The sequence below is a fragment of the Amycolatopsis sp. NPDC049253 genome, from assembly GCF_040678995.1.
In the GTDB taxonomy this organism is placed as follows: Bacteria; Actinomycetota; Actinomycetes; order Mycobacteriales; family Pseudonocardiaceae; genus Amycolatopsis.
The window spans coordinates 1-53,784 of sequence record NZ_JBFAQX010000036.1; the positions used below are offsets into that span (position 1 = coordinate 1).

55 protein-coding genes and 1 tRNA gene (1 of these 56 only partly in view) are annotated in these 53,784 nt (G+C 70.3%); 28 read left to right on the plus strand and 28 right to left on the minus strand.

All coding sequences use genetic code 11. The features are described 5' to 3' along the window. Window positions 1-198: 198 nt before the first annotated feature. From AB0K15_RS42040 to AB0K15_RS42050, 3 genes are all read left to right on the plus strand, one after another. Entirely contained in the window at window positions 199-567 is a 369-nt protein-coding gene (locus AB0K15_RS42040; RefSeq protein WP_364064703.1) for a CPCC family cysteine-rich protein, read from the plus strand. 67 nt (window positions 568-634) lie between these two features. Beyond that, window positions 635-1,201, plus strand: coding sequence for a carboxymuconolactone decarboxylase family protein (locus AB0K15_RS42045; protein WP_364064706.1), 567 nt, complete (start codon window positions 635-637; stop codon window positions 1,199-1,201). A 71-nt stretch (window positions 1,202-1,272) separates the two neighbouring features. Further along, entirely contained in the window at window positions 1,273-2,139 is an 867-nt protein-coding gene (locus AB0K15_RS42050; RefSeq protein WP_364064709.1) for a GNAT family N-acetyltransferase, read from the plus strand. A gap of 21 nt (window positions 2,140-2,160) precedes the next feature. On the opposite strand, the gene AB0K15_RS42055 is transcribed toward AB0K15_RS42050, so the two are convergent. Then, a complete protein-coding gene (locus tag AB0K15_RS42055) occupies window positions 2,161-3,117 on the minus strand; it encodes a sigma-70 family RNA polymerase sigma factor (protein ID WP_364064712.1) in 957 nt (318 codons plus the stop codon). Between the two features lie 51 nt (window positions 3,118-3,168). On the opposite strand from AB0K15_RS42055, the gene dnaG reads away from it, so the two are divergent. From dnaG to AB0K15_RS42070, 3 genes are read left to right on the plus strand one after another with little or no spacing between them, the layout of a single operon-like run. Further along, on the plus strand, window positions 3,169-5,079 hold the full coding sequence (gene dnaG / locus AB0K15_RS42060; RefSeq protein ID WP_364064715.1) for a DNA primase: 1,911 nt from the start codon (window positions 3,169-3,171) through the stop codon (window positions 5,077-5,079). 1 nt (window position 5,080) lies between these two features. Further along, window positions 5,081-5,605: a hypothetical protein gene (locus AB0K15_RS42065; RefSeq protein WP_364064718.1), complete on the plus strand. Its 525-nt coding sequence runs from the start codon at window positions 5,081-5,083 to the stop codon at window positions 5,603-5,605. 54 nt (window positions 5,606-5,659) lie between these two features. Then, window positions 5,660-6,424, plus strand: a complete 765-nt coding sequence (locus tag AB0K15_RS42070; RefSeq protein WP_364064721.1) for a trans-aconitate 2-methyltransferase — start codon at window positions 5,660-5,662, stop codon at window positions 6,422-6,424. Window positions 6,425-6,471: 47 nt separating this feature from the next. Here the strand turns inward: AB0K15_RS42070 and AB0K15_RS42075 are convergent, their stop codons facing one another. Then, window positions 6,472-6,690 (minus strand): hypothetical protein, encoded by a 219-nt coding sequence (locus AB0K15_RS42075; RefSeq protein ID WP_364064724.1) that lies wholly within the window; start codon window positions 6,688-6,690, stop codon window positions 6,472-6,474. Window positions 6,691-6,813: 123 nt separating this feature from the next. Between AB0K15_RS42075 and AB0K15_RS42080 the strand changes: the two genes are divergently transcribed. After that, window positions 6,814-6,886: transfer RNA gene (locus AB0K15_RS42080), tRNA-Asn, on the plus strand. 263 nt (window positions 6,887-7,149) lie between these two features. On the opposite strand, the gene AB0K15_RS42085 is transcribed toward AB0K15_RS42080, so the two are convergent. The 3 genes from AB0K15_RS42085 to AB0K15_RS42095 all read right to left on the minus strand — a co-directional run bounded on the left by AB0K15_RS42085 (window position 7,150) and on the right by AB0K15_RS42095 (window position 8,841). Then, entirely contained in the window at window positions 7,150-7,593 is a 444-nt protein-coding gene (locus AB0K15_RS42085; RefSeq protein WP_364064727.1) for an HPF/RaiA family ribosome-associated protein, read from the minus strand. A gap of 62 nt (window positions 7,594-7,655) precedes the next feature. Beyond that, window positions 7,656-8,153 (minus strand): DUF3291 domain-containing protein, encoded by a 498-nt coding sequence (locus tag AB0K15_RS42090; RefSeq protein ID WP_364064730.1) that lies wholly within the window; start codon window positions 8,151-8,153, stop codon window positions 7,656-7,658. A 31-nt stretch (window positions 8,154-8,184) separates the two neighbouring features. Next, on the minus strand, window positions 8,185-8,841 hold the full coding sequence (locus tag AB0K15_RS42095; protein WP_364064733.1) for a helix-turn-helix domain-containing protein: 657 nt from the start codon (window positions 8,839-8,841) through the stop codon (window positions 8,185-8,187). Between the two features lie 162 nt (window positions 8,842-9,003). Here AB0K15_RS42095 and AB0K15_RS42100 point away from each other — a divergent pair, with 162 nt between their 5' ends. Next, window positions 9,004-9,780: a Type 1 glutamine amidotransferase-like domain-containing protein gene (locus AB0K15_RS42100; protein WP_364064736.1), complete on the plus strand. Its 777-nt coding sequence runs from the start codon at window positions 9,004-9,006 to the stop codon at window positions 9,778-9,780. Window positions 9,781-9,861: 81 nt separating this feature from the next. Here AB0K15_RS42100 and AB0K15_RS42105 read toward each other — a convergent pair whose 3' ends face one another. Both AB0K15_RS42105 and AB0K15_RS42110 read right to left on the minus strand, forming a co-directional pair. After that, window positions 9,862-10,200, minus strand: a complete 339-nt coding sequence (locus AB0K15_RS42105; RefSeq protein ID WP_364064739.1) for a hypothetical protein — start codon at window positions 10,198-10,200, stop codon at window positions 9,862-9,864. Continuing rightward, window positions 10,197-10,673, minus strand: coding sequence for a VOC family protein (locus tag AB0K15_RS42110; RefSeq protein ID WP_364064742.1), 477 nt, complete (start codon window positions 10,671-10,673; stop codon window positions 10,197-10,199). Before AB0K15_RS42110 ends, AB0K15_RS42105 begins: the two co-directional genes overlap by 4 nt. A gap of 500 nt (window positions 10,674-11,173) precedes the next feature. On the opposite strand from AB0K15_RS42110, the gene AB0K15_RS42115 reads away from it, so the two are divergent. The 6 genes from AB0K15_RS42115 (at window position 11,174) to AB0K15_RS42140 (ending at window position 15,659) form a co-directional block, all read left to right on the plus strand. Then, entirely contained in the window at window positions 11,174-11,500 is a 327-nt protein-coding gene (locus tag AB0K15_RS42115) for a 2Fe-2S iron-sulfur cluster-binding protein (RefSeq protein ID WP_364064745.1), read from the plus strand. 95 nt (window positions 11,501-11,595) lie between these two features. After that, complete coding sequence (locus AB0K15_RS42120; protein WP_364064748.1) at window positions 11,596-12,879, plus strand: aromatic ring-hydroxylating dioxygenase subunit alpha; 1,284 nt, start codon at window positions 11,596-11,598, stop codon at window positions 12,877-12,879. Between the two features lie 16 nt (window positions 12,880-12,895). Next, the gene (locus AB0K15_RS42125; protein ID WP_364064751.1) at window positions 12,896-13,375 is read left to right on the plus strand and encodes a hypothetical protein; all 480 of its coding nucleotides are present in this window, start codon (window positions 12,896-12,898) and stop codon (window positions 13,373-13,375) included. Beyond that, window positions 13,372-14,214: a 3-methyl-2-oxobutanoate hydroxymethyltransferase gene (locus AB0K15_RS42130; RefSeq protein ID WP_364064756.1), complete on the plus strand. Its 843-nt coding sequence runs from the start codon at window positions 13,372-13,374 to the stop codon at window positions 14,212-14,214. Before AB0K15_RS42125 ends, AB0K15_RS42130 begins: the two co-directional genes overlap by 4 nt. 12 nt (window positions 14,215-14,226) lie before the next feature. Continuing rightward, window positions 14,227-15,081 carry an alpha/beta hydrolase gene (locus AB0K15_RS42135; protein ID WP_364064759.1) on the plus strand — a complete coding sequence of 285 codons (855 nt, stop codon included), beginning with the start codon at window positions 14,227-14,229 and terminating at the stop codon, window positions 15,079-15,081. After that, the gene (locus AB0K15_RS42140; protein WP_364064762.1) at window positions 15,078-15,659 is read left to right on the plus strand and encodes a 2,3-bisphosphoglycerate-dependent phosphoglycerate mutase; all 582 of its coding nucleotides are present in this window, start codon (window positions 15,078-15,080) and stop codon (window positions 15,657-15,659) included. The genes AB0K15_RS42135 and AB0K15_RS42140 overlap by 4 nt, the downstream gene beginning before the upstream one ends. Here the strand turns inward: AB0K15_RS42140 and AB0K15_RS42145 are convergent. Next, complete coding sequence (locus tag AB0K15_RS42145) at window positions 15,640-16,080, minus strand: RpiB/LacA/LacB family sugar-phosphate isomerase (protein ID WP_364064765.1); 441 nt, start codon at window positions 16,078-16,080, stop codon at window positions 15,640-15,642. The genes AB0K15_RS42140 and AB0K15_RS42145 overlap by 20 nt on opposite strands. A gap of 3 nt (window positions 16,081-16,083) precedes the next feature. Next, window positions 16,084-17,025, minus strand: a complete 942-nt coding sequence (locus AB0K15_RS42150) for a hypothetical protein (protein ID WP_364064768.1) — start codon at window positions 17,023-17,025, stop codon at window positions 16,084-16,086. A 76-nt stretch (window positions 17,026-17,101) separates the two neighbouring features. On the opposite strand from AB0K15_RS42150, the gene AB0K15_RS42155 reads away from it, so the two are divergent. From AB0K15_RS42155 to AB0K15_RS42170, 4 genes are read left to right on the plus strand one after another with little or no spacing between them, the layout of a single operon-like run. After that, window positions 17,102-18,247 carry an alcohol dehydrogenase catalytic domain-containing protein gene (locus AB0K15_RS42155; RefSeq protein WP_364064770.1) on the plus strand — a complete coding sequence of 382 codons (1,146 nt, stop codon included), beginning with the start codon at window positions 17,102-17,104 and terminating at the stop codon, window positions 18,245-18,247. Continuing rightward, window positions 18,244-18,954: a 4-carboxy-4-hydroxy-2-oxoadipate aldolase/oxaloacetate decarboxylase gene (locus AB0K15_RS42160; RefSeq protein ID WP_364064772.1), complete on the plus strand. Its 711-nt coding sequence runs from the start codon at window positions 18,244-18,246 to the stop codon at window positions 18,952-18,954. Before AB0K15_RS42155 ends, AB0K15_RS42160 begins: the two co-directional genes overlap by 4 nt. After that, window positions 18,951-19,949: an amidohydrolase family protein gene (locus AB0K15_RS42165; RefSeq protein WP_364064774.1), complete on the plus strand. Its 999-nt coding sequence runs from the start codon at window positions 18,951-18,953 to the stop codon at window positions 19,947-19,949. Before AB0K15_RS42160 ends, AB0K15_RS42165 begins: the two co-directional genes overlap by 4 nt. A 4-nt stretch (window positions 19,950-19,953) precedes the next feature. After that, window positions 19,954-20,940, plus strand: a complete 987-nt coding sequence (locus AB0K15_RS42170) for an ABC transporter substrate-binding protein (RefSeq protein ID WP_364064776.1) — start codon at window positions 19,954-19,956, stop codon at window positions 20,938-20,940. 2 nt (window positions 20,941-20,942) lie between these two features. Here AB0K15_RS42170 and AB0K15_RS42175 read toward each other — a convergent pair whose 3' ends face one another. Together AB0K15_RS42175 and AB0K15_RS42180 are read right to left on the minus strand one after the other, a co-directional pair. Continuing rightward, window positions 20,943-22,187, minus strand: a complete 1,245-nt coding sequence (locus AB0K15_RS42175; protein ID WP_364064780.1) for an FAD-dependent oxidoreductase — start codon at window positions 22,185-22,187, stop codon at window positions 20,943-20,945. A 103-nt stretch (window positions 22,188-22,290) separates the two neighbouring features. Continuing rightward, window positions 22,291-23,025, minus strand: coding sequence for a FadR/GntR family transcriptional regulator (locus AB0K15_RS42180; RefSeq protein WP_364064784.1), 735 nt, complete (start codon window positions 23,023-23,025; stop codon window positions 22,291-22,293). Window positions 23,026-23,203: 178 nt separating this feature from the next. Here AB0K15_RS42180 and AB0K15_RS42185 point away from each other — a divergent pair, with 178 nt between their 5' ends. From AB0K15_RS42185 to AB0K15_RS42195, 3 genes are read left to right on the plus strand one after another with little or no spacing between them, the layout of a single operon-like run. Beyond that, window positions 23,204-24,076 (plus strand): ABC transporter ATP-binding protein, encoded by an 873-nt coding sequence (locus AB0K15_RS42185; RefSeq protein ID WP_364064789.1) that lies wholly within the window; start codon window positions 23,204-23,206, stop codon window positions 24,074-24,076. Next, window positions 24,073-24,933 (plus strand): ABC transporter permease, encoded by an 861-nt coding sequence (locus AB0K15_RS42190; RefSeq protein ID WP_364064796.1) that lies wholly within the window; start codon window positions 24,073-24,075, stop codon window positions 24,931-24,933. The genes AB0K15_RS42185 and AB0K15_RS42190 overlap by 4 nt, the downstream gene beginning before the upstream one ends. Window positions 24,934-24,977: 44 nt before the next feature. Beyond that, entirely contained in the window at window positions 24,978-25,958 is a 981-nt protein-coding gene (locus AB0K15_RS42195; RefSeq protein ID WP_364064802.1) for an ABC transporter substrate-binding protein, read from the plus strand. A gap of 63 nt (window positions 25,959-26,021) precedes the next feature. On the opposite strand, the gene AB0K15_RS42200 is transcribed toward AB0K15_RS42195, so the two are convergent. Together AB0K15_RS42200 and AB0K15_RS42205 are read right to left on the minus strand one after the other, a co-directional pair. Next, complete coding sequence (locus AB0K15_RS42200; protein ID WP_364064809.1) at window positions 26,022-26,900, minus strand: AAA family ATPase; 879 nt, start codon at window positions 26,898-26,900, stop codon at window positions 26,022-26,024. Beyond that, window positions 26,897-27,967, minus strand: a complete 1,071-nt coding sequence (locus AB0K15_RS42205; RefSeq protein WP_364064816.1) for a cupin domain-containing protein — start codon at window positions 27,965-27,967, stop codon at window positions 26,897-26,899. Before AB0K15_RS42205 ends, AB0K15_RS42200 begins: the two co-directional genes overlap by 4 nt. 97 nt (window positions 27,968-28,064) lie before the next feature. On the opposite strand from AB0K15_RS42205, the gene AB0K15_RS42210 reads away from it, so the two are divergent. Beyond that, a complete protein-coding gene (locus AB0K15_RS42210) occupies window positions 28,065-29,309 on the plus strand; it encodes an MFS transporter (protein WP_364064822.1) in 1,245 nt (414 codons plus the stop codon). Between the two features lie 100 nt (window positions 29,310-29,409). Then, window positions 29,410-31,716, plus strand: a complete 2,307-nt coding sequence (locus AB0K15_RS42215) for a protein kinase (protein ID WP_364064828.1) — start codon at window positions 29,410-29,412, stop codon at window positions 31,714-31,716. Window positions 31,717-31,722: 6 nt separating this feature from the next. Here AB0K15_RS42215 and AB0K15_RS42220 read toward each other — a convergent pair whose 3' ends face one another. The 7 genes from AB0K15_RS42220 to AB0K15_RS42250 all read right to left on the minus strand — a co-directional run bounded on the left by AB0K15_RS42220 (window position 31,723) and on the right by AB0K15_RS42250 (window position 41,395). Next, window positions 31,723-33,711 (minus strand): hypothetical protein, encoded by a 1,989-nt coding sequence (locus tag AB0K15_RS42220; RefSeq protein ID WP_364064835.1) that lies wholly within the window; start codon window positions 33,709-33,711, stop codon window positions 31,723-31,725. Next, on the minus strand, window positions 33,708-34,514 hold the full coding sequence (locus AB0K15_RS42225; protein WP_364064841.1) for a CbbQ/NirQ/NorQ/GpvN family protein: 807 nt from the start codon (window positions 34,512-34,514) through the stop codon (window positions 33,708-33,710). The genes AB0K15_RS42220 and AB0K15_RS42225 overlap by 4 nt, the downstream gene beginning before the upstream one ends. After that, entirely contained in the window at window positions 34,511-35,980 is a 1,470-nt protein-coding gene (locus AB0K15_RS42230) for a hypothetical protein (protein WP_364064849.1), read from the minus strand. The genes AB0K15_RS42225 and AB0K15_RS42230 overlap by 4 nt, the downstream gene beginning before the upstream one ends. 22 nt (window positions 35,981-36,002) lie before the next feature. After that, complete coding sequence (locus AB0K15_RS42235; RefSeq protein ID WP_364064856.1) at window positions 36,003-37,094, minus strand: ABC transporter ATP-binding protein; 1,092 nt, start codon at window positions 37,092-37,094, stop codon at window positions 36,003-36,005. Window positions 37,095-37,135: 41 nt separating this feature from the next. Continuing rightward, entirely contained in the window at window positions 37,136-38,917 is a 1,782-nt protein-coding gene (locus AB0K15_RS42240; protein ID WP_364064862.1) for an iron ABC transporter permease, read from the minus strand. Between the two features lie 44 nt (window positions 38,918-38,961). Further along, window positions 38,962-40,053 carry an extracellular solute-binding protein gene (locus tag AB0K15_RS42245; RefSeq protein ID WP_364064866.1) on the minus strand — a complete coding sequence of 364 codons (1,092 nt, stop codon included), beginning with the start codon at window positions 40,051-40,053 and terminating at the stop codon, window positions 38,962-38,964. A 352-nt stretch (window positions 40,054-40,405) separates the two neighbouring features. Then, on the minus strand, window positions 40,406-41,395 hold the full coding sequence (locus AB0K15_RS42250; RefSeq protein ID WP_364064873.1) for an ABC transporter substrate-binding protein: 990 nt from the start codon (window positions 41,393-41,395) through the stop codon (window positions 40,406-40,408). Window positions 41,396-41,567: 172 nt separating this feature from the next. Here AB0K15_RS42250 and AB0K15_RS42255 point away from each other — a divergent pair, with 172 nt between their 5' ends. Then, the gene (locus AB0K15_RS42255) at window positions 41,568-42,560 is read left to right on the plus strand and encodes a cupin domain-containing protein (RefSeq protein ID WP_364064876.1); all 993 of its coding nucleotides are present in this window, start codon (window positions 41,568-41,570) and stop codon (window positions 42,558-42,560) included. 104 nt (window positions 42,561-42,664) lie between these two features. Further along, a complete protein-coding gene (locus AB0K15_RS42260; RefSeq protein ID WP_364064879.1) occupies window positions 42,665-43,486 on the plus strand; it encodes an NAD(P)-dependent oxidoreductase in 822 nt (273 codons plus the stop codon). On the opposite strand, the gene AB0K15_RS42265 is transcribed toward AB0K15_RS42260, so the two are convergent. The 4 genes from AB0K15_RS42265 to AB0K15_RS42280 form a co-directional block, all read right to left on the minus strand. Next, window positions 43,483-44,520: a HoxN/HupN/NixA family nickel/cobalt transporter gene (locus AB0K15_RS42265; RefSeq protein WP_364064998.1), complete on the minus strand. Its 1,038-nt coding sequence runs from the start codon at window positions 44,518-44,520 to the stop codon at window positions 43,483-43,485. The two genes, AB0K15_RS42260 and AB0K15_RS42265, sit on opposite strands and share 4 nt — an antisense overlap. Before the next feature lie 67 nt (window positions 44,521-44,587). After that, a complete protein-coding gene (locus AB0K15_RS42270) occupies window positions 44,588-45,259 on the minus strand; it encodes a class I SAM-dependent methyltransferase (protein ID WP_364064883.1) in 672 nt (223 codons plus the stop codon). Window positions 45,260-45,338: 79 nt separating this feature from the next. After that, window positions 45,339-45,914, minus strand: a complete 576-nt coding sequence (locus AB0K15_RS42275) for a cupin domain-containing protein (RefSeq protein ID WP_360605098.1) — start codon at window positions 45,912-45,914, stop codon at window positions 45,339-45,341. Window positions 45,915-45,946: 32 nt separating this feature from the next. Next, window positions 45,947-46,654 carry a class II aldolase/adducin family protein gene (locus AB0K15_RS42280; protein WP_364064886.1) on the minus strand — a complete coding sequence of 236 codons (708 nt, stop codon included), beginning with the start codon at window positions 46,652-46,654 and terminating at the stop codon, window positions 45,947-45,949. Between the two features lie 147 nt (window positions 46,655-46,801). Between AB0K15_RS42280 and AB0K15_RS42285 the strand changes: the two genes are divergently transcribed. Further along, entirely contained in the window at window positions 46,802-47,581 is a 780-nt protein-coding gene (locus tag AB0K15_RS42285; protein ID WP_364064889.1) for a FadR/GntR family transcriptional regulator, read from the plus strand. Between the two features lie 12 nt (window positions 47,582-47,593). On the opposite strand, the gene AB0K15_RS42290 is transcribed toward AB0K15_RS42285, so the two are convergent. Then, window positions 47,594-48,151 carry a dihydrofolate reductase family protein gene (locus AB0K15_RS42290; RefSeq protein ID WP_364064892.1) on the minus strand — a complete coding sequence of 186 codons (558 nt, stop codon included), beginning with the start codon at window positions 48,149-48,151 and terminating at the stop codon, window positions 47,594-47,596. A gap of 282 nt (window positions 48,152-48,433) precedes the next feature. Between AB0K15_RS42290 and AB0K15_RS42295 the strand changes: the two genes are divergently transcribed. Continuing rightward, complete coding sequence (locus AB0K15_RS42295; protein WP_364064897.1) at window positions 48,434-48,757, plus strand: hypothetical protein; 324 nt, start codon at window positions 48,434-48,436, stop codon at window positions 48,755-48,757. Here AB0K15_RS42295 and AB0K15_RS42300 read toward each other — a convergent pair. From AB0K15_RS42300 to AB0K15_RS42310, 3 genes are all read right to left on the minus strand, one after another. Beyond that, window positions 48,729-49,166 (minus strand): VOC family protein, encoded by a 438-nt coding sequence (locus AB0K15_RS42300; protein ID WP_364064900.1) that lies wholly within the window; start codon window positions 49,164-49,166, stop codon window positions 48,729-48,731. The genes AB0K15_RS42295 and AB0K15_RS42300 overlap by 29 nt on opposite strands. A 267-nt stretch (window positions 49,167-49,433) precedes the next feature. Then, entirely contained in the window at window positions 49,434-50,654 is a 1,221-nt protein-coding gene (locus AB0K15_RS42305) for a phosphodiester glycosidase family protein (protein ID WP_364064903.1), read from the minus strand. A 192-nt stretch (window positions 50,655-50,846) separates the two neighbouring features. Next, window positions 50,847-52,499, minus strand: coding sequence for a CotH kinase family protein (locus AB0K15_RS42310; RefSeq protein ID WP_364064906.1), 1,653 nt, complete (start codon window positions 52,497-52,499; stop codon window positions 50,847-50,849). An 82-nt stretch (window positions 52,500-52,581) separates the two neighbouring features. On the opposite strand from AB0K15_RS42310, the gene AB0K15_RS42315 reads away from it, so the two are divergent. Beyond that, window positions 52,582-53,784: the 5' portion of a hypothetical protein gene (locus AB0K15_RS42315; protein WP_364064909.1), read on the plus strand. It continues 75 nt past the right edge of the window; only the first 1,203 of its 1,278 coding nucleotides appear in the window; it begins with the start codon at window positions 52,582-52,584; the stop codon falls past the right edge of the window.

The following is a 53,784-nucleotide window of genomic DNA, read 5'->3' on the forward strand; positions in this document are numbered from 1 at the left end:
AGATGTTGCGGCTGATCCCGAAGTACCGGCACGTCGCCGCCACATTCCCGCTGACCTCCTCGGCGTGACGAAGAACGGCCAGACGCCGGTTCGCGCGCCTGACCAGGTCCTTCTCACTCCACACTCGCTCAGCCATAGGCCTCCCTAGATCAGGAGCCCAAGACTGTCAACAACCTCAGTCAGTTTTAGAACTAGCGGATGGTCCGGTACCCCTGCCCGTGCTGTGGGCACCTGGTGTTCGAGGAACCACCGGGCTCCCACGCGATCTGCGCCGTGTGTTTCTGGGAAGACGACGTGATCCAGCTGCGGTGGCCCGACTGGCGCGGCGGTGCGAACCGCTCGTCCCTGATCGAAGCCCAGCGCGTGTACGCCGAGCTGCGGGCGATGAAGCCTCGCTTCACCGGCCGCGTACGCCCGGCCACCGCGTCCGAACCGATCGACCGGAGCTGGCGCCAGGTTGATCTCGCCGTCGACGACTTCGAGCCTCGGGGCGTCAGCGAGGAGCCGTGGCCGGCCGCCGGCACCTCGCTCTACTGGTGGCGGCCGGACTACTGGCGTCGACGCTGACGGTCCGCTGTCACATCCGCGTTCGCCGTCTCGTTCCTCCGTCAGCACCGACGAAGAGGAGACGACCATGCCCCGCATCCCGGCGAAGCGCACCGACCAGGCCGGCCCGCTGCTGAAGCTGATCTACCGGTTCGCCGGAAAGCGCTACGGCGCCGTGCCGGAGCCGATGGCCGTGGTGGCCCACAATCCCGGGCTGCTGCGCGCGACCGTGGTCCACGAGCTGATGGCCGAGAAGGCGTCGAACCGGCTGCCCGCCAACGTGCGCGAGCTGGCGGTGTACCGCGTCGCCACGCGGATCGGGTGCTCGTGGTGCGTGGACTTCGGCACGATGCTGCAGCGCCACGAAGGCCTCGACATCGAGCGGCTGCGCCACATCGACGACTACGCGACCTCGCCCGCGTTCTCGCGCGCCGAGCGGCTGGCGGTGGCCTACGCCGACGCGATGTCGGGTGCGCAGGTGAGCGTGACCGACGAGCAGGTCGCCGAGCTCGAAGCCGAGTTCGGCCGCGCCGGCGTGCTGGAGCTGACCTACCAGATCGCGCTCGAGAACTCGCGTGCGCGCATGAACAGCGCGCTCGGCATCGTGGACCAGGGCTTCACCTCGGGCGACGCGTGCCGGGTGCCGCTGCCGTGAGCGGCAGGCGCGGGAGCGGGCACCCGGCAATTCGGGTGCCCGCTCCGGCCTGACGGTGTTTCATCACCACCGTGGCCCTCGAACTGAACACACCGGACGCCGGCCGCCTCGGCGACCTCATCCGCGCCCTCCGGGATTGGCAGAACGACGCCGCGCCGATCCAGCTGCACCCGGGTGACCTGGGCTGGCACTGGCGGTTCGGCGCGGACGCGACGGCGGCGGCGGTCCGGACCTGGAGCCGGGACGGACAGCTCGTGGCCATCGGATTCCTGGACGGTCCCGACGTGGTGCGGCTGACCGTCGCGCCCCGGGCCTGGCGTGAGGAGGAGCTGGCTCACCGGCTGGTCGCGGACGTATCCGAACCACGTCGTGGCGTGCTGCCGGCGGGAAAGGCTTCCGTCGAGGCGCCGGACGGCACCCGGGTGCAAGAGCTGCTGTCCGAGGTCGGCTGGGGCCTCGGCGAGCCGTGGACGCCGCTGCGCCGCGACCTGACCGGACCGGTGGCACAACCGGGTCTGCGGGTCGAGGTCGTCGGGAGCGGGCAGGAGTCCGAGTTCACCGCGGTCCACCGGTCGGCGTGGGGCCACCCGCGGTTCACCGACGAGCTGTGGCGTGCGATGACGGCCGGGCTGCCCGGCACCGACGCACGGTGCCTGCTCGCTCGCGACGAGAACGGCGTTCCCGTGGCGGGGGTGACGGTGTGGTCCGCCGGTCCGGGGAAGCCGGGGTTGCTCGAACCGATGGGCGTCCACGCCGACCACCGCGGGCGCGGCTACGGCCGGATGATCTGCGTCGCCGCGGCGGCCGAGCTCGAGAAGATGGGGGCGTCGAGCGCGCTGGTCTGCACCCCGAGCTCCCTCGACGCCGCGGTCGCCACCTACGAGTCGGCCGGTTTCCGGCGCCTTCCCGAGCGGCTGGACCGCACGCGAGACGCCTGAAGCCGGCCCGCGTTCCCGTGCTCAGTCGCTCGAGTTCGCCGACTCGGGCCGCGTGATGTGCGTGAGCTTGTCGGGGTTCACGATGTCGTAGATGGCCACGATGCGGCCGTCGCGCAGGCTCATGGACTGCACGTGCTCGTCGACGGAGAGGAACCCGTCGTGCCCGGGCATCGGGGGGAGCCACAGGCCGAGGTCGCCGTTCACGAGGATCGGCGCGCCGCGGCTGATCACCCCGGGCTCGTACTTCTGGATCAGGCCCAGGAAGAAGCGCATCAGCTTGTCGGCGCCCACCATGATCTGGCGCGTGGTGCGGCCCTTGCCGTCGGAGTCGCCGATGAGCACGACGTCCGGGTGCAGCACCTCGGCCATCGCCCGGATGTCACCGGCCAGCAGCGCGGTCACGAACTTCTCCAGCACCTGCTGCTGCTCCGTCAGCTCGGCTCGCGGCGGCGGGTCGGCGCTCTCGAGCGCGCGCCGCGCCCGGGAGCCGTGCTGGCGGGCGGCGTCGGGCGAGCAGCCGAGGATCCCGGCGATCTCCGCGAACGGCACCGAGAACGCGTCGTGCAGCACGAACGCCACGCGCTGCTCGGGCGTGAGCTTGTCGAGCACCACCAGCGCGGCCATGCGGATGCCGTCGTCGCGCACGGCGGCTTCGAGCGGATCCTCGCTCACCGGCGCGCCGAACGGCGTCACGATCGGCTCGGGCAGCCATTGGCCCACGTACTGCTCGCGCCGCGCGGGCGCCGAACGCAGCCGGTCGAGGCAGATGCGGCCGACGACGGTGGTCAGCCAGGCCCGCAGGTCACGGATGCCGGCGCGCCCGGCGTCGTCGAGCGCGGCCAGGCGCAGCCACGCTTCCTGCACGGCGTCCTCCGCGTCCGAGCGGGTGCTCGTGAGCCGGTAGGCCACCCCGATCAGGTGGCCGCGGTGGGCGGCGAACTCCCGGGCGAGGTCGTCGAGTGCCGTCGGCGTGCGCATGAGGCCGAGTGTGCCGCAAAGCCACCGGGGAGGGAGAACTATTGTGGAACCGTGGCAGGACGGATTCGGGAGAGCGACATCGCGGAGGTGCGTGAGCGCAACCGGATCGACGAGGTCGTGGGGGAGTACGTCGCGCTCCGGCGCGCCGGGGGCGGCAGCCTGAAGGGGCTGTGCCCGTTCCACAACGAGAAGACCCCGTCGTTCAACGTGCGCCCCACGCACGGCACGTTCCACTGCTTCGGCTGTGGCGAGGGCGGCGACGTCATCAAGTTCATCCAGAAGATCGACCTCGTCTCGTTCGTCGAGGCGGTCGAGCGGCTGGCGGACCGCGTCGGCATCCGGCTGAACTACGAGGGCGGCGGCGGGAGCGTGCAGCGCGACCGCGGCACGCGTTCGCGCCTCATCGAGGCGCACCGCGCGGCGAGCGAGTTCTACATCGAGCAGCTGGTGACCGACGAGGCCCGCGCGGCGCGCGACTTCCTCTCCGAGCGCGGGTTCGACGCCGCCGCGGCCAAGCAGTTCGGCTGCGGTTTCGCACCGGGCGGCTGGGACAAGCTCACGAAGCACCTGCTCAACCGCGGGTTCGAGGTCAAGGAGCTGCTCGCCTCGGGGCTGTCCAAGGAGGGCCAGCGCGGCCCGATGGACCGCTTCCACCGGCGGCTGGTGTGGCCGATCCGCGACGTCGGCAATGACGTGGTGGGCTTCGGCGCGCGGCGGCTGTTCGACGACGACCGCATCGAGGCGAAGTACCTCAACACCTCCGAAACGCAGATCTACAAGAAGTCGCAGGTCATGTTCGGCCTCGACCAGGCCAAGCGCGAGATCGCGAAGCGCCACCAGGTCGTGGTGGTCGAGGGCTACACCGACGTGATGGCGATGCACGCGGCCGGTGTGCCGACGGCCGTCGCGTCGTCGGGCACGGCGTTCGGTGAGGACCACATGAAGGTGCTGCGCCGGCTGATGATGGACGACGACGCGTTCCGCGGCGAGATCATCTTCACCTTCGACGGCGACGAGGCGGGCCAGAAGGCCGCGCTCAAGGCGTTCGAGGGCGACCAGACCTTCGCCGGGCAGACCTACATCGCGGTCGCGCCCGACGGCATGGACCCGTGCGAGCTGCGCATCGCGAAGGGCGACGCGGCCGTGAAGGACCTCGTCGCGCGCCGGACGCCGCTGTTCGAGTTCGTGATCAAGAGCACGCTCAAGCAGTTCGACCTCGACTCGGTCGACGGCCAGGTCTCGGCGCTGCAGAAGACCGTGCCGATGGTCGCGGCCATCAAGGACCGCGCGAGCCGCGACGGCTACGCGTCCAAGCTCGCGTGGTGGGTCGGCTGGCAGGACGTGGCGCAGGTCGTGAACCGCGTGCGCGGCGCCGCCGGGGCCACGGCCAAGCGCGGCGGCCAGACGCCGCAGCTGCGTCAGCCCGCGTCCCGGCAGGCCCCCGCGCCGGAGCCGGAGAAGCAGGACCTGCCGCGGCCCGCCCCCGGCGACCCGCGGTTCATCGGCCAGCGCGAGGCGCTCAAGGCCGCGCTGCAGCAGCCCGCGATCGCCGGGCCGGAGTACGACTCGCTGCCCGAAGAAGCGTTCACGCACCCCGTGTACGTCGCCGTGCACCTGGCGTTGCTGAAGGCCGGCGGCGCCGCGTCGGGGCTCACCGGCTCGGCCCTGCTCGACGCCGCCGCGCAGCACTGTCCGGAAGGGACGGTGCGGCGCGTGCTGAGCGAGCTGGCCGTGGAACCGTTGCGCGCCTTGGGAGAAGTGGACTCGCGCTACATCTCCGGTGTGCTCGCGGGGGTGCAGGAAAGCCTCGTCGGCCGGCAGATCGGCGAGATCAAGTCGAAGCTGCAACGGCTTTCGCCGGTCGAGGCGCCCGACGACTACCGCGCGCTCTTCGGCGACCTCGTGGCGCTGGAGCAGTACCGCAAGTCGCTGCGCGAGCAGGCCGCGTCCGGATGGGACTGACATGGGCTGGCTGAACCGTCTGATGGGCGGGGGACTCCCCGCGGACTTCCCGGGCGAGCTCGCTCCGGGCGAGAACGTGATCGCGGTCGCGGGCGTCGAGGGCGGCGGCGAGCTCGTGGTCACGAGCCTGGGCCTGTGGATCCCCACCGACGACGGTCCCCGGCGCGTCTTCTGGCACCTCGTGGCCAAGGCCGCGTGGGGCGACGGCGTCTTCGAGCTCACGGAGTCCGAGGAGACCGGGGAGGCGGGCGCCGTGATGGTGGTCACCGACCGCGCGCCCGTGCGGTTCCGGCTGCCCGCGCCCGGCAAAGTGCCGCCGCAGGTGCGCCTGCGCGTCGACGGCTCCGTGCGCTCGCGCCACCGTCACGACTTCGGCGCCGGCGGCGGCGCGTGGTTCGTGCAGCGCAAGGTCCCCGGCCGCGACGGCACGGTGCTCCAGGTCCGCCCCGACCCGGGCACCGACCCGGCGCTGGTGGAGGCGATCGCGGGAGAAGTCGCCGAGAAGCTGGCCAACCCCGGGGAGTAAGCAGTACGCTCGTACTCAGTACGGGCGTACTGCTTACCTATCGGGAGGTTCGCCATGTGGGATCCGGCCAAGTACCTCGACTACGCGGACCTCCGGGGCCGCCCCTTCTACGACCTGATCGGGCGAATCTCGTCCGACGCGCCGCGCCGCGTCGTCGACCTGGGCTGCGGCCCGGGCAACCTCACGCTCGACCTGGGCCGCCGCTGGCCCGGCGCCGTTCTCGAGGCGCTGGACAGCTCGCCGGAGATGGTGGACGCCGCCCGCGCCCGCGGAGTGGACGCGCACGTCGCCGATGTCCGCGAGTGGGTGCCGAGCCCGGACACCGACGTGGTCGTCTCCAACGCCGTGCTCCAGTGGGTGCCGGGCCACGACGACCTGCTGCGCCGCTGGGTCTCGCAGTTGCCCTCGGGTGCCGTGCTGGCCGTCCAGGTGCCGGGCAACTTCGGCGCCCCGTCGCACCGCATCACGCGCGAGCTGGCGGCCTCCCCGGCGTGGTCCTCGCGCCTGGCCACCCTGGTCCTGCGCGAGAACGAGGCGGTGTCGTCGCCCCTGGAGTACGCCTCCCTGCTGGCCGACGCGGGCTGCCTGGTCGACGCGTGGGAGACCACGTACATGCAGCGCCTGGCGGGCGAGAACGCGGTGCTGGAGTGGATCACCGGCACCGCGCTGCGCCCCGTCCGCGCCGCCCTCCCGGACGACGACTGGGCCGCCTTCCGCACCGAGCTCGCCCCGCTCCTCGACGAGGCCTACCCGCCCCGCGCGGACGGCACGACGTGGTTCGAGTTCCGCCGCATCTTCTTCGTGGCGCGGATCCCCTGACGTTTCCGGGCGCGCTCACGGACCCCCGTGGGCGGTACGCGTGCGGCTCAGCGCCCCCGGCCGAACTTCTCGCCGACCTTGGCCCGTGCCACTCCTGCGGCGCCCTGGACCATCGGGTGGTCGATCACCTTGCGGTAGGTGCGCACGATCTGCTCGTACCGTCCCCGGCCGGCCTTGGTCCCCAGCACGTATCCCAGACCCACGCCCAGCAGGAACTTCTTCATCAGCGGCCACGCCTCTCGTTCGTCGGACTCCCGACTCTCCATTGTCCAGCAATCCGGCGCCGCCTGGGCGTGATCCGCAAAGAGGGCCCCCCTGTTCGGGTGGTGCAGGTGGTGCGCTAAAGTTCTTTCCATCGCACCGGGGCTCCGGTGCACAACCGAATACGATCCCCTGTAGCTCAACTGGCAGAGCATTCGGCTGTTAACCGGAGGGTTCTTGGTTCGAGTCCAAGCGGGGGAGCATCCAAGCCCAGGTCATTGACCTGGGCTTTGTTGTTGTGTGCGGGCAGGGGCCGATTCAAGGGTGATGAAGCCCTCGATGGTCCCGGATGGCGGCGCCCGCCTCTTGGGTCACGATGAGCTCGACGGGTCGGCGGGGTCGATTCGTCGAAACCAGCTGGGGCGGTGGAACCTGCCCCTGCAGACCTCGCGAGCGAATCCGTCTGGGGCCGAGGCGGTCGTCGCCGGCGCCGTGAAGCCTTGGCGCGAGCAGGGCCGCGCGGGTCAGCGGTCGTCGTCGCTCGGCAGGTGCCGGATGGAGTCGCCTCCTTTGTGGTGGCCGGCGCGGCTGTAGAGGGTGGCGAGGACCCGCTCGATCCTGGACACCGCGCCGTTGAACGCGTCGTCCACCGAGCCGGCGCGGTTCGTGACGACGACCGGCTCCCGCGCGACGGGGAAGGCTTCGATCACGCACCGCAGGTCTTCACCATCGGTGCCACCGCCCATTTCGTCGCTGAGGTGGACGTCCAGTCGGGTGAGGCGGTCGCTGAACCGCGCGAGCTTTGATTCGAGCTCGGTCTCGAAGCCCTGGATCAGCTCCGCGTCGCCGTGCAGGTTTCTGTCTGTGCTGATGTGGATCTGCATTGCCTGGTTCCCTTCCGCACTCGCGAGCACAGCGGTGACGGTGAGAGGGACGTGGCTCGACAGTGTAAGCCGCCGGTTCGGCAACGAGGGGTGTTCGTGTCGGCTCACCGTGCGCACGAACTCGAACTCCGTTCATGCCGATCTGCCTACGTCCGGACTGTGCCGGCCGCCGGTCGCCACGGCGCCGACGCGGCGTCCGCGGGCTGGAAGCTGTCCTTGAAACCGAAGGCGCACGGCGTGGAGCCCTTGTCGCGCAACAGTTCCAGGCGCTCGACGGCTTCCTCGACGGTGGGGATGTGCCCGGCGGGGATCCACCACATCACCTGGAACGGCGCCTTCGGAGGCACGAACCACTCCGCACGACGGCGCAGCACGTCCAGGTGGCCGCTGCGGTAGACGTAGTCCCACAGGGCGTCCCGGCTCTCCCAGACGGACATGTTCACCAAGACGTCGTCGCCCAGGGACGTCCGGATGGCGGTGGCGTCGGTGCCGTCGTCGTCAACCAGCCGCCAGATGAAGCCGGGCGCGTGGTCGGCGACCTCGTTCAGCGTGTCGAGCATGGCCGTGAAGCCGTCCGCGCGGACGTCGTCGAGGGGGAATTTCAACGTGCCCACGTTGAGCTGGGCGAGGTGGTGTCCCGTCATGCCCTCACCTCACCATCGTGGTCTTTCTATGTCAACTCACATTATTTTTAGAGATCTCGACGACGACGCAGCACATCCCCGGTCGCGGGTCCATGCGGGCCCGCAGCCCTTGGGCGCCCTCCAGCAACCCTTCCAACAGTGCCAGGTTCATGCCGCACACCAGCACCGGATGCCGCTCGGAGAGGACGTGGAAGGGGCAGTTGGCCAGGCGCATGGCCTCCTGGTCGCCGTCCAGGCGAGGCTCGTAGCCGCGAGCGGTCAGCAGCGCCTTCGCCGCGTCGAGACCGTCGACCGGCGCGGCGGCACCGGCGGCCCGCCCCTCCCGCCGGGCGGCGGCGTGCACTTCGGTGTCCAGGCGGGCGGCCTCGGCGACCTCGGCGAGCAGATCGGCGGGGGTGCGGTAATCGCGCGGGGGGACCGAGAACTGGCGTTCGGCGCCGGATCTGCGGTAGAGCTTGGCCGGCCGCCCGGCGCCGGGGCCCGTACGCCCGCTCAGCCGCCGGCTGGCGGTCTCCAGCAGTCCCGCATCCACGAGCTTGTCCAGGTGGAACGCGGCGAGCGTGCGCTGGATCCCGGCGCTCTCCGCCGCCTCGTTCCGGCTCACCTCGTGGTCCTGGGCCGCCACGTAGTCGTACAACCGCCGCCGGATGGGGTCCTGCAGCAGGGCGATCGCTTCGATGTCCTCCACGCAGCCAGTCTAAGAACAACAGAGATGCTCGTTAGAGAGTGTCCTGGGGCGATCCTTGCCGAAGCCCTCGCCCGCAACCGTCAGGCCGTGGAAGCTCTTCGGTGAGGGACCGGCGGAGGGCGCTGTCACCTGTGATCGAGAGTTGCCACCGGCCGGCCGATCGTGCTCGGCACCCTGAGGACCCTCCGAACCGGATTCGCGGGGACTACGATCAGCCCAGCTCGGTCCTTGATCTTCAGGTACGTCCACCTTCCGCACGCGAATCTGGAGGCACCGTTGAAGCTCTTGCTCACGTCGGGTGGCGTCACGAACCCGAGCATCCGCTCGGCGCTCGTGCGGCTTCTCGGCAGGCCGATCTCCGAGTGCCACGCCCTCTGTGTTCCGACCGCACAGTGGGGCCATCCGATGTGCGGTCCGACGACGGTGCGGGGATTCGTCGCCGCCGAGCCCGTGTGGCAGCATTTCACCGGCCTGGGCTGGGCGTCCCTGGGTGTCCTCGAACTCACCGCGCTGCCCACCATCGGCGCGGAGCGATGGGTTCCCTGGGTCCGGGAGGCGGACGTGCTCCTGGTCGAAGGCGGCGACGCGACGTACCTGTGTCACTGGATGCGGGAGTCCGGGCTGGCTGATCTGCTGCCTTCGCTGCCCGACACGGTCTGGGTGGGAGTGAGTGCCGGAAGCATGGTGATGACGCCCCGGATCGGGGCGTACTTCGTCGAGTGGCCGGGCGCGGCGGACGACCGCACCCTGGGCGTCGTCGACTTCTCGATCTTCCCGCACCTGGACGCTTTTCCGACGAACACCATGGCTGACGCGCAGCGGTGGGCTGCCGAAATCGGTGTCCCGGCCTACGTCATCGACGAACAGACGGCCATCAAGGTCGTCGACGGCTCCGTCGAGGTGGTCTCCGAAGGGCGATGGACGAAGCTGGGGGCGTAGCCACCCGGCATCGGTGGCGGGCCGCGAGTACCTCCCCGAGTCGGATGGGCAAACCCGCGCGCACAGGTACGCCGGGATTGGTCACGAGGGAAGGGCGTCCCCGGGGAATCCGTGGCACGGGTGGACCTCGCAGCGCATCATCCCGGCTCGTACGCAGGGGTCCGCGGCCATGATCTTCGTGGCTTCTTCGGCCGGGACGGTCATGATGGCGACGCCGGCCACGGTGTCGGAGGCGACCGGGCACAGGATCGCGATCACGCCCTCCTCGCGCAGTGACACCATCCGTCGCTGGTGTTCGAGTTCGATGGCGTCCGCGCCGTCCGTGGTGCGTGCCGGGCCCCAGTGGAGAAGTGCCACGCTGTAGGGCTTCGCGGTCGCGGCCAGGGCCTGGATCTGTTCGTCGGTCACGGTCGTGCTCATGGTGTCCCCTCACTCTCGATGCGCTCGGCCAAGGAGACGATGATTCCTTCCGGCCCGCGGATGTAGGCCATCCGCCACACGCCCTCGTATTCGGCGATGCCGCCCACCAGGCCGTAGCCGCCGGCCGCGGCGTGGTCGACGGCGGCGTGCAGGTCGCGCACCTCGAAGGCGACGTTGCGCAGGCCCAGCTCGTTGGCCGGCGCGGCGGGCGAACCCGGCAGGTGGTCCGGGCGGGTGAAGCTCGAGAGCTCCAGCGTCGTCCCGCTGCCGGGCGCTCGCAGCATGACGATCTCGGTGCGGGCGCCGGTCATGCCGATCACCGTGTCCAGGAACTCGCCTTCGACGGCCATCTTCGGGTCGGCCTCCAGTCCGAGGCCGACGAAGAACGCGGTCACGGCGTCGAGGTCGGCGACGGTGATGCCGACGTGGTCGAAGCGCCTGACGAAGGTCATCGGATCCGGTCGCGACGTCATGACGAGCACCCTAACGAGGATCGGGGCCGGGTGAGGGGTTTTCCGCAGAACTCGCATTCACCGAGACCGATCGGTCAGACGTGGTCTCAACCGAACTGGCTCCGAGCCTCATGGCCTCCTTGAGATGGCCGGTCATTTCCAGGCTCGTGCGTAAGGCTTGTCCGGGTTAACAATCCTTTGAGGATGGTCAAGGATTTCTTCCCTCTGTGTCAGGGTTGGCGCCGCCGCGGCGTGTGGTGCGACCGGTGGGCGAGGCCCACGCGAGCTCGTCCGAAACGGCTTCGTCCACAGTGGATGGCGAACCCGGCGGATCGGAGGTGATCTGCGAGGCGTCGGCGGAGATCGAATGTGGGTCGAGGCGCAGCGGGTCGGAGGCTGTGGGCAGCTTCGCACTCGCCGGGCCGGAAGCGAGGCGCTGCCCCGGCAGGCTCTTGGCGGCTTGCGCCCGCGACCTTAACCGGTATATTGGTAAGTCCATTAGTCAGCGGCTAGGAGTGGACATGCCGAAGGTCGTGTACGTCGACGACGCCGGCGAGGAGCGGGCGGTCGACGCCTCGGCGGGGGAGAGCGTCATGAGCGCGGCCGTGCGCGCGGGGGTGCCGGGGATCATCGGCGAGTGCGGGGGCTGCCTTTCGTGCGGGACGTGCCACGTGTGGGTGCGTGAGGAGTATCTGGATCAGGTCGGCGAGGTCGGCGACATGGAGGACGACCTCTTGGACCTCGCGGTGGGCGACCGGCGGGCTGGGAGCCGGCTCTCGTGCCAGATCGAGGTGACGCCGCAGCTCGACGGGCTCACCGTCGACGTGCCCGGGGAGCAGGTCGTCTGACCTCGGCGCGGAGAATCCGCCATTGCCAGTGGTTCAATGGTCTGATATTCAATCCTATGACGGCTTCACGATCGCCGGCGTGAAAGGACTTCAGCGTGCTCCGAACAGAGATCAACGAACTGCTGACGCAGACCGGGCCGGGGACCAAGATGGGCGCCCTCTTCCGGCGCTTCTGGCAGCCCGTTCTGCTGGCCGAGGAGCTGCCCGCCGACGACTGCCCGCCGGTGCGGGTCAAGATCCTGTCGGAGCGGCTGATCGCCTTCCGCGACTCGGAGGGCCGGTACGGCCTGATGGACGAGTTCTGCGCGCACCGCGGCGTCTCGCTGTGGTTCGGCCGCAACGAGGAAGGCGGCCTGCGCTGCCCGTACCACGGCTGGAAGTACGACTACACCGGCCAGGCGATCGAGGTGCCGAGCGAGCCCGAGACCAGCAACTTCTGCGCCAACGTCAAGCTCAAGTCCTACCCGCTGGTCAAGCGCGGCGACGTGCTGTGGGCCTACTTCGGCGACCCGGAGGCGCAGCCACCGCTGCCGGAGTGGGAGTTCGTGACCGTGCCGGAGGGGCAGGCGTTCACGTCGAAGCGCTTTCAGGAGTGCAACTGGCTGCAGGCGCTCGAAGGCGGCATCGACTCCAGCCACGTCACGTTCCTGCACTCGGGCAGCCTCGACAGCGACCCGCTGTTCAAGGGCTCCAAGGGCAACGCCTACAACCGCGCGGACCTGAAGCCGTTCTTCGAGGTCGTCGACTACGAGGGCGGCCTGCTCATCGCCGCTCGCCGCAGCGCGGAGGAGGGGCACTACTACTGGCGGGTGACGCCGTGGGTGCTGCCGAACTTCACCATGGTCCCGCCGCGCGCCGACCACCCGATGCACGGCCACTTCTGGGTGCCGATCGACGACGAGAACTGCTGGGCCTGGAGCTTCGACTACCACCCGACCCGCCAGCTCGACAGCGAAGAGGTCGCGGCCATGAAGGCCGGCCTCGGTGTGCACAGCGCGAACGACGAGAACTACCGGCCGCTCGCGAACAAGGACAACGACTACCTCATGGACCGCGACGCGCAGCGGCGCGGCGAGACCTACTCCGGCATCAAGGGCATCGCCCTGCAGGACTCGTCGCTGCAGGAGTCGATGGGTCCGATCGTCGACCGGACCAAGGAGCGTCTCGTCGCCACCGACGCGGGCATCATCAAGGCACGCCAGAAGCTGCGCAAGGCCGCGCTCGCGCTGGCCGAGAACGGGGTCGAGCCGGCAGGCAACAGGGCCCAGGACCAGAAGGTGCGCTCGGTCGCGGTCGTGCTGCCCGCCGACCAGTCCTTTGTGGACGGCATCGGCGAGGCGATGATCGCCAAGCCCGGCGTCCCGCAGACCACGGTCTGAGACGGCGGGGAACACCGTGTCGCACCAGGGCTTGGTCAGCAGTTGTGCCCGCGCGGCGACCGCCGAGGAAGCGGCTTTCCGGATCGACTACCCGTTGTCGGCCGCCCGCAACACGCGGGTGGTGGCGCTCGACGACGTGGCGAGGGACATCGTCGGGCGAGCGGCCGCCGAGGAGTGGGCGCAGGCGCGGTTCTACTCGGCTTCCGGCGCCGGTGACGAGCTCGTCACCATGACCGGCGACCGGGTGGCGCTCACCGACGAGCTGAAGGACAGCAACACCGTCGTGCTGGTTTCGGCCACCGGGGAGAACGCGGAGGCGGCGGCCACCATCGGTGCGGCCTGCACGGTGCGCGGGATCATGACCGCAGGCCTGGTCGTGACCTCGGACGGGGTCGCGAACGAGGCGCTGTTCTCGCTGCGCCCGCACGCCCGGATCCTCTTGGTGCCCGCAGAAGAGGACGACCTGTTCGAACTGCTGAAAGCGACGCGCGCATGAGCCCCCAGAGCGATCCGGCCGGCAAGGTCACCATCCCGGCGCTGCAGGCGATGAAGGCGCGCGGCGAGAAGAGCGTCTGCATCGTCGCCTGGGACTACCAGATGGCGCGCATCGCCGACCGGGTCGGCGTGGACATCGTCTCGGTCGGCGACACCGTCGGGGTCAACCTCTGGGGACAGGCGCATCCGCTCGAGATCACCTTCGACGAGGTGCTCGTGGTCGCGAAGGCGGTGCGGCGAGGGGTCCGGCGAGCGCTGCTCAGCTGCGACTTCCCGTTCGGCCCGCTGCAGCAGGGCGCGGCCAGCGCGGTCGACGCGGCGATCCGGCTGGTCAAGGAGGCGGGCGTCGACCTGGTCAAGCTCGACGGCGCCGCGGACTTCCCCGACGCGGTCGAGGCCGTCACCAGGGCGGGCATTCCGGTTTTCGCGCAGTTCGGGATCACGCCGCAGACCGCCCTGAAGTACGGCATCGAGTACTCCGCGGCCAGCGTCGCGCAGGTGCCCGACGGGATGCTCGACGAGCTGGTGGCCGAGGCCAAGCGGCTCGAGTCGGCGGGCGCGGTCGCGCTCAACTTCACCAACTCCGGCCCGGTGGTGGGGCCGGCGGTGGTGGACGCGGTGTCGATCCCCGTGCTCGGCGGGTTCGGGGGCGGGCCGTGGCTCGACGGGCGCATCCGCATGGCGACCGCGGCCATCGGCTACAACGCGGCCGATGTCGACAAGGACCTCGACTCCTACGCCAATGTCGCCCGGGTCGCGTTCGACGCCCTGGCCGGCTGCGCCGCCGACATCCGCGGCGGCAGGCAGATCCGCGGTGGCATCAAGGTGCCGCAGAGCTGAGGAGAGGTTCGCATGCCCGTGGTCGTGCTGGACGGGATCGCCACGCGTTACCGGATCGTCGGTGACGGCCCGCCGCTGCTGATGTTCAGCCCGGGCGGTTTCGATTCCACTTTGGACAACTGGACCGGCTTCGGGCGCTACCGCGACCTGGGATTCCTCGACGCGTTCGCTCCCGAGTACACCTGCGTGGTCTTCGACCGGCGTGAATCGGGGCAGTCGGGCGGCCGGGTCGAGCGGCTGGAGTGGCCGGCGTACGCACGCCAAGCGCTCGGGCTGCTCGACCACCTCGGCATCGACGCGGCGCACACCATGGGCGGCTGCGTCGGCTGCTCGACCGCCGCGGCGCTCGCCGTCGCGGCACCGGAGCGGGTGCGCAGCACGGTGCTGTTCTCCCCGGCCGGCGGGCCCCGCTACCGGATGGCACAGCACCGCCGGTTCGTGCGGCACCTCGCCTACGTCGCCGAGCACGGGCCGGCGGCGGTCGTCGACCTGGCCCGGTCGACGACGGCCGGCTTCAGCGCCGACCCGCGGGTGGGTCCGTGGGCCGCGCCGCTGCGCAGCGACGAGACCTTCGCGAAGGCGTACGCGGCCTTCGACCCGGCTCGCTACGACCTGCTCGTGACCGCCTCCGTGCGCGGCCTGTTCGACCGCGACACCGTCCCGGGCGTGGAGCCCGAGGACCTGATGACCTGCGACGTGCCCGCGTTGATCGTGCCCGGGCAGGACAGCTCGCACGCCCCTTCGGCCGCGCGCTACCTCCAGGAGTGCCTGCCGGTGCACGAATACTGGGATGTTCCGGTGGCCGAGCAGACCGCCGCCACCGCGCCGGCGCGAGTCCTGGAGTTCCTCCGCGGGCACGACCGGTGACTCGGCTCGTCCTGCTTCGCCACGGTGAGAGCACCGCCAACGCGGGGGACCTGTTCGCCGGGCACCTCGACGTCCCGCTGACGCCGGCGGGGGTCCTCGAAGCGCGTACCGCGGCGGAAGGACTGGCCGGCTGGTGCCCGGACGTCGTGCACTCCTCGCCGCTGGCCCGCGCCGCCGACACCGCCGCGATCGTCAGGAGCGTGCTCGCGCCGACCGTCGCGGCCGTGTACCACCCTGCCCTCGTCGAGCGGCATTACGGTGCGCTGCAAGGACTTCGCCGGGCCGACGCGCGGGCGCGGTTCGGTGCCGAGGTGGTGGCCCGCTGGCGGCGGTCGCCGGAGGGTGTACCGCCTGGCGGTGAGAGCCTGGAGATGCTTCACCAGCGGTTGCGGCCGTACTGGCAGGAGGTGTTGCTGCCGCTGCTGGAATCGGGCCGTCCGGTGCTCGTGGTCGCGCACGGCAACTCGCTGCGCATGCTGCTGGCCCACGTGAGCGGCCTGGACGTGCGGGAGGCGATCGGCGCCGAGGTGCCGACCGCCGTCCCGCTGCGGCCGGAGATCAGGCTTCCAACGCGGTGATCTGGTCGATGCGGTCCTGATGCCGGCCGCCCTTGAACGGAGTCGACAGCCACAGCGCGAGCAGCCTTTCCGCTTCGTCGTCGGTGATGACCTTCGTGCCGATCACGAGCACGTTGGCGTTGTTGTTGCCGCGCGAGATCTCCACCATGAACGTGGTGTGCCCGAGGCCGGCGCGCACGCCGCGGATCTTGTTGCAGGCGATGACTTCGCCTTGCCCGCTGCCGCCGAGCACGACGCCGGCGTCCGCGCGGCCGTCGGCGACCCGCCGGCTCACGTCGGCGCACAGCGGCGGGTAGTCGACGACGTCCGTCGCGCTGTGCGAGCCGCGGTCGGCCACCTCGTGACCGTGGGCGGTGAGCCAGGCGGTGAGGCGCTGCTTGAGGTGCACGCCGTGGTGATCGGCGGCGATCGCGATCCGCATGGCTCAGCCCACCAGTTCGCGGGTCGCGGGCGCGAACATCGAGTCGACGTCCACCGGTTTCGTCAGGATGTGTTGTGCCACGGCCTGTTCGACGAGGAGGTCGAGGATCGCCCGGTTGGGTTCGATGCCGTAGGGGAGGGGGTCGGTGGTGCCGGTCTCGGCCATCACCCGGGTGTACATCCGGTCGTCGGCGGTTTCCGCGACTCCGGACCGCAGCCGCTCGACGTAGCGGCGCTTGGCCTCGGCGAACGCGTCGAACAGAGCCGCCGCGACGCCCGGGTGGGCGTCGAGGACCTCGTCCTTGACGACGACGAGGTGGTTGATCGGGTAGAAACCGCGTTCGCGCAGCGCCGCGAAACCGGCGTCGGCGGGTCCGGCGAGCAAGGGCACGGCTTCGGGCGAATCGACCTTCGTGTTGACGACGGCGTCCAGTTCGCCCGCCAGCAGCATGTCCGCCAGGTTCTTCCCGGCGCCGGCCGGCTCGACGTTCCCGGGCGGGCGGTAGGACTCGACGTGTTCGTCGCCGCTGAGCACCCAGGTGACCGAGTCGAGGTCGAGCCCGTGCTCGATCGCCATGATCGCGCGGGCCCACACGCCGGTGGTGACCGTGTAGCCGCGGTTCACGCCGACCCGCTTCCCGGCGAGCTGGGCCGGTTCGGTGATGCCGGAGTCCTTCCGCACCAGGATCGCGCCGTGGTGGAACCCGCGAACCAGGAAGACCGGGAGCGCGGTGAAGCGCACGCCGTGCTCGCGCGCGGTGAGGTAGGTCGTCAGCGCCATCTCGCAGACGTCGTAGGCGAGCTCGCGCACCATCCGCCGGAACCCCTGGACGAGGACCGGTTCTTCCTTGAACGCCAAGGGAAACCCGGCCGGGACGACCTCGCCGGCCGTCAGCGCGCGGTTGTTGCCCTGGGTGCGGGTCACGGTCAGCAGGTGCTCGGCCATCGGTCCTCGCTTCGTATGGTGGACTACCTCACTGATGGTATATTGGGCTGTCCATTCTGCCAAAGAGGGAGAACCGATGGTCCAGACTGTGCAGGCGGCGGTCCGCGTCGCGCCCGGTACGACGGAGATGCAGGAGTTCGACCTTCCGTCGATCGACGACGACTCCGCTCTGCTGCAGGTGGAGGTTGCCGGAATCTGCGGGACGGACGTGAAGATGTACGCCGATCCGCCCGCCGTGATCCAGGGCCGGGTGATCATGGGGCACGAGAACGTCGGTGTCATCGCGCAGGCCGGGCCGCGGTTCAAGCGACGCCACGGGCTCGACGAGGGCGATCGGGTGTTCGTCGAGCACTACGTCGGCTGCTTCAACTGCGAGTGGTGCCGGCTCGGCGAGTACCGGCACTGCGAGGCGACGGACTGGCGGACCAACCCCGACGGCCGCCGGTTCGGTTACACCTCGGCGGAGAACCCCGGCACGCTGTGGGGCGGCTTCAGCGAGTACATGTACCTGCCCTGGAACTCCGTGCTGCACAAGATCCCCGACACGGTCACGCCCGAGCTCGCCGGCCTGGTCATGCCGCTGTCCAACGGCATCGAGTGGGCGCTGCTCACCGTCGGCGTCGGGTACGCCGACACCGTGCTGATCCAGGGCCCGGGCCAGCAGGGCCTGGCGCAGCTGGTCGCGGCCAAAACCGCCGGTGCCGCCAAGATCCTGGTGTCCGGCACGACGCGCGACAAGCACCGCTTCGACCTCGCGAAGGAACTCGGCGCCGACGAGGTGATCGACGTGCTCACCGAGGACCCCCGGGAGAAGGTCATGGACCTCACCGGTGGCCGCGGCGTTGACATCGTGCTCGACTGCACCTCCCGTGCCGGCACCGCGCCGGTGCTGCTCGGCGTCGACGTCCTCAAGCGCCGCGAAGGCACGCTCCTCATCCAGGGCGAGCTGGCCGCGTTCCCGGACTTCCCGGTCAAGAAGGTCACCGAGAAGGCGATCACGATCAAGTCCGCGCGCGGGCACTCGTTCCGCGCCTGCGAACTCGCCGTGGACCAGCTCGCCTCGAGCCGCTTCCCGCTGGAGAAGCTGGCGACCCACCGCTACGGCATCGACCAGGTCGACCACGCCATCCGCGTGCTCGCCGGTGAGACCGACGAGGACGCGATCCACATCTCCCTGATGCCCTCCCTGGTCGGCCGGGCCGGTGGGGCGGTCGCCCGATGAGCGGGGTCGTCGTCACGAACCCGCCCCGGACCGCTCCGGAAACGCGCGACGGCCTCGGCCGGTTCGGGGTCGCCACCGTCCACGAAGCGCAGGGCCGCACCGGGCTGATGGCGTCGTCGCTGAACCCGATCCACCCGGGTTCGCACATCTCGGGCACGGCCGTGACGGTGAGCGTGGCGCCGGGCGACAACTGGATGATCCACGTGGCCGTGGAGCAGTGCCGGCCCGGTGACGTGGTGGTCGTCGCGCCGACCTCGCCGTCGGACGCCGGCTACTTCGGTGAGCTGCTGGCGACCTCGCTCAAAGCGCGTGGCGTTCGTGGCCTGGTCATCGACGCCGGCTGCCGCGACATCGCCGAGCTGCGCGCCCTGCCCTTCCCCGTCTGGTCGCGGGCCGTGTCGGCCGAGGGCACGGTCAAGGAAACGCTCGGGTCGGTGAACACCCCCGTCGTCTGCGGCGGCCGGCTGGTCGAGCCGGGTGACGTGATCGTCGCCGACGACGACGGCGTGGTGGTCGTGCGCCGTGCCGACGCGGACGACGTCCTCGCGGCCTCGACGGCGCGGGAGGACAAGGAAGCGCGCCTGCGGGCCCGCTACGCCGCCGGAGAGCTGGGCCTCGACGTCAACTCGATGCGTGAGCGCCTCGCGCGCAAAGGCCTGCGGTACGTGGAGCACGACGAGTACGTCAAGGAGGGGCGCGGCCGGTGATCATCGACAGTCACGGCCACTACACGACAGCTCCGCCGGCGTTGAAGCAGTTCCGCGAAGCCCAGCTGGACGGTGCGCGGGCGACACTGGCGCCGGTGACCGACGACGAGCTGCGCGAGAGCGTCGAGGGCAACCAGCTGCGCGTGCTGCGGGAGCGTGGCGGTGACCTGATGCTGTTCTCTCCCAAGGCCTCGGGCATGGAGCACCACGTCGAGGACGCCGGTGTGGCGACCGCCTGGGCGCGCGCGTCCAACGACCTCGTGCACCGCGTCGCCGAGCTGTACCCCGAGCACTTCGCCCCGGTCGCGCAGCTTCCGCAGACTCCCGAGGGCAACCTCGGCGGCGTCGTGGCCGAGATCCGCCGGACCGTCGGGGAACTCGGCTTCGTGGGCGTCAACCTGAACCCGGACCCGTCCGGCACCTGGGCGGGCAAGCCGATCACCGACGACTCGTGGTTCCCGGTGTACGAGGTCCTGACGGAGCTCGACGTGCCCGCGATGGTGCACGTCTCGACCGCGTGCAACCCGAACCACCACACGCTCGGCGCGCACTACCTCAACGCCGACACCAGCGTCTTCACCCAGCTGCTCGAGGCGAAGCTCTTCGACCGGTTTCCCGGTCTGCGCCTGGTGATCCCGCACGGCGGGGGCGCGGTGCCCTACCACTGGGGCCGCTACCGGGGCCTGGCGATGCGCAACGGCTGGCGGGACCCGGCCGAGCTCCTGCCGAACGTCTTCTTCGACACCTGCGTCTACCACCAGCCCGGCGTCGACCTGCTGCTCGACGTCCTGCCCGCGAGGAACGTGCTTTTCGCGTCCGAGATGCTCGGCGCGGTCCGCGGGGCCGACCCGGAAACCGGCATCGCCTGGGACGACACGAAGCAGTACGTCGACCGCGCCGGTCTCGCCGCCGAAGCTCTGGCGGCGGTGTACGAGGACAATGCCCGCCGGGTCTACCCCCGGCTCGACCGGCGGCTCGCCGCCGCAGGAAGGTGATCCGATGAGCCGGCTGAACCTCACGTTCGCGTGCGGCGACTACGACCGCACGCGCGCCATCGAGGACGGGTCGATCCGGCCCGACGGCATCGACCTGACGTACCTGCGGCTGCCGGTCGAGGAGACGTTCTTCCGCATGCTGCGCCACGGCGAGTTCGACGCGTCGGAGATGTCGCTGTCGACCTACGTCGCCTCGCTCGACCGCGACCCGGCGCCGTTCGTCGCCCTGCCCGTGTTCACGTCGAGGATGTTCCGCCACGGCGGGATTTTCCTCAACACCGCGGCGGGCATCGAAAAACCGGCCGACCTCGTCGGCAAGCGGATTGGCACGCCCGAGTTCCAGCTCACCGCGGGCGTCTGGATCCGCGGCATCCTCGCCGACGCGTACGACGTGCCGCTCGACTCCGTCACCTACCTCACCGGGGGCCAGGAAACGCCGGGGCGGATCGAAAAGGGCGCCGTCTCGACCCGCTTCGACGTCCAGCCGATCCCGGCCGGCCGGACGCTGTCGGAGATGCTGGCCACCGGCGAGATCGACGCGCTGCAGAGCCCGCGGATCCCGAGCTCGTACGTCGCCGGCGACGGCCGCGTCGCCCGGCTCTTCCCGGACACCGTCGCGGCGGAGAAGGAGTACTACGCGGAGACCGGGATCTTCCCGATCATGCACGTGGTCGCCCTGCGCCGCGAGGTCTACGAGCGGCACCCGTGGGTCGCCCAGTCCCTGACGAAAGCGCTCACGGCGGCGAAGAACGAGGCGTACGCCCGGATCTACGACGCCTCGGCGCTGCGGTTCATGGAGCCGTGGCTCAACCAGCACCTGGAGGACGCGCGGAGCCTGCTCGGCCCCGACTACTGGTCCTACGGGCTGGAAGCCAACCGGCACGTGCTCGACGTGTTCCTCCGCTACCACCACGAGCAGGGGCTCTCGGCTCGCCTGCGCACCGCGGAAGAACTGTTCGCGCCCGAGTCGACGGAGTCCTTCGTCATCTGATCTCACGCCGCGCGGAGGAACTCCTTCAGCGCCACCTCGGTGTCGGCCGCGACGTGCGGTGGGACGGTGCGGCCGGCCTCGAGGAGCTTGCGCACCGCCATGTAGTCGCGGGGCGCGTTGACGGCGTCGATCGCGATGAGGCGTCCCCCGCGGTAGTAGAAGAGCGAGAACCGTTCACTGCCGGGGTCGCCCCGCAGCACGGTCTCGTCGTAACCGCTGCTGATCCCGGCGATCTGGAGTTTCAGATCGGCCTGGTCGGACCAGAACCACGGGATCCCGGTGGCGGGAGCGGCCAGGCCGAGCAGGCTCGCGGCCGCGGTCTTCGCCTGCGCGATGGCGTTGGGGACGGACTCGAGGCGGAGGGCGCCGTGCTCGGGGTGCGCCACGATCGTGCAGTCGCCCGCGGCGACCACGCTGGGGGTGCTGGTGCGGGCGGACTCGTCGACCAGGATCCCGCCGGCGCAGGCGAGCCCGAGCTGCTCCGCGAGCTCGGTGTGGGGGACCAGGCCGATCCCGACGACCACGACGTCGGCGGGGATGGTGCGGCCGTCGGAGAGCCCGACACTCCTCACCCGGTCGCGGCCGAGGAGTTCGGTCACCCCGGTCGACAGCACGACTTCGGTGCCGCGCCGCCGGTGCGCGGCGAGGTAGAAGTCCGACACCTGCGGCGCGACGGCGCGGGCGAGCAACCGGTCGGCCGCTTCGACCACGGTGACGTTCCGGCCGGCGGCGATGGCGGCCGCGGCGGCCTCCAGCCCCACGAAGCCCCCGCCGACGACCACGACGTCGCGGGCGGCCGAGAGGTCGTGCCGAAGCGTCGTCGCGTCGTCGACGTCGCGCAGGTAGTGGACGCCGGCGAGCTCGCTCCCGGGGATCCGCAGGCGGCGTGGAGTGCCCCCGGTGGCCAGGGCGAGCCGATCGAACTCCATCGTCCGGCCGGACCGCGTGACCGCGACGCCGTCACCGAGCCCGGGATCGGTGAGGGTGATCTCGTCGATCCATTCACCTCGGACGAGCTCGATCCGCTGAGCTTCGTAGAAGTCCGGGCCGCGCAGGGCCAGCCGCTCCTCGGGCAGGTCCCCCTTGAGGAACGCCTTGGAGAGCGGGGGCCGTTGGTAGGGCAGCCGGGTTTCCCCGCCGAGCAAGGTGATCGGTCCCGAAGCACCCAGCTTGCGCAGCGAGGCGGCCAGCTCCACTCCCGCCTGGCTCGCGCCCACCACCAGGGTGCCGCTTCCCTTCACCGCCATGCCGTCACCACCCTGCTCTCGGTTGGCTAGTCCATTAGACCTTAGCGGAAGGCAGCGTCCGGTGCGAGAGGAGTTCCCGAGGGTGGTGCGGGGTTTCCGGCTGCTACTCGACCTCGTGCGACACGCGCTGCGCGGTCCGGGCGATGTGCTCGCTCATGACCCGCTGGGCGGCGGCGAGGTCGCGGTTGCGGATGGCCTCGGCGAGCTCCCGGTGTTCACCGGTCCCGCGCTTCCCCATGATGGGGGCCTGTTCGCGGGCCTCCCGCAGGGACATCAGGAGCGGGCCGTGGAAGCTCTGGATCAGCATCGTGAGCGCGGTGTTGTGGGCACATTCGGCGAGCCGGATGTGGAACCGGGCCGAGATGTCCACTGTGTACTCGCCCTCGTCGACGGCGTGCTGCCCCTCCTCGACGAGCTTGAACAGCGCGTCGATGTCGTCTTTGGTCGCCCGCTCGACGATCAGGGGGAGGGCGCCGATCTCGACGATCTTGCGCGCCTCGGTCACCTCGCCGGCGGTGAGCACGGACATCGACAGGAGATCGGCCAGGCCCTCGCCGACGCGGTCCGTGCTCGGCGCGGTCAGGAAGGCGCCGCCGTGAGCGCCCACCTTGATGGTGACGAGCCCGGTGGCCTCCAGTACGCGCAGCGCCTCGCGGACGGTCACCCGGCTCACGCCGAAGCGCTGGCACAGATCGCGCTCGCTCGGCAGCCGGTCGCCGGGGGTGAGGGAACCGTCGCGGATGAGGACCTTGATCTGGTCCACGATGACCTGGGACACCCGCGAGGTGCTCACGCGGCTGAAGAGGTCGTCCTTCTCGCCGCGCCCTGTTGCAGCCATGTCTCCACCTCGTCATGGTCGATGCCGGAAATGCACCGTAGTTTAACAGTCAATGGTCTGACCTTACGGCACTAGGCCTGGTCAGGGGTGGCCGCGCTGCTCCGGCCGGTCACGACCTGGCCAGAAAACTCAGTTGGACCATTGCTTTGGACTGACAATTAGTCCTACGCTCCCCTCCATGCTGAGCCGAGACAAGCCGGCACTGTCCAGAACGGCAGGCCGTGATGCTGCGCACATCGATGTGGGGGCCACGGGCGGGATCGCACACCTCGAGGCCCGGGGTGTCGCCATCGAGTACGCCAAGCCTGGCTCGAAAGAGGTGACGACGGCCGTCGAGCGGTGTGACCTGACCTTGGAGCGCGGGGATTTCGTCTGCCTGGTCGGGCCGTCCGGCTGCGGCAAGACCACGTTGCTCAACGCGGTCGCCGGGTTCGTCGACCTCGCCGAGGGTGATCTGGAGCTCGACGGCCGGCCGATCCCCGGTCCGGGACCCGACCGGGCGATGGTGTTCCAGCACGCCAACTTGCTGCCGTGGCGGACCGTTCAGGCGAATGTCAGCTACGGCCTCGAGCTCACGAAAAAGGTCAAGAAGCCGGCGGCCAAGAAGCGCGCCGACGAGCTGCTGGAGCTGGTCGGGCTGGCCGGTGCGGGACAGCAGTACCCGGCGCAGCTCTCCGGTGGCATGCAGGCCAGGGTCAACCTCGCCCGCGCGCTCGCGGTCGAGCCGGAGATCCTCCTGCTCGACGAGCCGTTCGCCGCGATCGACGCACAGACTCGCGAGGTGCTCCAGGTCGAACTGCTCAGGGTCTGCGCCGCACGAGACGTGACGGCGCTGTTCGTCACCCACGACATCACCGAAGCCGCGTTCCTCGCGGACCGGGTGTGCGTGTTCAGCCCGCGGCCCGGTCGCATCGTCAAGGAGATCACGGTGCCGTGGCCGCGTCCGCGGTCGCACGAGATCCGGCGGACGCGGGAGTTCTCGCAGCTTCGGGACGAGATCGCCGATGTGCTCTACGGCGCCAAAGCCGGCGCCGGGGAGGGAGCCCGATGAGCGTCACCTCTTCGCCGAGGCCCGCCTCGCGGATCGAGTCCCGGCGGGCGCGCCACAGCCCTCGCGCGGGCCAGGCGGCCCGCCGGCGGCTCCCGTCGTGGCTCAGCGAGCAACGCCTGTTCGGCATCGGGGCCGTCGTCTTGGTGCTGGTCGCGTGGGAGGTCATCGCGCTGCTGCGGATCCAGCCGCAGCTGATCCTGCCCGGGCCGGTCGACGTCATCAACGCCTTCGGCGCGATGATCCAGGGCGGGCAGATCTGGATCGACCTGTGGACCAGTGCCCAGGAACTGCTGGCCGGCCTCGCGCTCGCGGTGGTGATCGGCCTGCCGGTGGGGCTGCTGATCGGCTGGTACAAGCGCATCGCCTGGGCGCTCAACCCCTTCGTCAACTTCCTCTACGCCACGCCGCGCATCGCGCTGACACCCCTGTTGATCATCTGGCTCGGCATCGGCAGCTCCTCGAAGATCGCGATCGTCTTCCTGATGGCCCTGTTCCCGGTGCTCATCAACACCGCGCAGGGTGTCCAGTCGCTCGAACAGGGAACCGTCCGCGTGGCGCGGTGTTTCGGCGCGAGCGACCTCCAGCTGTTCCGCACCGTCGCCCTGCCCGGCACCGTCCCGTTCATCGCCAGCGGGATCCGGCTCGCCGTGGGCCAGGCGCTGATCGGTGTCTTCGTGGCCGAGCTCAGCGGCGCGCAGCACGGCGTCGGCATGACGATGAACACCGCCGGCCAGCAGTTCCAGACGGCCACGGTCTTCGCCGGCCTGGTCATCTTCGCCGCGGCCGGGGTGATTCTCACGGCACTGCTGCGCCGGGTGGAGAACCACTACGCGGCCTGGCGCCTGAGCAACGACTGACTGCGGTTCCCCCTCCCCACCACGATTCCCAGAAGGACAGAACAATGAAGTTCAAGTCTGGCGCCTTCGGCGTCGCCTTTTCCGTGGCGCTCGCGACGTCGTTCCTCACCGCCTGCGGCGGTTCGTCGGACGCCGGAGCCGACGGGGTCGTCACGGTCAGCTACAGCGAAGAGGTCGCCGACGAGCTGCCCCTGTGGATCGCTTCGGAAGCCGGCTACTTCAAGGAGCAAGGGCTCGACGTCAAGCTCATCAAGCTCGACAGCAACCAGGGGTACCCGGCGCTCATCTCCGGCCAGACGCAGCTCGCCTCGATGGGTGGCTCCCAGATCGTCGCCGGCACCGCGGCCGGCGGTGACGTGAAGGTGCTGGCCGCGCTCACCCCGGTGCTGCCGTACCAGATCTACGCGAACGTGCCGACCGCCGCGCAGCTGCGCGGCAAGAAGATCGGCTACACGACGAAGAGCGGATCGCAGTACATCGGCACCCTGCAGGCGCTGAAGAAGCTGGGCATCAACCCGACCGACGTGAACCTGGTCCCGCTGGGCTCGGTGACGAACGTCAACAACGCCTTGCTGGCCAAGACCATCGACGCCTCAGCCACGCACCCGCCCGCGAGCCTCAAGTTCGAAGACGCCGGGCTGCACATGGTGATCGACATGGCCAAGGAGAAGATCCCCAACATCAACGTGGGCATCTCCAGCACGTCCGAGTACCTCAAGGACCACCCGGACGTCGTGGGGAAGTTCATGGCCGGTCTCAAGAAGGGCTTCGACCGCGAACGCTCCGACGAGGCGTACTCGACGAAGATCCTCGGCGCCCACCTCGGGGTCACCGACCAGCGCGCGCTCGACGCCACCTGGAAGTACTACGCGGGCGAGGTGCTCACCGACCCGCCGGTGGCCACGGTGGACCAGTTGAAGTCGTCGCAGCAGTCGCTGGAGGGCTCGGTGAACGGGGTGGACAAGGTCGACCTCGCGTCGCTCATCGACTCGTCCTTTGTGGACAAGGCGTTCGGCGCCAAGTAGTTCGCCCGCACGGAAAACGCGCGGTGCCGGGTCGTCGACCCGGCACCGCGCGTTCGGCCGTCGTCAGCCGTCGAGCTGCGTCGCGCGGCGCAGGTCGTCGGCCGTGAGCTGCTCCGGGTCGAGGGCGACCTCGGTCCGCAGCGTCAGCGCCGCGAGGATCGACTTGCGGACCCGCCGGCCGTCGAGACCGCGCAGGCCCTTCGCCAGCTCCGCACGGAGATCGGCGTCCCGGGCGAGCGGCTTCAGCCCGGTCCACTGCTCGGCCAGCTCGGTCAGCGAGGACGCCACGATCCGCTCGACGACCTCGTCGTCGGGCAGCGTGGTGCTCATGACCAGGTCGGCCCGGGAGAGCACCGCCTCGTCGACCGCGTCGACGAAGTTGGTCGTGGCCACGAGAACCAGGTGCGGGCACTGCGCGCGAAGCTGGTCGAGACCGGACAGCACGGCGTCCGTCGCGCGGTGCACGTCGACCGGGTTGGTCTCGAACGAGGCCGAACTCCGGCGCACGGCGAGCGCTTCGATCTCGTCGATCACCACCACGGTGTGCGGTCGCCGCGCGGCGATCTCGGGCAGGGTGTCGAGGAACAGCCGCGAGACGGCCCGCTGGCTTTCGCCGAGCATGTCACTCGGGAACGCGTGCGGGTCGACCTCGACCAGCGTGGTGGCGCCGCGCGGGGCCATTTTCCGTGCGGCGGCCTGCGCGAGCCCTTGCGCGAGCGTCGTTTTGCCCGTACCCGGGGGGCCGGCCAGCACGATCAGGCCGTGCGGCGCGCCGGAGAGCCCGCCGAGCAGCCGGCCCTGCCGCAGGACGAGCAGCGCGGTGCCGAGCAGCCGCTCCTTGGTACCCGCCGGCACGATCATCGAGTCCCACGGCCCGTCGTGGTGGTCCGAGGGGAGCGCGTGCAGCCCGATGACTCCGGGCGGGAGCGTCCGCTCGCTCACGGCCAGGACGGCCGGTCGAGGGCGGGCCACACGACCGTGTTGACGTCGCCGGCCTGGGCGTCGCGGATGTGGTCCGGCGGCTCTTCGAACAGCACCGCGGGATCCATCAGCGCCCGCATCGTCTCGAGCAGGCTGTCGAACATGTGGATGCGCACGACCCGCGCGGTGTTCTCCTTCGAGTCGTTGAAGTGCTGGTGCCACAGGAAGTGGTCGACCACGATCAGGTCGCCCTTCTTCCACGGGTGGTTCTCCCCGCCCTCCGGCTCGGTGCCGAGGTAGGAGTGGCCCTCGCCTTCGACCACGTACAGCCAGGCCTCGCCGGCGTGGCGGTGCATCGACTGCTGCCGGCCCTGGCCGATCTCGAACATCGCCATCGTGATGCCGGACGCCTGGTACCCGATGGCGCGGTCGAGGAGGAAGGTCGTGCGGGTACCGCGCGGGGTGTTGAGCATTTCGAGCTCGTCCCAGTCGGTGTGGAGCCGACCGCTGCGGCGCTTCTGCTGCTCCTTGCCGAGCCGGCGCAGGCGACGGGCGTACGCGTCGTCTCCCTGCGCGTCGGGAGCGCTGAACTCGGGCCGGCCCGGGAGGTTCTCGACCGGCTCGTGCCCGCGGTCGTCGAGGATCGACATGCCCATCGTGGCGAGCAGCGGTTCGCTGGAGAAGGTGAGGTAGCGGAACGTCTCGTCGTTGTCGTTGCCCGAGCGGTGCCACGCCCACGCCGGGATGTGCGCCGAGTCGCCGGGGGCGACGGTCACGCGTTCGCCGTCGATCTCGATCCAGCCCCGGCCGCCGACGCCGAGCGCCATGGCGTCCCAGGAGTGCCGGTGGATCGTGGTGACGACGCCGTGGTCGACCTCGTGCACGAGGGCGTCGATGGAGCGCGTCGGGTTGTCACCGTCCTCGCCCATGTAGACGCCGGTGCGCATGCCCCGCGCGGTCTTCTCGAGGGCGACGTCCTCGCTCCGGATGATCGTGCGGTGGTTGTCGCGCCAGTCTTCGAGGAACTTCGCCCGCCGGGCTTTCTGCTGGTGGTAGTGGGTGGTCTTCGTCGTGGTCTTCGTCGACACCGAGCCTCCTGATTGGGCGGACCATTTTACCTTTCGCATTGTGGTCCGCCGGGAGCTGCGCGGCAAGCGTGGACTTTTGGTCATACCATCAGGCATTATGGCGGGCATGAAGGTCGCCGAGGTCCTGCGCAACCGCGACTTCGACTTCTACTGGGGTGGCGTCGTCCTGTCGCAGATCGGCAGCCGGGGAACGATCGCGGCCAACCTCTACCAGGTCTACGAGCTCTCCGGTTCGGTGGCGCAAACCGGGCTGGTGGGAGCCGCCCAGGTCGTGGCGCTGGTGGTGCTGAGTCCCTTGGCCGGCGTCTACGCGGACCGGGTGGACCGGCGCAAGCTCCTCCAGTGGTCGCAAGCCGTGGCCATGGTCGTGGCGCTCGCGCTCGCCGCGACGAGCTTCACCGGCCACGCCGACGTCGTGCAGGTGGTCGGCTCGGTCGTGCTCACCACCGCGGCGGCCAGTTTCGACCAGCCCGCGCGCCAAGCCCTGATCCCGGCCCTGGTCCCGCGGGCTCAGCTGCCGCAGGCCTTCGCGCTGCTCAACCCGTCCCGGGAGCTCGCAGTGCTCCTCGGCCCCGCGCTCTCCGGGGTGCTCATCGCCGTCAGCGGGCCGGGCCTGATGTACGCCGTCGACGCGGTGACCTACCTGCTGCTGATGATCACCCTGGCGCTGCTGCGGATCCCGCACCTGCCGGGGTCGGGCGAGCACATCACCCTGCGGCAGCAGTTCGCGGAGGGGGTCCGGTTCGTCCTGGGGCGGCGGATCGTGTGGCAGATGGTGCTGCTCGACCTGGTGGCGACCGTCTTCGCGGCGTACCGGGTCCTCCTGCCCACACTGGCGATCGACCGGTTCCACCTGGGCGCCACGGCGTACGGGCTGCTCTCGTCGGCCCCGTCGGCAGGAGCGCTCGTCGCGACGTACACGGTCTTCCGGGTGGTCGACCGCAGCAAGCGGCTCGGCAAGGTCCTCCTCGCTTCGACGATCGCCTACGGCCTGAGCGCGGTCCTGCTCGCCTGGGCCGGCGGGCTCGTGGTCGCACTGGTCGCCTGCCTGCTGCTCGGCGCGTTCGACGCGATGGCCACGACGATCCGCCAGGCGGCGGTGCAGCTCGAGACGCCGGATGCGATGCGCGGGCGGGTTTCCGCGATCTACCAGATGGCCTCACGCGGCGGGCCCGCCCTGGGCGACACGGTGATCGGTGCCGTCGCGGCGGCGGTCGGCCCCGTGCTCGCGCTCATGGTCGGCGGACTCGCGACCGCCGCCTTCGCCGTCGGTCACTTCGGCCGGGCCAACCCGGTGCGCAGGTACGCCGCCGCCCGGGCGGAGGAATCCGAGCCGGCGTGACCCGTGAGTGTGACGGTTTCGCACTGAATGCCACATTCCGGTAGTGCCGGAGCACCGGTCGTGGTCTGATGTCCTCCGCGATTCGCGGAGGGGGCGGGGGATGGGCGACACCTGGCACGTGCCCGGGTTCACCGAGGTGGACGTGCTCGGCATCGGCGGCTTCGGGCGGGTCGTGCTGGCCAAGCACGAGGCGTCGGGGCGGATGGCGGCGATCAAGTACCTGCGCGCGGAGTACCTCGCCGACGCGCGGATCGCGGACGGCTTCCGGCGCGAGGCGTGGCTGCTGTCCGGCGTCCGGAGCCCGCACGTGGTCCGGCTCTTCGACTTCGTGGAGACGCCGGACGGCGCCGCTCTGGTCATGGAGGCCGTGCCCGGGGTGTCGCTGCGCGCGCTGCTGGCGGCGGAGAACGTGCTCGCCCCCGAGGCGGCGCTGGCCATCCTGAAGGGCTCGCTGCTCGGCCTCGCCGACGCGCACGCGGCCGGGGTGGTCCACCGGGACTACAAACCGGGAAACGTGCTGGTGTCGCGGGAAGGCGAGTCGAAGCTGGTCGACTTCGGACTCGCCACTTTGGACGGTCACAACGGGCTGACGGCCGGTTCGCCGTCGTACATGGCGCCGGAGCAGTGGTCCGGGCAGCCCGGGGTGCCCGCCACCGACGTGTACGCGGCGACCTGCGTGTTCTACCAGTGCGTCACCGGGCAGGTGCCGTTCCGGGCGGACACGACCGAAGGGCTGCGTTCGCTGCACCAGGCGGCGCCCGTGCCCGTGGACGCGGTGCCCGAGGCGTTGCGTCCGCTGATCGCGCGGGGGATGGCCAAGGACCCGGCGTGGCGACCGGCCACCGCGGACGCCTTCGTGAGCGAGCTGGAAACCGTCGCCCGCAAGGCCTACGGGAAGAACTGGGAGAAGCGCGGCTGGAAGCGGCTGGCCACCTCGGCCGCCGCGCTGACGGCGCTGACTCCGTTGGCGCTCCTGGCCACGGCCGGCACGGCCGCCGCACCGGTCGGCGCCGGCACGGCGGCCGGGATCGCGGGCGGGGTCGGTGGCGGGGTGCCGGCCACGGGTTCCGGGGTGGGCGCGACCGCGGTGATCGCCGGCAAGATCGCCGCGGCGGTGCTGGTCGTCGGCGCGCTCGTCGCCGGAGGAGTGGCGATCTTCGCCCACCACGACGATCCGCCCGCGCAGGCGGCGGCGCTCACCGTCAGCCTCCAGACCACGTCGGGGCGGGATCCGGCGCTGCCGGTCACCTACGACCTCCAGTTCCCGCAGGTGTCCGGCGGCCAGGATCCCACCGTCCGGCAACGGATCAACGACGCGTTGCGGGCACCGGTCGACAAGCGGCTGAAGGCGATCCGCGACGGGGTGGCCGGCAATCGCGAGATGTTCCAGGAGCGAGGGGACACGGCCGCGGCGCACACGACGGCGCGGATCCTGCTGCGGACGCCGAGCCTGCTTTCCGTGCGGTACGACCACGATCTGGATTCGGCCGTGCTGTCGCACACGACCTGGCGGTTCCCCGAAACGGTGAACGTCGACCTCGGCACGGGACAGGTGCTCGGCCCGAAGGACATGTTCCGGCCCGAGGTGCTGACCGCGGCCGGGATGCGGACGCTGACCCAGCGGCTCGAGCCGGTCACGAAAAACGGGTTCTGCCGGGTCCCCACGATCGACGGTGCGGGGGAGAAGGTCACCATCGACGCGGCCGATCGCGGCTCGGGCGCCGACCATGTGCCGGGCGCGGCCATCGGGTTCACCGCGACCGGCGCAGAGTTCGAGATCCAGTGGTACGACCTCGGCTGCGACACGGCCTCCGGGAAAGAGACCGTGACCCTGCCCTACAACGGGATCGGCGACCTGTTGCTGCCGAAGTTCCTGACGATGCTCGGCAAACCGGCGCCCGCCTCGTCGCCTCCGGCTTCTCCGCCGCCTTCGACGTCGCTCTCCCCGACGCCGACGACGCCCTCGCTTGATCAGTCAGCGGAGGGGCCGACGTACACGAACCCCCGGTTCGGGTTCACCGCGCTGATTTCCGAGAGCTACCTCGCGACCCCGTACACCCCGCCGAACGGGGACGGGATGACGTTCAGCAGCTCCGACGCCGACGCGACGCTGGCGGTGTGGGGCGCCAATTCGACCCAGTCCGCGGCCCAGGCGCTGGCCGGCGCGGTCGCCGCGGTGGAGGCGGACGGCGGACAGGTGACCTACCAGAAGGTCGAGGGCGACCGGTACTCGGTTTCCGGCTACCAGGGCGACGGCAAGATCTTCTACGAACGCGGGTTCACGGGATCCGCTTCGATGGCCGCGTTGCGCTGGGTCTACCCGCGGGAGGACAAGGACCAGTTCGACGGGCTCGTCACCTCGACGGTGGAAGGGTTCCGGCCCGGCGACCTCTCCCGGCCGCACTGACTCCCGCTACGCGCGCCGGGCGGTGACGTACAACCGCGCGAGGGCCACCGGCAGGTCACGCGGATCGGCGATCACGTGGTAGGTGTCGGGATCGCACATCGTCCGCAGGTAGTCGCCGCCGGCCGGGTCGACGGTGATGAGGTACGGGCGGACCCCGGCGAGCCGGGCTTCGGCGAGCGCGCGCGTGGTGTCGGCGAGCGCGTAGTCCAGCACGGCGTCCTCGCCGTACTGTTGCCCGTAGTCGAGGTCGAACGGACGGCCGTCGGACACCAGCACGAGCAGCTTCGAAGGCGCGCCGTGCGTGGCGAGCCGGCGGGTGAGATGCCGGATGGCCGGGCCCATCCGAGTGGTGTGCTGCGGCACGAGCCCGTCGAGGCGGCGCAGCGTCGCCGGGGTGCGCCGCTCGTCGAGGGACTTCACGACCGAAACCACGACGTCCTGGCGGCCGGTGCCGGAGAACCCGTAGATGCCGTAGCTGTCGCCGACCCGCTCCACCGCTTCGAGGAGCAACGCCACCGATTCCCGCTCCAGGTCGAGGATCCGGCGGATCCCGTCGTCGCGCTCGGGCAGGCGTTCGGCCGTCGACGAGCTCAGGTCGAGCGCGAACGCGACGGCCACCTCGCGGGCCACCGGTTCGAGCGCGCTGTACACGGCTTCCCCCGGCGTCCGTCCGGTCCGCAGGTCGGCCATGGCCTCGACGCAGGCGTCGAGGTCGAGGTCGTCGCCGTGGCGCAGCCGCGTGCGCCGGCGGCGCCCGAGCGGAGCCATGCGTTCCAGCTGCGCGGTCAGCGCGGGCAGCAGTGCGCGGTTGCGCCTGAGCGCGTCGCGGTGCGCGCGGCCGCTGCGCCCCGAACGGGGCCGTTTCTCCCGGACCAGGCACCAGTCGGCCAGGTACCGCCCGGCGCGGTGGTCCCACTCCGGATAGGCGAACTCGTGCCGTCCGCTCGCGTGGACGGGCCCGGCTTCCCCGTGGTGGTGGTCTTCCAGGTCAGGGCCGTGGTCGTGCGGCAATGGCTCCGGCGGGCGCTGGACCGCCGTGACGTCGACCTGTCCGCTCTCGGCCGCCATCGAGCGTTCGGTGAACTCGTCGGCCGCCTGGCCGTCCTCGCCGGTCGTCCGCAGGATCGCCTCGGTGAGCGGCATGCCGGAAGCCGCCAAGCCGAGATACCGGGGGCCGGGCACGTCGCGGTAGCGGACGGGCGCGAACCGGACGTCGAACACCTCGTCACCTTCGAGCCGGAACTCGGGACCGGGCAGCGGGAAGCCGTCGTCCACATCGGACTCGGTGACCACGACCCCTTCGTCCGGTCCCGCCGCGGGCGCGAGGTTGGGCAGCCGTGCGAGCAGGCCGTAGCACCGGATCGCCGCCTCGGCCGCCGATTCCACAGTGGACTCGCGATGGGCCAGTACCCGGGCCACGGCGGCCATCCGCGTGACCGCCGGATGCAGCGACCGCGGCAGCCGGAGCGAGGTGGCGCCGAGACTCAGCCGGACCAGCGCCTCGGCCGCCGCGGAACGGGCCGGCAGCCCGGCGAGGTCCGGTCTCGTCGCCAGCTCGTCGTCGCGCACCCGCTCGTAGGCCGGTGCCAGACCGGGGAACAGCCGCAGGGCCGTGGTGTCCAGGCGCAGGTCTTCGAGCACGGTGAACACCTCGACCGCGAGCGCCGTCCGGCCGAACAGGCCGGCGAAGCGGTCGAGCCCGCCGCGCAGACCGGCCGGGCGCAGCCGCCGGAAGAACGGCTCCGGCCGGTCGAGGTCGAGCTCGAAAGTGCCGAGTTCGTGGTGCAGCGCCCGGTGCGTCAACGCCACCTGGTACCACGACGGGCCCGAGTGCACGTGCGACGGGAGCCGCACGGTCGTCGCGGTGTCGGGTCGCTGGCGAAGCTCCGCATCGTCGTCGTAGGGCACCAGTTCGCAGCCGCGCCCGCACAGCGCCCGGTAGTACAGCGAGAGCGAGCCGGTCCGCTCGCTCAGGTGGGCGGGAGCCGCCGTCATGCCGCGAACACCGCGTGCGTCACCTGCCGGACGGCGTCCTGCACGTCCCGGTCGTCGCTGGTGGCCAGCACGAGTGCGAGATCGCACGCACGCCGCGGTGCGACCCCGCGACCGATCAGCGCGCCGGCGTGGACGAGCAGCCGGGTGCTCGGGCCCTCGACGAGATCGGCGGCGTCGAGGTTGCGGATCCGGGCGCCGAGCGCGGCCAGCGCCTCGGCCACGTCCGCGGGCACGCCCGCTTCGTGCGCGATGATCTCGGCCTCCAGATCGGCGTCCGGGTAGCCGAACTCGATGGCCAGGAACCGCTGCCGGGTGCTCGGCTTGAGATCCTTGCTCGCGACCTGGTAGCCCGGGTTGTACGACACCACGAGCAGGAAATCCGGGTGCGCCGTCACGGTGGTGCCCAGCCGTTCCAGCGGCAGCGTCCGCCGATGGTCGGTCAGCGAGTGCAGCACCACGGTGGTGTCCTTGCGGGCTTCGACCACTTCGTCGAGGTAACAGAGCGCACCGGTGCGCGCGGCCCGCGTCAGCGGCCCGTCCAGCCACGTTGTGCCCTCGGCCGAGAGCAGGTACCGGCCGACGAGGTCGGCCGCGGTGAGGTCGTCGTGACAGGTGATCGTCACTAGCGGCTCGTCCGGCGGTGTCCCGGTGCGCTGTTTCGCGATCTCCCAGGCCATGTACTCGACGAACCGGGTCTTGCCGCACCCGGTGGGTCCCTTGAGCAGCACCGGGATGCGCTGGTCGTAGGCGGCGCGGAAGAGGTCGACCTCGTCGCCGGCCGGCAGGTAGAACGGCGCGGTCACCGGGCGAACTCCCCGTTCTGCTCGCGGCGGATCCACGACACCGGGTCGGGCGCGTAGTCCCGGTGGTATTCCCCGGGGTAGTTGATGCCCGGCACCGCCGGAATCCAGTCGTACTCCAGGTGGTGCGTGCCGCCGAGGCTGCTGGCGAGCCGCACCACGCGCTCGGAGTCGAGCGCCGTGATCCGGCCCTTGTCGATCAGCTTGACCCACTCGCCGGTGCTGCGCCGCCGGATCTCGTAGGTGGCGAACAGGTTGTGCACGTGGGGGAAGTGCATCGTCGGCAACTTGTGCTCCTTGGCGTAGGAGAGGAACGTCTGGTCCCAGTGCTCGGCGCCGAAGCCGAAGTGGATCACGCCGGCCTGCGCGCGCTCGGGCAGGTTCGTCCAGGAGTCGTTGTAGTTCCACAGGGTTTCGATCTGGCGGTAGCTCTTGGGGTTGGTGCCGATCGACGCGTCGTTGAAGTACGCCCAGCCCGGATAGGGGAAACCGGGGTAGTGCGTGTCCCGGTAGCGTTCCACGACCTCGCGCCACAGTTCGCCGTAGCGGCCGCCGCCCTCGATCTTCGTGATCATCCCCGACTCGACGGTCACCGACGCGTGCGCGAAGTAGCCGGTGTGGTTGCTCGTCCCGCCGATCACGCCGTTGAGCGTGGGCATCAGCGTCTTGGCTTCGCGCAGGAAGGTCTCGGCCGGGTGGCCGAACCGGATGCCCTGGATCGTCGAGCCGAGGATGTGCCCCGAGATGTAGGCGCCCTTGGGCCACAGCTGCGCCTGCTGCGGGGTCACCTGCCAGCCGAGGTCCGTCCCTTCGGGACTCGTGATGCGGACCTCGGCGGCGTCGCGGAACGCGTCGACCACCATGAGGTCCACGGTCCGCCAGATCTCGTCGGGGATCCCGTTGGCGCGGGAGATGAAGTCCTCGTAGGTCGAGTACACCCAGTTGTTCCGGATCCGCTTGCCGGCGGCGCGTTTCCAGTGCGAGCGACCGGCTTCGCCCGCGTAGACGCCGGTGTAGCCGGGGCGGTCGTCGAGGAACCGCTTCAGCGCCGCCGCGGCGACGTTGAACTCGATGCCCTCTTCGATCATCGGCGGCAGCCGGTCGGTGATCTCCCGCCAGCCCTCGGCCGCGCTGTAGGACTTCACCTCCATGCCGAGGTCGGTCACGTCGATGCGGTCCACCTTCGCGACGCCGATCTCCAGCAGCGCCTGGCGGATGGCCTGGAACACCAGCTCGTGCTGGTGCGGGAACGTGACGATCAGCAGCTCGTCGCCGGGCCGGACGTCGCCGAGCGCGGACCGGCCGTACCGGCGCCGCACGTGCGCCCGCGCGAGCGGCATCAGCTCCTCGAGGTCGTCGGTGCGCTCCTGCAGCAGGTACCCCGGGAACCGCGGCGCCGGGTAGTCGAAGCCGGGCAGCGGTGCGGGGACGCCGGGAGCCTGTGCGGACAGGGGATACGGGGCGGTCATCGGCGGCCGTGCTCCTCTCGGGTCAGTGCGCGGGCAGGACGATCGCGTCCTCGGGCTCGGGCTGCAGGAAAATCGGGTCGCCGTGGGCGAGGCCGACCTTCTCCTTGTAGACCCGGACCTTCAGCACGTCGTCGCCGAGCCGGACGTAGTAGTCCCAGCAGTCGCCGTGGTAGATGCTGAACTCCACCGTGCCCTTCCAGGCTTCGGCGTCGTGCTGCTTGCGGGAGAACCCGAAGCTCTCGGGCCGCATGAATACGCTGACGGTGTCGCCCGCGCTCAGCCCGGAGCCGGCGCGGCAGACCAGCCGGCCCGGACCGACCTGCACGCACACCCCGGTGTCGGACACCTCGGTGACCACGCCGGTGAGCGTGTTGGAGACCCCGAGGAAGCGCGCGGTGAACTCCTGCTGTGGCCGGGTGTAGATCTCCTGGGGCCGGCCGCGTTCGACGATCGAGCCGCTGTTCATCACCACCACGTCGTCGGAGACCGCGAGGGCCTCGTCCTGGTCGTGGGTCACGAACACCGTGGTGATGCCGAGCCGCTGCTGCACGGCGCGGATCTCGTCGCGCATCCGGTCGCGCAGCCCGGCGTCGAGGTTGCTCAGCGGCTCGTCGAGCAGCAGCACCTTCGGCTCGCGCACCAGGGCGCGGGCCAGCGCGACCCGCTGCTGCTGGCCACCGGACAACGCCGGGGCCGGGCGCTCGGCGAAGTCGGCCAGGCCCACGAGGTCGAGCGCGTCCAGCGCCTTCTTGCGCGCCGCGGCGGCCCGGACCCGGGGTTTGTTGACCCGCAGGGGAAACATCACGTTCTGCACCACCGACATGTGCGGCCAGATCGCGTACGACTGGAACACGATCCCGATCGGCCGGCGGTGCGCGCCGGCGAACACCCCGTTGCGCGGGTCGGAGACCATCTTGCCGTCGAGCTCGATCGAGCCGGCGTCGGCGCGTTCCAGCCCGGCGATGAGCCGCAGGGTGGTGGTTTTCCCGCAGCCGCTGGGCCCCAGCAGGGTCACCAGCTTGCCCTCGGCGATCTCCAGGTCGATCCCGTCGACCGCGTTGGCCGCCACGGTCCGGCCCGGGAATCGTTTCGTCAGTCCGGTCAGCCTGATCATCTTCGGATCCCATTCTCCTGCGGGTTGGTTGTCGGGTCTGCTCAGCTCTGATTCGCGCCCTGGATCCCGAAGCGGCGCCCGAGCAGCCGGACACCGGCGACGAGGATCGTCAGGAACAGCACCATCACCACGCCGAGCGCGGCGACCACCGGGTACGACCCGTTGGAGTAGAGGTCGTAGATGCTCACGGACACGACCTCCGACCCGGACGAGTACAGGAAGATCGCCGCGGAGATCTCGCGGAACGCGACGATCATCGTGTACAGGAACGCGGCCAGCAGCGAGGGCATGAGAAGCGGGATGAACACCCGCCGGAACGTCTGGAGCCAGGACGCCCCGCTCGCGGTCGCCGCCTCTTCGAGCTCATCCTTGATCTGCGCCATGCCGGGCGCGAGGTAGCGCATCGCGTACGGCAGGCTGATCGTCACGAACGCGACGACCAGGATGGTCAGCGTGCCGTAGAGGTGCACGGGCAGCGGCGCGGCGAGGTACCAGTAGAGGATGCCGACACCCATCACGATGCTGGGCACGGCGATCGGTACCGTCGCGAGCCCGTCGAGCAGCCCGCGGCCGAACACCTTCGTCTTCACCGTGAGGTAGGCGACCACGGCGCTCAGTGCGGTGACGATCACCGCCGAGCTCACCGCGGTGACGACGCTGTTGCGCACCGACTCGATCAGGGCCGGCTGCCGGAAGATCTGGGCGTAGTTGCCGAACCCCAGGTCTCCCAGTGCTTTCAGCGAAGGCGGCTCGTAGCCGGGCAGCAGCGACGACCAGATCAGCATCGCCAGCGGCAGCACGACCGCGATGAGGAAGAACAGGATGAACACGGCCAGCCCGGCCCAGCGCCACTTGCCCAGGTCCTGCACCGTGGAGCGGAATCCCTTGCCGGTGATCGTCTGGGTGGCCGAGCGCCGGCTCAGCCGTTGCGACAGGGCCAGCCCGATCGAGGCGATCACCAGCACGAACACCCCGATCACGCCGACCGTGCCGTAGTCGGCCGGGAACGCTTGCAGCGCACTGTAGATCCGGCTGACGAACACGTAGGTGTGGCCCGGCACGCCGATCAGCTGCGGCACCTCGAACGTCGAGATGGTCTGGATGAACATCAGCAGCCCGGCCGACAGGATCGCCGAGCGGGCCATCCGCAGCGTGATCACCCGGAAGGTGCGCACGGGGGAGGCACCCGACGCGAGCGAGGCCTCCTCCAGCGACGAGTCCATCGAGCTGAACGCCGCCGTGCCCATGAGGAACGCGACCGGCGCGACGTGGATGGACTGCACGAACACCATGCCGGCGATCGAGTAGATGTTGAACGCCGGCAGTCCCAGCGATCGCAGGACACCGTTGAGCGGCCCGCGTTCGGGAGAGAGCAGCAGCGCCCACGCCACCGTGTTGAGGATGCCCGGCACGATCAGCGGCACGAGCGCCGCCAGTTGCGCGAACGTCTTGCACGGGGTGTTGGTCCGGCTGACCAGCCACGCGAGCCCGAACCCGATCACGGTGCAGACGATGGCGGTGAGCCCGGCGTAGAGGAACGAGTTGAGCACCAGCGTGCCGAACCCGTCGGCCGCGAAGGTCGTGGCGTAGTTGTGCAGCGTCCACGTCGAAACACCGGTGCCGAGGAACGACGTCTGCAGGCTGGCGTAGATCATCGTGCCGACCGGCACCAGCGCGAGGTAGGCCACCGCGATCGCCGCGATGGCGAGCGTGAGGTAGCGCGGCTGCAGCAGGAACCGCCAGGACCGGTGGCGCGAGGTCTTCGCGGCCCGGCCGGTCTCGGTGGGTGCCGGGTCGCCGGGTCGGGTGTCCAGCAGGGTCATCGGGGGTCCTTTCGCCGGCGGTGTCCGCCACGGCCGTCAGGGAGTCACGGCGCTTTCAGTGCCGACTTCATTTCCGCGAGCTCGTTGTTGTAGTCCGCCTGCGAGAGGTTCGGGTGGCCCCACGCGGCCGGCCATTTCGTCTCGTCCCACACGTTCGCGTCGTTGGTGACGTCCGGGCGGACCGACGTGTGGTTGGTGACGTCGACGATCTCCTGCTGCCCGGCCTTCGAGACCATCCAGTCGTCGAAGAGGCGGGCGGCGTTGGGGTGCGGCGAGTTCTTCACGACGTCGATGAGGTTCAGCGACGCCGGCAGCGGCGTGCCGTTGACGAAGTCGAGGGTGTTCGGCGTCTTCTTCTTGAGGCTGGAGGCTTTGTAGCCGTACGCGGTCGCGGCGGCGAGCGGTTCGCCGGCCTGCACGTTGGTCAGTGACTGCGTGTGGCTCTCGACGAACACCGGCGCGTTGTCGCCGAGGCCCTTCAGCAGCGCCAGTGCCTTGTCGTGGCCCATCGCCGTGATCAGGCTGTCGTACCAGTTGACCGCGCCGGGGTCGATCGAGAACTGCCCGCGCCACTGGGGCTTCGTGAGATCCTCCCAGGATTTCGGCGCGGTCAGGCCTTTCTGCGTGAGCACCTGGGGGTTCCAGGACAGCACGGTGGTGACGGCGTACACGACCCCCTGGTAGCCGTCGGGCAGGCTGAGCCCGGCGGGCAGCGGCGCGGCGTCGACCGGCTGGTAGGGCTGCAGCGCGCCCGCCTGCAGGAGCTGGGCGATCTGCGGGGAGTCACCGGAGACCACGTCGGCGTTGAACTTGCCGCCGCGCTGTTCGGTGATCAGGCGCGGCGGGATCTTGTCGGCGCTCAGCCGCAGCGCGTTGACCTTGACCTTCGGGTAGACCTTGTTGAACGACGCGATGATCGGCGCGACGTCGGCGTCGGCGAACGTGGTGTACCAGACCACCTGGCCTTCCCTCGCCGCCACTTCGGCGAGCTGCTGGGGGTTGCGCTGGTCGGCCGTCGTCTGGGCCGCGTCGGAAGAGCTGGCCGCGCCGGAGCCGCACGCGGCGGCCATCGTCAACGCCAGGCCGCCGGCGAGGACGGCCGAGACGGTCCGTCGGGTGCTTCGCCTCTTGTGCATTGCGGTTCCCTTCGGTGAGCGGACCGCCGCCGGGAACAAGGCGGGCTCACCACGATGTGAGTGCGGAACTGTCGCAGAGCTTCGGGTGCCGAGGGGTCCGGTGCCGGAGGCCACGGGCCGTTCGGTTCGAGCAGTATGGACCTATGGTATGACCATTTGTCAACCGTTGCGGCCGATGCTGATCCCGATCGAAACCCCCGGGCCCCGCGGATCCATTTCGGACGGAGCGCGCAGGACGGGGCGGCCCGTGCGCGGCGAGTGCGGGCGGGCGCGTCCCTGCGTGGAAGTGGCAGCAATTCTGCCAAAGTCCGGCGGAAACCGTAGGGCCGAACGGCCGATTACCGCACCGGGTTCACACCACGACCTCGGTCATGATCCCGGGCGGGAAGATCTCGTCGGCGGTGGCGAGGCGGTGTGCGATGCCCTGCTGGGCTGCGTAGGTGAGCAGCTGTTCCCAGGTGGCGCGGTTGGGTTCGATGCCGTACGGGAAGGGGTCGCCGTCGAAGAGGTCGCGCATCCGGCGGCCGTAGGTGGCGAGCCAGGGGAGCGGGTAGCGCGAGACGGCGGGGTCGAGCAGCCGTTCGACGCTGCGCTGTTTCGACTCCAGGAAGGCGTTGTAGAGGTTGCGGGCCGCCCACGGGTGCTCCTCGAGGACGCGGCGGCGCATCGCGATCAGGTGCATGATCGGCCAGATCCCGGTTTCCCGGTAGTAGTCCTGTTCCTTCTCCTGGTAGTCCGGGAAAAGGCGCACGACGTCGGGGTGGCCTTCGAGGAAGCACGTCGGCGGCCGGGCGATGATCGCGCAGTCGATCTCGCCCGCGGCGAGCAGGTCCGACAGCGACCGGTCGGCCACGCGGGTGAGCCGCACGCCGGGCGGCAGGGTCAGCTCCACCTTCTCGACGCGGCCGGGGGCGTTCGCGCCGGCCTGGTACCACTCGATCTCGTCGAGCTTGACGCCCATGTCGTTGTGCAGCCAGCCCCGCATGTACACCGCCGCGGAGTGGGCCCACTCGGGTGAGCCGACCTTCTTGCCGCGCAGGTCATCCACGGAACGGATCCCGCTGTTGCGGTTGACGTAGAACGAACCGAACCGGAACAGCCGTGAGCAGACGACCGGCAGTCCCACGATGTCCGGCTCGTCGCGGGTGATCTGGGTGCTGAACTTGGCGAAGGACAGCTCGGCCACGTCCCACTCACGGTGGGCGGTGAACCGCGCGAAGATCTCGTGGTGGCTCAGCATCGACCAGGTGTGCTCGATGCCTTGAGCGCGCACGGCGCCGGTGCGGAAGTCGCGGAAGTGGTCGTAGTCGGTGGTCGCGATGCTGAGGTGGACGTCGCTCAAGGAAGCCTCCCGGAAGGTCGGGCTCTGGATTGGTAGGACAGTTAGGCCTATAATTCGGAGCGTACCCGGGCGGGGCGCCCGGGAGGAACATGTTCTGCCTCCGTCGAAAAGCGCCAAGGCGCGGGAAAGCGAGGAACGCATGGGCAAGAAGGGACGCGTGTTCGTACGTGGCTTGACTTCTGAGACCTACGGGCTCGGTCAGTTCCGTCAGGCCCAGCTGGCCGCCGAACGGGTCCGCGACGACTCGGTGGTGGTCGACGACGCGAAGGTCGGCCACTCCGGCGACTCGGAGAAGTCCCGCACGTGGTGGCGGATCGGGCCGGGGGACGAGGAGTTCCTGACCCAGACGCTGCAGGTGCATTTCGTCGAACTGCCGCCGCACAGCTCCAATCGGGGACACGGACACCAGAACGAGGCGTCCTTCTACATCCTCGAAGGTGCCGGCTACGAGATCCACGACGACCAGCGTTACGACTGGAAAGCGGGCGAACTGGTCTTCGTGCACACCGATTCGGTGCACCGGCACTACAACCCGTATGACGAAAAAGCCGTCGCGCTGGTGATGAAGGCCAAGTGCACGTGGATGTTCCTGGGCCTGCTGCAGCAGGGCCGCGGTGGCCCGATCGAACGGCCGGACGAGTTCGGTGAGCGCGAGGACTGGTCGAGGATCTGGACCGACGGCGTGCTGGAGCGCAAGAAGGTGGTGCGCCAGGAGGACACGGTCTGGGAAACGACCCCGATGGGCCGCGTCCGCGTGCTCAACAGTCCCGAGCGGACGGACCTGCGCCAGTTCTCCGTCGACGTCTTCGAGCTCGACATCCCGGCCGGCAGCCGCTCGGGCAAGCACTGGAAGATGGCCGACGAGGTCCTCTACGTGCTCGACGGCTCCGGCTATTCGCTGCACTGGGAGGTCCAGGAGGAGATCGCCGAGAAGTACTACGCGCGAGTCGCGAAGACGCCGACCCGGCACGAGATCACGAAGGGCGACACGCTCTACGTCCCGCAGAACACGATCGCCGTGCACTACGCCGCCGACGGCACTCCGCTGAGGTTGCTGTCCGCGCAGAACCGCATGTTCAAGCACCTCGGCTACGACAAGGTGCACTACTTCGAAAACGCTCCGGAGTACACCGGCGAACTGGCCGAAGCCGCCAGCGTCGGCTGAGACATCCGTCCGAAGGGGCCTGTCTCGTGAATTCACCACGAGGCAGGCCCCTTTCGTTTCGACCGCCGCGGGGCGCGGCCCTGCCGGCGAGGAGGAAGGTGCTGATGTCGGATCACGGAATCGGAAGTGTCGGGGTCGCCGGGCTGGGTGCGATGGGCGGGCCGATCGCCCGGCACCTCGTCGGCGCCGGCCTGGACACGGTCGTGTTCGACCGCGATCGCTCCACAGTGGACGAACTGGTCGGCGCGGGTGCGCGGGCGGCCGGGTCCACGGCGGAGCTCGGCGGGTGCGACGTGGTGCTCGTGATCGTTCCGTCCGATGAGGACGTGCTCGAGGTGTCGGCGGCCGTGCTGGGCGCGGCCGAGCGCGGTTCCACGTTGCTGATCTGCAGTTCGGTGACCCCCGAGACCTGCCGCCGGGTCGAGGCGGCGGCCGAGGGCGCCGGCGTGGCCGTGCTGGACGCGGCGCTCACCGGTGGCGTCCGCGGCGCCGAGGACGGTGAGATCGTCCTGCTGGCCGGCGGTGAGGAAGCCGTGCTGGACCGGGTGCGCCCCGCGTTCGCGCCGTGGACGAAAGCGGTGCACCACCTCGGTCCGCTCGGCTCGGGCCAGGTCGGCAAGACGGTGAACAACCTGTGCCACTGGGGCCAGATCACGGCGATCGTCGAGGCGATGCGGCTCGGGCGCGACCTCGGCGTCGAGCCGGCGAAGCTGCGCCGGGCCCTGCTCGACGGAGCGGCCGCGAGCGCCACGCTCGCCCAGCTGGAATCGATGCGTTTCACCTGGTACCGCAAGGATCTGGCCAACGCGTTCCGCATGGCCGGCGGCGTGGGCCAGGACCTGCCGGTGGCGCACACCGCCCGCGAGGTGATGGAGGGCATCACCGTCGCGGGCGTGGCGGAGCTGTTCGGCGGGCCGCCCGCCTAACGGTCGGGGTCGACGGAGAGGTGGGCCGACCACTTCTCCTCGATCCGCCCGACCCGCCAGACCAGGACGGCGACGAGCCAGGTCGCGACGAAGAGCCCGGCGATGGCGAAGCCGACGTTGTTCAGGTCGAGGCCGGCGATCGCGGCCAGCGGGCCGGAGACGATCCCGAGCCGGTCGGCGAGGATCGACAGCAGTTCGATCGTCCCGATGACGAGCGCGACGGTCACCGAAAGCGCGGTCACGGTGAGGTTGTAGAAGACCTTGCGCACCGGCCTCGCGAACGCCCACCCGTAGGCGAAGTTCATGAAACAGCCGTCGGCGGTGTCGAACAGCGTCATCCCCGCCGCGAACAGCACGGGCAGCACGAGGATCGCGTACCAGGGCAGGGCGAAAGTGGCCGCGCCTGCCGCCAGCACGAGCAGGCCGACCTCGGTGGCGGTGTCGAACCCGAGTCCGAAGAGGACACCCACCGGATAGATGTGCCAGGGCTTGCGGACCGCCTTCGTCAGGCCGGACAGCAGCCGGTTGAGCACTCCGCGCCGCGCGAGGTGCTCCTCGAGCTCGGCTTCGCTGAACCGGCCGTGGCGCATCTCGCGGAACACCCGCAGGATGCCGAACAGCACTACCAGGTTGACGATCCCGATGATGTAGAGGAACACCCCCGAAACGGACGTGCCGATCAGGCCGGTCACCCGGTGCAGCGCCGACGAGTCGTCCGTGACCGAGCCGGCGAGCGCGCGCACACCGATCGAGAGCAGCAGGCACAGTCCGAACACGACGGTCGAATGACCGAGTGAGAACCAGAACCCGACCGAGAGCGGCCGTCCCCCGTCGGCCATCAGCTTGCGGGTGGTGTTGTCGATGGCGGCGATGTGGTCGGCGTCGAACGCGTGGCGCAGCCCCAGCGTGAACGCCGTGACGCCCAGCCCGACGCCGAAGAAGCCGCCACCGGCCAGCGCGTGGTGCTCGGGGGCCACCACGAGGCCGAGCACTCCCCAGCCGACGAGGTTCAGTAAGAGGACCACGGTGGCCATGCCGCCCAGCGACGCCCACTCGCGGCCGCTCAGCGCGACGCGGAGGCGGGCGAGCGGGCGGGATTGTTCAACCGTCACGGCGAGCCGCCAGCAGGCAGGTGTACAGGCCGCGCCAAGGCATTTCGACGTCGCCGAACCCGGCCTTCGCCAGCCCCTCGAGGTGGTCGTTCACCGACGGCAGCGCGTCGTTGTGCTTGTGGGCACCGGCTTTGTCGGAAGGCGGGATGAGCTGCTTGCGGGCCGCGCGCAGCCGCGCGTCCCACACCGGGCCGGGCCCGACGTGGTCGAGGTTCAGCAGCCAGCCGCCGGGCGCCAGGTGCTCGGCCGCCTCGGTGTAGAAGCGTGCCAGCCGCGCCGGGTCGAGGTGGTGGCTGGCCCTCGACGTCATCACCACGTCGAGGTCGCCGGGCAGCTGCGCGAGGTTCGTCATGTCGGTGAGCCGGTAGGAAACGCGGTCCCCGAAGCGGGCGAGCCGCGTGCGGGCCGCGTCTTCCATCACGGTGGAGACGTCGGTCCAGATGCCGTGCGCGCCGGGGAAGAGATCGAGCAGGACCTCCAGGAAGTCGCCGGGGCCGCTGCCGATGTCGGCCACCAGTTTCGTCCGCGGCCGGTCGCCCGCCACCAGCGTGGCGGCGATTCGCCGGGGCAGCACGAGGAATCCGACGAGGCTGTCCTGTTCCAGCCACGACGTCGCGACGGTCGGGTCGAGCCATTCGGACACGGGTGTTCCTTCGGGCACGGGCACTCCTCACGGGTCGGATGGGTTCGTGGCTCGGCCGTGCTCCCGCCTGGGGTGCGGGAGCACGGCCGAGGGCCGGCTACTTGCGCGCGCCGTGCGTGGTGCCGGCCTCGACGGCCGCGTCGAGCAGCTGCTTGCCCTCCTCGGGGGAGAGCTGCACGCCGTGGCGCTCGATGTTGTGCAGACGCATGGTGCGCAGCAGTCCCGTGTCCTGGATCGCGAGATAACGCGCGGTGTCGTTGCCGTCGAGGTTGAAGTGCTGGTGCCACGCCCACCGCGGCGGCGCGAACAACGTGCCTTCCTGCCATTCGACGACCTCGATCGGCTCGTCGTCGTAGTTGATGAGCGAGAACCCGTGTCCCTTGACCACGTAGAGGTAGGCCTCGGTCGTGTGGCGGTGGCGGACGGAGTTGTTACCCGGCTTGAGTTCCGAGATGTGCGCGCTCAGCACCTCGTAGTCGGCGAGGTCGAAGTAGTGGCCGCGGTTGTTGCGCCACGGCCGTGCCGGCAGCTCCATCTTCCGCAGGTCGTCCTCCACGACCAGCCCCTTGTTCGGCGGGTGCTGCCGGTTGAACTCGTCGCGGGCCGCGATCTCCGAGGAATCGAGGTTCTTCTTCTCGCTGGCCAGGACACCCTTCAGGTACTCGTCACGCACTGCTGCTCTCCTTTGTCGTACTCGCGGGGACTTCAGGGGTTTTCGGTGCGCCGAACCACGTGCCGCCACAGGGTCGTGACGTTGAACGCGCCACCCAGATCGGGCAGGAGCGCGAGGTCCTCGTCGGGGATCGCGACCGGCTTCCCTCCGGCGTGGGCGACGGCGAGGGTGTGCCGGGCGAGCGTGTCGACGGCGATGGCCTGCAGCACGGCCTGGGCGACCGCCGTTTCCGGGTCACCGCCGGCGACGCTGACGAGCCCGTGTCCACTGAGGACCAGCACCGGCCGGTCGCCGAGCGCGTCGGCCATCTGCCCGGCGAGGTGGTGGTCGTTCACCAGCACCGATCGCGGCCACACGGGAATGCCGTCGGCGGCGAGCCGCGCGGCCGGGATGTCGTAGGCGCCGAACAGGGGCAGCCACGGCAGTCCGGCGAGCGCCATGGTGACCACCGCGGGCGGGTGGGCGTGGACCACGGCCGTCGCTTCGGGGTGGCGCCGCAGCACTTCGGTGTGGATCGGCAGCTCGTTGGGCACGCTCCAGTCGCCCGTCTCGGGCGTGCCGTGCAGCGGCACCGGCCGGATGTCGTCCGCCGTCGTGTGGCGGAGGCCGGATTCCCGCGGGCCACGGCAGCGCACCAGCAGTTCGTCCGGCGCCGTGCGGACGCTGATGTGGCCGAGTACGTGCTCGACGAGGCCGGTCGCGGCGAGCACCCGGCAGGCGAGCGCGACGGACTCCCTCACGGCGCCTCCCTGGACTGTTCCGTATAACTGGTCTATTGGTTAGTCCTAACGACGATATGACCATAAGCCGCCCGCCAGCTGCGGGTCAACCCTCGGGCGGGCGCCGCGACGGCGGGCGTTTCCGTGTTCCTGTGCGAGAATCGGCGCATGGAACCAGCAGGGCGGGGTGGATCCGCGGCGGCTCCGCGGGCGGACAGTGGGCTGTTCGACGTCGTGTCGTCGAGCCGGATGTCGGAGGTCATCGTCGAGCAGATCCGCTCGCTCATCCGCGCCGACAAACTGCGCCCGGGCGATCGGCTGCCGAGCGAGCGCGCCCTCTGTGAGCAGATGGGCGTCAGCCGGGTCACCGTCCGCGAGGCGCTGCGCGTGCTGGAGGCCGCCGGTCTGGTCGCGATCCGGGTCGGCGCGCGCGGCGGCGCGTTCGTCACCACGCCTTCGTCGACGAAGCTCAGTGCCAACCTGGCCGACCTCGTGAACCTCTCGCCGATGACGGCGCCGGAGGTCATCGAGGCCCGGCAGGTCGTGGAGCTCGGCATCATCGAGACGGTGATCGAGCGGGCGACCGAAAAGGACGTCGACGAACTGCGCGAGATGACCCGCGAGCACCAAGCCGCTCTGAAACGCGGCGAGTACAGCATGGAGATGTCGGCCGCGTTCCACGTCCGCGTGGCGCAGTGCACCCACAACGCGGCCATCGAGATGCTGGTGCACTCGTTCCACGGTCCGCTGCTGATGTCCCTGCGCGAGGCTCAGGTGGCCGCGCCGCTGATGGGTCACCGCGGCACCAGTGAGCACCGTGAGTTCGTGGAGGCCATCGCCGCCCGGGACGTGGAGAAGGCGCGCGAGATCATGGCCAAGCACCTCCGCCGGACCTCTCAGCGGATCGCGCGCGTGCAGGCCTCGCGGGAGAAGGGCAAGGAAGTCTAGGGTCGCCCGCGGTTACTTGCCGGCCGGTGCGTAACACAGTTCGAGGACGCCGGACGGGAACGCCCTGCTTTTCATCAGGCGCAGTTTCACGGCCTCGTCCAGCTCCGGGAACAGTGCCGCGCCCTTGCCCGTGACGGCGGGGAGCACCCACAGGCGGTATTCGTCGACCACGCCGAGCTTGATCAGCGAGTGCAGGAACTCCGTGCCGCCGGCGGCGACGAGGTCCTTGCCGGGCTCGGCCTTGAGCCTGGCGATCTCCTCCGCCGTGTCACCGCCGGCGATGCGGGTCTCGGGCCAGTCGCCGGCGGTCTCGAGGGTGCGGGAGAACACGACCTTCGGGATCTCGTTCATGGCCTTGGCCGACGGGTGGTCGGCGGTGGGCCAGTATCCGGCCATGATCTCGTAGGTGGTGCGGCCCATGAGGAACGCCCCGGCCTCCCACAGCCGGCTGACGAAGTACTCCTCCTGTTCGGCGTCGTCGATTCCCATCATGACGTCGCGGATTCCGTTGTCGGCGTCGGCGCTCTTGCCGTCGAGTGAGACGTAGAACCCCAGAATCAACTTCCGCATCGTTAGTACCTCCGGGTCGTTGTTCTCGCGCCGGTTGCCTCGTCCGCTACGGGACAACCCTCACACCGACTACCCAAGCTGTCAAGACAAAGTTTGTTGTCGGTGGCTCGTGATCCGAGCGCCGCGCTTCACTTTCCGGCCGAACGCTGCGTGACGAGGACAGCGGCGCCGGGTGAGTCGCCTAGGATCGCGGGCACGTGCTCGGGTCGACGACCGGCGAGTATCGAGAAGAGGTGCCGGTCGGCGGTCGGCGGTCGACGGCCAGCGCAAGGGAGCGCGCCGATGGATCAGACGACGGCGGGAGCCGGGCCGGCTCCGCGGGCCGAGAGTGCGGCCCCGGGGCGGTGGAGCCTGCGCCAGCTGTGCCGGGCGACCCGGTTCGAGGTGTTCCGCGAGGACCTCAACAGCGTCTTCTGCCCCGCGAAGGTCGAAGTCCGGGAACGCGCCGCGCCTGTGCTGCCGAGCTCCCGCCTCAGCGCGGCGAAGCTGCGGCACCTGACCGTCGGGCACGTCTGCTTCCACGGTCTCGGGCCGCGCAGCGCCTCCCGCAACGCCGCACTCGCAGAATCGCCGGGCGTCAGCCGAGCTCCTCGACCAGCCCGATGATCACACCCGCGGGACCGCGGACGTAGCAGTACCGGCAGTAGTCCTCGTACCGCGCGACCTCGCCCACGAGTTCGGCGCCGTGCGCGCGCAGGCGTTCGAGGGTGTCGTCGACGGAGTCGATGACGAAGGTCAGGCGAGGGATACCGGGAACGTTCACCGGCGCGCACGGCGCGGGCGCGGTCGAGACCGGCGAGCGGAACGTCGACAGCTCGATCCGGCCGTGGCCGTCGGGGGTCCGCAGGAAGGCGAGGTCCGCGCGGACCTCGTCCAGCCCCACGAGCTGGTTCACCCATTCACCCTCGACCTTCGTCTCGCCTTCCCGTTCCATCCCCAGCTCGACGAAGAACGCGACCGCGGCCGCGAGATCCTCGACCACGAAGCCGGCGTGGTCGAATCGGCGGATCGTCATGGTTGCCTCCCGTGTCGCGCGGCCCTCGTGGCCGCTCGTGCCCCTGGGACGGAGCCGGTGCCGAGGTTCCGACATCGGCAGCTGTGTCTGCCGTCACAATCTCCTCGCTCCGGGCGAAGAGCGCAGCTCGAGAACCTCAGGAGGTCGACGAAGCCGGGGCCGGGCGTCGCCGTGGAAGGCGCAGGAGCCGGCTTCCACGGCGACGAGGGAGTGGGGGATCGGCCAGACCGGGGTCGGCTGTTCCCCGGCGAGTGAAGGCCGGGATCCCTAGCGGACGAAGATCCCGATCCCGTTGGCGACCGAACGCTCGCCCGCGGCGTCGGTCGGGTGGTTGCGAACCGTGACGGTGGGGGCGCCGGGGTCGCGGGCCAGGAGTGAGGTCGAGCCGCCGCCGTCGAGGTTCACGGCGTTGGCGGCGCCGGCTTGCTGCAGGAGCTGGGCGACCTCGGGGGTGGTCATGCCGCCGCTGGTGCCGGGTTTCGCCTGCACCGCGACGAGGTACAGGGTGTGGCCGTCGGCGCTGAAGCCCGCGCCGGTGCGGACCGCGGCGGTCTTGGCGTCCTGGCCGGGGACCACGGCGCCGTCGCGGAGGATCGGGAAGCCGCCGATCGCGAAGCGGAACGGGATGCCGTGCCCGGTCGAGAGGGTGTAGTGGACGGTCACGTGCTGGCCGACCACGAGCGTCCGCAGCGCGTCCGCGCCGGCTTCGCGCCCGACCAGCACGGTCTCGTCCCGCGTGATCGCGCCGGCGCCGACGGTGCCGCCGATCGCGACGACCCGGTCGTGATCGAGGGTCACCTCGGTGGTGTCCGTGCTGCACGCGGCGCCCCGGCTGGTGTCGGTGCCGCATACCGAGCGGGCGCGGGAGGTCGCGCCCCACGCGCTGGTGTAGGCGCCGATGCCGCCGACGGGGATCGCGTACTGGTTCAGGCCGCCGAGCGAGTACGTGGCCGACTTGATGCGGACACTGCCCTCCAGGTGCGCCGTGCCCAGCCGCGCGACCCGGTCGACGCCGACGCCGAGCACGGCCTCCGTCGTGACCCCGGGCGGCATCCCGGGCCCGAACCGCTGCCCGTTCGGCACGGCGGCCTTGAGGACACGCCGATCCGCGATCTCGGGGCCGTCGGAGGAGTCGGTGAAGGCGACGCCGGGGTGCTGGGCCTCGGTGTTGTTGAAGAAGTCGCCGTTGACGCCGGCCACCGCGCCCTGCGCGTTCGCCATCTGCGACACCGGCTGGGCCTGCGCCACCGTCGGCGGGTGCAGCAGGTCCACGGAGACGCGCGGGTTGCGCAGGTCGACGGTCAGCAGCTCACCCTGGATGGTCGCGGCACTCGCCGAAGCGGTCGTGAACGTCTCGAGGCGAACGCCGGGCGCGACCTGCTGGCTGCCGGTCACGTCGAGGGCCGAGTCGGCGAACGCCGAGTTCGGCAGCGCCGTCGTGGCGGCGGCGGTCAGCGTCAGCGCCACCAACGATCTGCGCAGTCTCATGGGTGGGTCCTTTCTTGCCGGTACGGAGCCCGCCCACTCTCCCGGCCGGTGGTGACCCCGTCCGTCCGTGGCCGTGAACCCGGCATGAACAGCAGGAGGGCTCCTGGTTCGAGTCCCGCCGGACAGCACGAAGCCCAGGCCGAGGAGCCTGGGCTTCTTCGCTGGCACTCCGGTGCCCGGGGGAGACCCCACTCAGGTGAAGTACAACCTCGACGGCGCGGGATCCTGGTACACCCTCGGGCTCCCGCCCTGGGTCGGATCGGCGCCGAAGGTCACGCCCTGGCCGGTGCGGACGCTGGTGAGTGTGAAGAAGCCGCTGAAGCTGGTGGGGTTGGCGACCGGGTCGATCGGGGTGAGGGTGAACTCGTCGGCGTGGTGGGAGTTGTCGGCGGCGCACGTGTAGAGCAACTGGTGGCCCAGGGGTGTGGTCGTGGCGCTCGCGTGGAGGAAGCGGCCGGTGGCCTTGCCGGTGAGCGAGGTGCCGGCGCCGAGGAGGCCGAAGGACCACAGGTCGGCGTCCTCGACGTCGGCCGGGCGGGGGCGGTGGACGACCTCGAACTTCGGCGGCGCGCCGGGTGCGGCCGGGACGGGTTCGGTGCTCGCGTGGAGACACTCGTTCGTCGCGTCTTCGCGGACGTAGGCGCCGGCGGGGCCGGGCAGGCCCGCGCAGAGGTAGCCGGCGGAGGTGGCGAGGCGCAGTTGCTTGCGGACGGTGATGAGCTGGGCCGGCAGATCGGGCACGCCCAGGCCCGTCAGCACGGCGCCCATGCGTTCGAGCAACGGTGTCAGCACTTCCTGCTGGGTTTTGCGGCCGAAGACCGTGTCACGGTAGGTGCGGATCTGGTCCATCAGCTGCGCGCGGCGGCCGGCGTCGTGGTGGACGAGCCCGGCCAGCAGGCCGCTGGTGCGGACCGTGAAGTGCCGAGCGGGCTGGAAGGTCTGGTCGACGCCCCACGGGATGAGCTTGAACTTCACGTCGGCCAGGCCGGGTGAGGCGACGGCCTCGACGTCGTTGTAGACGTAGGTGTTGTTCGTGTTGCCGGTGTAGCCGTCCCAGTGCTTGAGGAAGAACTCCATCGCGTAGAGCTTGACGAACTGGTCGAGGTCGAACACCTCGGCGGCCCCGCTGAGCCCGTGCGCGGCGATGTGGTCGACGGCCAGGCGCAGATCGGCTTTGTCGTCGAACTCCGAGAGATCCTCCACGCCGATGAAGTCGAACCGCGCGTCGGTGAAGTCGTCTTTGTGTTCCAGCTCGTACAGATTCCCCTTCAGATTCCCGAAATTGCGCTCGATGTAGCGCGGCATGATCGGTTCGGCGTTCACGAAGACACCGGGAGCCAGGGCACCGGTGCCCTGGCCGACGAGGGTGCCGTTCACGCGGACGCGCGCGAAATTGCAGCGGGAATGCGGCAGCCCGGCGAGTTCGAACAGCTTGTAGTCGAGTGGCTGCCGCACGAAAGCGGAATCCTGCACGGAGTTGTTGAGCGTCAGGTACCGCGACCCGATGAGGTTCGCGATCGCCGGTTTGTTCGCGTCGCGGAACTTCCCGAAGTCGATGTGCAGGCACGGTTTGTCGTTGCTGAACGAACCGCAGAACGACTTCTTCTTGATCCCCACCTCGGCGAATGACGTCCGCGCGGGGAACCGTGTCCCGGAAATCTCGACCGAAGTCGCCTTCCGCCAGGTGAAGCGGCTACCGCCGGTCCAGTCGAAGTTGCACCGCCCGCCGGCCGGTTCCTCGGTGCGCACCGCGTCCCAGTCGGCCTGGGGCATGGTGATGTCGATCGTGAGCACGTTGTCGATTTCGTACAGGGAATCGAGTGCCTGCTGCTCCTGAACGCTCATCGTCCCACCTCCGCAACCGCTCCAGTGTACGGCTGGAAAAGCGGCTCTGTACGGCCCTGTTCGCCGCTTCTACGATTGGGGTATGGCAGCGGTCGACGATCTCGTGGAGCTGGTCCAGCGCGCGGCGGCGGCCGAGAAGAACGCGATGGCGGCGAAGTGGAAGGACGAGGACGACGTGCGCCGCATGATCGACAAGGCGCGCGCGGCCTCGGAGAGCCAGCGGCAGGAGATGCGCCGCGACGTCGACCCCGCCCGGCTGTCGCCGGAATGGGCCCGGCTGCGGCAGAACCACGTCGACGCCGATCCGCAGGAAGACCGCGCGGCGGCCATGGCACACCACACGGTGACGCACGAGGACGCGGCGCAGGCCGAGCGCGACGGGGTGGCCGCCGTCGCGATCGCGCGGATGGCGTTGACCGACGCCGCGCGGGCCGTGCTGGAGGCGCGGCTCGCGCGCATCCGCGCGGGGGAGGACGAGCCGGACGCGGTGGCCGTCGACGGGCACGTGCCGCTCCACGGCACCAACCCCGTGAGCCGCCACGGCCCGGCGCTCGCGCACGGGCTCGCCGGGGAGATCCGGTACGTGCTCACGCGCAAGCCGCGCAAATCCGTGAAGGCGCTGGGGGTTGCGTTCGGCCTGGGCCTGCTGTACCTGGGGTACCTGCGGCTGTTCCGGTGGGACGACGACCAGAAATGGCTGCCGTACCTGGGGTTGTGGACGATCTCGTACGTGATGGGCGGCGCCGTCTGCGTCAACGCGATGAGCTTCGACGCCATGCGTGTGCGGGCGGCGCTGGACACCGGGGCACGCCTGTGGCACCTGCTGGTGATCAAGAACCTGGCGCTGGTGTGCATCGTCGCGCCGATCGGCTTCGCGCTCAGCGCGGTGCTGGCCTGGCGCGCCGGGGAGTTCGGGGCGTTCGCGCGGGCGTGCACGCTGGTGGTGTGTTTCATCCTGCTGTGGCTCGGCGTGGGCAACGTGCTCTCGATCGCGCTGCCCAACCGTGACGAACCCTTGTTGAAGCGCCGCAAAACGGGCACGCTCAAGCAGTTCCTGATCGCGCTCGGCGTGGCGTCCGCCGTCGGCTACGTCGTCAACTTCATGCTGGTGTGGCGCGTGCTCGCCGCGCGGGCGCTGACGGAGCGGCTGGACGCGGTCGTGGTGCCGGCGGTCGTGATCGTGCTGAGCTGCGTCGTGATGTGGGTGCTGCTGACCGTCTTCGCGATCGCGCTGGCGCAGCAGCCCGCGGTGCGCCGGCGGCTGCAGCGCGAGACCGCCGACTAC

Excerpts from the sequence above, each read along its gene's own strand:
- AB0K15_RS42040 (WP_364064703.1), top strand. The coding sequence starts at position 199 with ATGGTCCGGTACCCCTGCCCGTGCTGTGGGCACCTGGTGTTCGAGGAA.
- AB0K15_RS42045 (WP_364064706.1), top strand. The coding sequence starts at position 635 with ATGCCCCGCATCCCGGCGAAGCGCACCGACCAGGCCGGCCCGCTGCTG.
- AB0K15_RS42055 (WP_364064712.1), bottom strand. The coding sequence starts at position 3,117 with ATGCGCACGCCGACGGCACTCGACGACCTCGCCCGGGAGTTCGCCGCC.
- AB0K15_RS42065 (WP_364064718.1), top strand. The coding sequence starts at position 5,081 with ATGGGCTGGCTGAACCGTCTGATGGGCGGGGGACTCCCCGCGGACTTC.
- AB0K15_RS42070 (WP_364064721.1), top strand. The coding sequence starts at position 5,660 with ATGTGGGATCCGGCCAAGTACCTCGACTACGCGGACCTCCGGGGCCGC.
- AB0K15_RS42075 (WP_364064724.1), bottom strand. The coding sequence starts at position 6,690 with ATGGAGAGTCGGGAGTCCGACGAACGAGAGGCGTGGCCGCTGATGAAG.
- AB0K15_RS42090 (WP_364064730.1), bottom strand. The coding sequence starts at position 8,153 with ATGACGGGACACCACCTCGCCCAGCTCAACGTGGGCACGTTGAAATTC.
- AB0K15_RS42105 (WP_364064739.1), bottom strand. The coding sequence starts at position 10,200 with ATGAGCACGACCGTGACCGACGAACAGATCCAGGCCCTGGCCGCGACC.
- AB0K15_RS42110 (WP_364064742.1), bottom strand. The coding sequence starts at position 10,673 with ATGACGTCGCGACCGGATCCGATGACCTTCGTCAGGCGCTTCGACCAC.
- AB0K15_RS42115 (WP_364064745.1), top strand. The coding sequence starts at position 11,174 with ATGCCGAAGGTCGTGTACGTCGACGACGCCGGCGAGGAGCGGGCGGTC.
- AB0K15_RS42130 (WP_364064756.1), top strand. The coding sequence starts at position 13,372 with ATGAGCCCCCAGAGCGATCCGGCCGGCAAGGTCACCATCCCGGCGCTG.
- AB0K15_RS42135 (WP_364064759.1), top strand. The coding sequence starts at position 14,227 with ATGCCCGTGGTCGTGCTGGACGGGATCGCCACGCGTTACCGGATCGTC.
- AB0K15_RS42145 (WP_364064765.1), bottom strand. The coding sequence starts at position 16,080 with ATGCGGATCGCGATCGCCGCCGATCACCACGGCGTGCACCTCAAGCAG.
- AB0K15_RS42150 (WP_364064768.1), bottom strand. The coding sequence starts at position 17,025 with ATGGCCGAGCACCTGCTGACCGTGACCCGCACCCAGGGCAACAACCGC.
- AB0K15_RS42155 (WP_364064770.1), top strand. The coding sequence starts at position 17,102 with ATGGTCCAGACTGTGCAGGCGGCGGTCCGCGTCGCGCCCGGTACGACG.
- AB0K15_RS42160 (WP_364064772.1), top strand. The coding sequence starts at position 18,244 with ATGAGCGGGGTCGTCGTCACGAACCCGCCCCGGACCGCTCCGGAAACG.
- AB0K15_RS42170 (WP_364064776.1), top strand. The coding sequence starts at position 19,954 with ATGAGCCGGCTGAACCTCACGTTCGCGTGCGGCGACTACGACCGCACG.
- AB0K15_RS42175 (WP_364064780.1), bottom strand. The coding sequence starts at position 22,187 with ATGGCGGTGAAGGGAAGCGGCACCCTGGTGGTGGGCGCGAGCCAGGCG.
- AB0K15_RS42180 (WP_364064784.1), bottom strand. The coding sequence starts at position 23,025 with ATGGCTGCAACAGGGCGCGGCGAGAAGGACGACCTCTTCAGCCGCGTG.
- AB0K15_RS42185 (WP_364064789.1), top strand. The coding sequence starts at position 23,204 with ATGCTGAGCCGAGACAAGCCGGCACTGTCCAGAACGGCAGGCCGTGAT.
- AB0K15_RS42190 (WP_364064796.1), top strand. The coding sequence starts at position 24,073 with ATGAGCGTCACCTCTTCGCCGAGGCCCGCCTCGCGGATCGAGTCCCGG.
- AB0K15_RS42195 (WP_364064802.1), top strand. The coding sequence starts at position 24,978 with ATGAAGTTCAAGTCTGGCGCCTTCGGCGTCGCCTTTTCCGTGGCGCTC.
- AB0K15_RS42210 (WP_364064822.1), top strand. The coding sequence starts at position 28,065 with ATGGCGGGCATGAAGGTCGCCGAGGTCCTGCGCAACCGCGACTTCGAC.
- AB0K15_RS42215 (WP_364064828.1), top strand. The coding sequence starts at position 29,410 with ATGGGCGACACCTGGCACGTGCCCGGGTTCACCGAGGTGGACGTGCTC.
- AB0K15_RS42220 (WP_364064835.1), bottom strand. The coding sequence starts at position 33,711 with ATGACGGCGGCTCCCGCCCACCTGAGCGAGCGGACCGGCTCGCTCTCG.
- AB0K15_RS42230 (WP_364064849.1), bottom strand. The coding sequence starts at position 35,980 with ATGACCGCCCCGTATCCCCTGTCCGCACAGGCTCCCGGCGTCCCCGCA.
- AB0K15_RS42235 (WP_364064856.1), bottom strand. The coding sequence starts at position 37,094 with ATGATCAGGCTGACCGGACTGACGAAACGATTCCCGGGCCGGACCGTG.
- AB0K15_RS42240 (WP_364064862.1), bottom strand. The coding sequence starts at position 38,917 with ATGACCCTGCTGGACACCCGACCCGGCGACCCGGCACCCACCGAGACC.
- AB0K15_RS42245 (WP_364064866.1), bottom strand. The coding sequence starts at position 40,053 with ATGCACAAGAGGCGAAGCACCCGACGGACCGTCTCGGCCGTCCTCGCC.
- AB0K15_RS42260 (WP_364064879.1), top strand. The coding sequence starts at position 42,665 with ATGTCGGATCACGGAATCGGAAGTGTCGGGGTCGCCGGGCTGGGTGCG.
- AB0K15_RS42265 (WP_364064998.1), bottom strand. The coding sequence starts at position 44,520 with ATGGCCACCGTGGTCCTCTTACTGAACCTCGTCGGCTGGGGAGTGCTC.
- AB0K15_RS42285 (WP_364064889.1), top strand. The coding sequence starts at position 46,802 with ATGGAACCAGCAGGGCGGGGTGGATCCGCGGCGGCTCCGCGGGCGGAC.
- AB0K15_RS42290 (WP_364064892.1), bottom strand. The coding sequence starts at position 48,151 with ATGCGGAAGTTGATTCTGGGGTTCTACGTCTCACTCGACGGCAAGAGC.
- AB0K15_RS42295 (WP_364064897.1), top strand. The coding sequence starts at position 48,434 with ATGGATCAGACGACGGCGGGAGCCGGGCCGGCTCCGCGGGCCGAGAGT.
- AB0K15_RS42300 (WP_364064900.1), bottom strand. The coding sequence starts at position 49,166 with ATGACGATCCGCCGATTCGACCACGCCGGCTTCGTGGTCGAGGATCTC.
- AB0K15_RS42305 (WP_364064903.1), bottom strand. The coding sequence starts at position 50,654 with ATGAGACTGCGCAGATCGTTGGTGGCGCTGACGCTGACCGCCGCCGCC.
- AB0K15_RS42310 (WP_364064906.1), bottom strand. The coding sequence starts at position 52,499 with ATGAGCGTTCAGGAGCAGCAGGCACTCGATTCCCTGTACGAAATCGAC.